Source organism: Streptomyces sp. NPDC058307 (assembly GCF_042880295.1).
Classification (GTDB): domain Bacteria; phylum Actinomycetota; class Actinomycetes; order Streptomycetales; family Streptomycetaceae; genus Streptomyces.
Genome location: NZ_JBHVYZ010000008.1, coordinates 135,006 through 187,328, shown reverse-complemented (window position 1 = coordinate 187,328; position 52,323 = coordinate 135,006). Strand labels below are relative to the sequence as shown.

General features: G+C 70.3%; 47 protein-coding genes. 23 read left to right on the top strand and 24 right to left on the bottom strand.

Going from position 1 to position 52,323, the window contains the following annotated elements; all coding sequences use genetic code 11:
• The coding region (locus ACFVYN_RS09150) for a polyketide synthase (protein WP_389994725.1) at positions 1-1,274 on the bottom strand (1,274 nt) is incomplete at its 3' end.
• A 793-nt stretch (positions 1,275-2,067) separates the two neighbouring features.
• On the opposite strand from ACFVYN_RS09150, the gene ACFVYN_RS09145 reads away from it, so the two are divergent.
• The 4 genes from ACFVYN_RS09145 to ACFVYN_RS09130 are packed head-to-tail and all read left to right on the top strand — an operon-like array spanning position 2,068 to position 6,768.
• Positions 2,068-3,090 carry a polyprenyl synthetase family protein gene (locus ACFVYN_RS09145; RefSeq protein WP_389994704.1) on the top strand — a complete coding sequence of 341 codons (1,023 nt, stop codon included), beginning with the start codon at positions 2,068-2,070 and terminating at the stop codon, positions 3,088-3,090.
• On the top strand, positions 3,087-4,001 hold the full coding sequence (locus ACFVYN_RS09140) for a hypothetical protein (RefSeq protein WP_389994701.1): 915 nt from the start codon (positions 3,087-3,089) through the stop codon (positions 3,999-4,001). Before ACFVYN_RS09145 ends, ACFVYN_RS09140 begins: the two co-directional genes overlap by 4 nt.
• Positions 4,002-4,014: 13 nt before the next feature.
• On the top strand, positions 4,015-5,376 hold the full coding sequence (locus tag ACFVYN_RS09135) for a cytochrome P450 (protein ID WP_389994698.1): 1,362 nt from the start codon (positions 4,015-4,017) through the stop codon (positions 5,374-5,376).
• 24 nt (positions 5,377-5,400) lie between these two features.
• On the top strand, positions 5,401-6,768 hold the full coding sequence (locus ACFVYN_RS09130; RefSeq protein ID WP_389994696.1) for a cytochrome P450: 1,368 nt from the start codon (positions 5,401-5,403) through the stop codon (positions 6,766-6,768).
• Between the two features lie 88 nt (positions 6,769-6,856).
• On the opposite strand, the gene ACFVYN_RS09125 is transcribed toward ACFVYN_RS09130, so the two are convergent.
• From ACFVYN_RS09125 to ACFVYN_RS09110, 4 genes are read right to left on the bottom strand one after another with little or no spacing between them, the layout of a single operon-like run.
• Positions 6,857-8,494 carry a cytochrome bc complex cytochrome b subunit gene (locus ACFVYN_RS09125; RefSeq protein ID WP_389994693.1) on the bottom strand — a complete coding sequence of 546 codons (1,638 nt, stop codon included), beginning with the start codon at positions 8,492-8,494 and terminating at the stop codon, positions 6,857-6,859.
• A complete protein-coding gene (locus ACFVYN_RS09120; RefSeq protein WP_389994690.1) occupies positions 8,491-9,546 on the bottom strand; it encodes a Rieske 2Fe-2S domain-containing protein in 1,056 nt (351 codons plus the stop codon). Before ACFVYN_RS09120 ends, ACFVYN_RS09125 begins: the two co-directional genes overlap by 4 nt.
• Entirely contained in the window at positions 9,543-10,352 is an 810-nt protein-coding gene (locus ACFVYN_RS09115; protein WP_389994687.1) for a c-type cytochrome, read from the bottom strand. Before ACFVYN_RS09115 ends, ACFVYN_RS09120 begins: the two co-directional genes overlap by 4 nt.
• Positions 10,353-10,412: 60 nt before the next feature.
• Positions 10,413-11,033, bottom strand: coding sequence for a heme-copper oxidase subunit III (locus ACFVYN_RS09110; RefSeq protein WP_389994684.1), 621 nt, complete (start codon positions 11,031-11,033; stop codon positions 10,413-10,415).
• A gap of 145 nt (positions 11,034-11,178) precedes the next feature.
• On the opposite strand from ACFVYN_RS09110, the gene ACFVYN_RS09105 reads away from it, so the two are divergent.
• Complete coding sequence (locus tag ACFVYN_RS09105; RefSeq protein WP_389994681.1) at positions 11,179-11,580, top strand: hypothetical protein; 402 nt, start codon at positions 11,179-11,181, stop codon at positions 11,578-11,580.
• Between the two features lie 49 nt (positions 11,581-11,629).
• On the opposite strand, the gene ACFVYN_RS09100 is transcribed toward ACFVYN_RS09105, so the two are convergent.
• From ACFVYN_RS09100 to coxB, 4 genes are all read right to left on the bottom strand, one after another.
• Complete coding sequence (locus ACFVYN_RS09100; RefSeq protein WP_389994678.1) at positions 11,630-12,892, bottom strand: Ig-like domain-containing protein; 1,263 nt, start codon at positions 12,890-12,892, stop codon at positions 11,630-11,632.
• 130 nt (positions 12,893-13,022) lie between these two features.
• Complete coding sequence (locus tag ACFVYN_RS09095; RefSeq protein ID WP_389994675.1) at positions 13,023-13,421, bottom strand: cytochrome c oxidase subunit 4; 399 nt, start codon at positions 13,419-13,421, stop codon at positions 13,023-13,025.
• Positions 13,418-15,160, bottom strand: a complete 1,743-nt coding sequence (gene ctaD / locus ACFVYN_RS09090) for a cytochrome c oxidase subunit I (protein WP_389994672.1) — start codon at positions 15,158-15,160, stop codon at positions 13,418-13,420. Before ctaD ends, ACFVYN_RS09095 begins: the two co-directional genes overlap by 4 nt.
• Positions 15,157-16,116, bottom strand: coding sequence for a cytochrome c oxidase subunit II (gene coxB, locus ACFVYN_RS09085; RefSeq protein ID WP_389994669.1), 960 nt, complete (start codon positions 16,114-16,116; stop codon positions 15,157-15,159). The genes ctaD and coxB overlap by 4 nt, the downstream gene beginning before the upstream one ends.
• A gap of 245 nt (positions 16,117-16,361) precedes the next feature.
• Here coxB and ACFVYN_RS09080 point away from each other — a divergent pair, with 245 nt between their 5' ends.
• Positions 16,362-17,723 (top strand): cysteine desulfurase/sulfurtransferase TusA family protein, encoded by a 1,362-nt coding sequence (locus tag ACFVYN_RS09080; RefSeq protein WP_389994666.1) that lies wholly within the window; start codon positions 16,362-16,364, stop codon positions 17,721-17,723.
• Between the two features lie 32 nt (positions 17,724-17,755).
• On the opposite strand, the gene ACFVYN_RS09075 is transcribed toward ACFVYN_RS09080, so the two are convergent.
• Positions 17,756-18,730, bottom strand: a complete 975-nt coding sequence (locus tag ACFVYN_RS09075) for a carbohydrate kinase family protein (protein ID WP_389994663.1) — start codon at positions 18,728-18,730, stop codon at positions 17,756-17,758.
• Positions 18,731-18,881: 151 nt separating this feature from the next.
• On the opposite strand from ACFVYN_RS09075, the gene ACFVYN_RS09070 reads away from it, so the two are divergent.
• Positions 18,882-19,091, top strand: a complete 210-nt coding sequence (locus tag ACFVYN_RS09070; RefSeq protein ID WP_389994660.1) for a hypothetical protein — start codon at positions 18,882-18,884, stop codon at positions 19,089-19,091.
• Between the two features lie 176 nt (positions 19,092-19,267).
• Positions 19,268-21,181, top strand: a complete 1,914-nt coding sequence (locus ACFVYN_RS09065; protein WP_389994657.1) for a hypothetical protein — start codon at positions 19,268-19,270, stop codon at positions 21,179-21,181.
• A gap of 97 nt (positions 21,182-21,278) precedes the next feature.
• Here the strand turns inward: ACFVYN_RS09065 and ACFVYN_RS09060 are convergent, their stop codons facing one another.
• Complete coding sequence (locus ACFVYN_RS09060; protein WP_020137379.1) at positions 21,279-21,635, bottom strand: iron-sulfur cluster assembly accessory protein; 357 nt, start codon at positions 21,633-21,635, stop codon at positions 21,279-21,281.
• Between the two features lie 245 nt (positions 21,636-21,880).
• Here ACFVYN_RS09060 and nadA point away from each other — a divergent pair, with 245 nt between their 5' ends.
• Complete coding sequence (nadA, locus tag ACFVYN_RS09055) at positions 21,881-23,065, top strand: quinolinate synthase NadA (RefSeq protein WP_306982620.1); 1,185 nt, start codon at positions 21,881-21,883, stop codon at positions 23,063-23,065.
• 41 nt (positions 23,066-23,106) lie between these two features.
• Here the strand turns inward: nadA and ACFVYN_RS09050 are convergent, their stop codons facing one another.
• The 6 genes from ACFVYN_RS09050 to ACFVYN_RS09025 form a co-directional block, all read right to left on the bottom strand.
• The gene (locus ACFVYN_RS09050) at positions 23,107-24,252 is read right to left on the bottom strand and encodes an RNA polymerase sigma factor (RefSeq protein ID WP_389994654.1); all 1,146 of its coding nucleotides are present in this window, start codon (positions 24,250-24,252) and stop codon (positions 23,107-23,109) included.
• Positions 24,245-24,667, bottom strand: coding sequence for a YciI family protein (locus ACFVYN_RS09045; protein WP_389994651.1), 423 nt, complete (start codon positions 24,665-24,667; stop codon positions 24,245-24,247). Before ACFVYN_RS09045 ends, ACFVYN_RS09050 begins: the two co-directional genes overlap by 8 nt.
• A 131-nt stretch (positions 24,668-24,798) precedes the next feature.
• Positions 24,799-25,476: a response regulator gene (locus ACFVYN_RS09040; protein WP_389994648.1), complete on the bottom strand. Its 678-nt coding sequence runs from the start codon at positions 25,474-25,476 to the stop codon at positions 24,799-24,801.
• Positions 25,473-26,705, bottom strand: a complete 1,233-nt coding sequence (locus tag ACFVYN_RS09035) for a histidine kinase (protein WP_389994646.1) — start codon at positions 26,703-26,705, stop codon at positions 25,473-25,475. The genes ACFVYN_RS09040 and ACFVYN_RS09035 overlap by 4 nt, the downstream gene beginning before the upstream one ends.
• Before the next feature lie 391 nt (positions 26,706-27,096).
• The gene (locus ACFVYN_RS09030) at positions 27,097-27,375 is read right to left on the bottom strand and encodes a hypothetical protein (protein ID WP_389994643.1); all 279 of its coding nucleotides are present in this window, start codon (positions 27,373-27,375) and stop codon (positions 27,097-27,099) included.
• Positions 27,376-27,397: 22 nt separating this feature from the next.
• On the bottom strand, positions 27,398-28,165 hold the full coding sequence (locus ACFVYN_RS09025) for a PspA/IM30 family protein (RefSeq protein WP_389994722.1): 768 nt from the start codon (positions 28,163-28,165) through the stop codon (positions 27,398-27,400).
• 232 nt (positions 28,166-28,397) lie between these two features.
• Between ACFVYN_RS09025 and ACFVYN_RS09020 the strand changes: the two genes are divergently transcribed.
• A complete protein-coding gene (locus ACFVYN_RS09020; RefSeq protein ID WP_389994640.1) occupies positions 28,398-29,075 on the top strand; it encodes a DUF3043 domain-containing protein in 678 nt (225 codons plus the stop codon).
• Between the two features lie 83 nt (positions 29,076-29,158).
• Positions 29,159-29,860: a class I SAM-dependent methyltransferase gene (locus tag ACFVYN_RS09015; protein WP_389994637.1), complete on the top strand. Its 702-nt coding sequence runs from the start codon at positions 29,159-29,161 to the stop codon at positions 29,858-29,860.
• Positions 29,861-29,941: 81 nt separating this feature from the next.
• Here ACFVYN_RS09015 and ACFVYN_RS09010 read toward each other — a convergent pair whose 3' ends face one another.
• Positions 29,942-30,157 carry a hypothetical protein gene (locus ACFVYN_RS09010; protein WP_020115856.1) on the bottom strand — a complete coding sequence of 72 codons (216 nt, stop codon included), beginning with the start codon at positions 30,155-30,157 and terminating at the stop codon, positions 29,942-29,944.
• 172 nt (positions 30,158-30,329) lie between these two features.
• Between ACFVYN_RS09010 and ACFVYN_RS09005 the strand changes: the two genes are divergently transcribed.
• Positions 30,330-31,532 (top strand): bifunctional adenosylcobinamide kinase/adenosylcobinamide-phosphate guanylyltransferase, encoded by a 1,203-nt coding sequence (locus ACFVYN_RS09005; RefSeq protein WP_389994635.1) that lies wholly within the window; start codon positions 30,330-30,332, stop codon positions 31,530-31,532.
• Here ACFVYN_RS09005 and ACFVYN_RS09000 read toward each other — a convergent pair.
• Positions 31,521-32,117 (bottom strand): MarR family transcriptional regulator, encoded by a 597-nt coding sequence (locus tag ACFVYN_RS09000; protein WP_389994632.1) that lies wholly within the window; start codon positions 32,115-32,117, stop codon positions 31,521-31,523. The genes ACFVYN_RS09005 and ACFVYN_RS09000 overlap by 12 nt on opposite strands.
• Before the next feature lie 126 nt (positions 32,118-32,243).
• On the opposite strand from ACFVYN_RS09000, the gene cobT reads away from it, so the two are divergent.
• The 3 genes from cobT to ACFVYN_RS08985 all read left to right on the top strand — a co-directional run bounded on the left by cobT (position 32,244) and on the right by ACFVYN_RS08985 (position 35,943).
• The gene (cobT, locus tag ACFVYN_RS08995) at positions 32,244-33,356 is read left to right on the top strand and encodes a nicotinate-nucleotide--dimethylbenzimidazole phosphoribosyltransferase (protein ID WP_389994629.1); all 1,113 of its coding nucleotides are present in this window, start codon (positions 32,244-32,246) and stop codon (positions 33,354-33,356) included.
• Between the two features lie 61 nt (positions 33,357-33,417).
• On the top strand, positions 33,418-35,184 hold the full coding sequence (locus ACFVYN_RS08990) for a phosphatidylglycerol lysyltransferase domain-containing protein (protein WP_389994626.1): 1,767 nt from the start codon (positions 33,418-33,420) through the stop codon (positions 35,182-35,184).
• Between the two features lie 66 nt (positions 35,185-35,250).
• On the top strand, positions 35,251-35,943 hold the full coding sequence (locus ACFVYN_RS08985) for a hypothetical protein (protein ID WP_389994623.1): 693 nt from the start codon (positions 35,251-35,253) through the stop codon (positions 35,941-35,943).
• A 157-nt stretch (positions 35,944-36,100) separates the two neighbouring features.
• On the opposite strand, the gene ACFVYN_RS08980 is transcribed toward ACFVYN_RS08985, so the two are convergent.
• Positions 36,101-36,859 carry a hypothetical protein gene (locus ACFVYN_RS08980; RefSeq protein WP_389994620.1) on the bottom strand — a complete coding sequence of 253 codons (759 nt, stop codon included), beginning with the start codon at positions 36,857-36,859 and terminating at the stop codon, positions 36,101-36,103.
• 73 nt (positions 36,860-36,932) lie between these two features.
• Between ACFVYN_RS08980 and ACFVYN_RS08975 the strand changes: the two genes are divergently transcribed.
• Entirely contained in the window at positions 36,933-37,715 is a 783-nt protein-coding gene (locus ACFVYN_RS08975; protein ID WP_389994720.1) for an adenosylcobinamide-GDP ribazoletransferase, read from the top strand.
• Positions 37,716-37,743: 28 nt separating this feature from the next.
• Here ACFVYN_RS08975 and ACFVYN_RS08970 read toward each other — a convergent pair whose 3' ends face one another.
• Positions 37,744-38,571 carry an endo alpha-1,4 polygalactosaminidase gene (locus ACFVYN_RS08970; RefSeq protein ID WP_389994617.1) on the bottom strand — a complete coding sequence of 276 codons (828 nt, stop codon included), beginning with the start codon at positions 38,569-38,571 and terminating at the stop codon, positions 37,744-37,746.
• 194 nt (positions 38,572-38,765) lie between these two features.
• On the opposite strand from ACFVYN_RS08970, the gene ACFVYN_RS08965 reads away from it, so the two are divergent.
• The 3 genes from ACFVYN_RS08965 (at position 38,766) to sucB (ending at position 43,950) form a co-directional block, all read left to right on the top strand.
• Positions 38,766-40,301, top strand: a complete 1,536-nt coding sequence (locus ACFVYN_RS08965; protein WP_389994614.1) for a leucyl aminopeptidase — start codon at positions 38,766-38,768, stop codon at positions 40,299-40,301.
• Between the two features lie 313 nt (positions 40,302-40,614).
• The gene (gene lpdA, locus ACFVYN_RS08960) at positions 40,615-42,003 is read left to right on the top strand and encodes a dihydrolipoyl dehydrogenase (RefSeq protein ID WP_389994611.1); all 1,389 of its coding nucleotides are present in this window, start codon (positions 40,615-40,617) and stop codon (positions 42,001-42,003) included.
• A 93-nt stretch (positions 42,004-42,096) separates the two neighbouring features.
• Positions 42,097-43,950, top strand: coding sequence for a 2-oxoglutarate dehydrogenase, E2 component, dihydrolipoamide succinyltransferase (gene sucB / locus ACFVYN_RS08955; RefSeq protein WP_389994608.1), 1,854 nt, complete (start codon positions 42,097-42,099; stop codon positions 43,948-43,950).
• Positions 43,951-44,012: 62 nt separating this feature from the next.
• Here sucB and ACFVYN_RS08950 read toward each other — a convergent pair whose 3' ends face one another.
• Positions 44,013-44,702: a hypothetical protein gene (locus ACFVYN_RS08950; protein WP_389994605.1), complete on the bottom strand. Its 690-nt coding sequence runs from the start codon at positions 44,700-44,702 to the stop codon at positions 44,013-44,015.
• A gap of 211 nt (positions 44,703-44,913) precedes the next feature.
• Here ACFVYN_RS08950 and ACFVYN_RS08945 point away from each other — a divergent pair, with 211 nt between their 5' ends.
• From ACFVYN_RS08945 to ACFVYN_RS08930, 4 genes are all read left to right on the top strand, one after another.
• Positions 44,914-45,537 (top strand): GntR family transcriptional regulator, encoded by a 624-nt coding sequence (locus ACFVYN_RS08945; protein ID WP_352383048.1) that lies wholly within the window; start codon positions 44,914-44,916, stop codon positions 45,535-45,537.
• Between the two features lie 1,181 nt (positions 45,538-46,718).
• On the top strand, positions 46,719-49,421 hold the full coding sequence (gene aceE / locus ACFVYN_RS08940) for a pyruvate dehydrogenase (acetyl-transferring), homodimeric type (protein ID WP_389994602.1): 2,703 nt from the start codon (positions 46,719-46,721) through the stop codon (positions 49,419-49,421).
• Positions 49,422-49,496: 75 nt separating this feature from the next.
• On the top strand, positions 49,497-50,471 hold the full coding sequence (locus ACFVYN_RS08935) for a helix-turn-helix transcriptional regulator (RefSeq protein ID WP_389994599.1): 975 nt from the start codon (positions 49,497-49,499) through the stop codon (positions 50,469-50,471).
• A 77-nt stretch (positions 50,472-50,548) separates the two neighbouring features.
• Positions 50,549-51,067, top strand: a complete 519-nt coding sequence (locus tag ACFVYN_RS08930) for a DUF4240 domain-containing protein (protein ID WP_389994717.1) — start codon at positions 50,549-50,551, stop codon at positions 51,065-51,067.
• 25 nt (positions 51,068-51,092) lie between these two features.
• On the opposite strand, the gene ACFVYN_RS08925 is transcribed toward ACFVYN_RS08930, so the two are convergent.
• Positions 51,093-51,311: a hypothetical protein gene (locus ACFVYN_RS08925; protein WP_389994596.1), complete on the bottom strand. Its 219-nt coding sequence runs from the start codon at positions 51,309-51,311 to the stop codon at positions 51,093-51,095.
• Between the two features lie 101 nt (positions 51,312-51,412).
• On the bottom strand, positions 51,413-52,129 hold the full coding sequence (locus tag ACFVYN_RS08920; protein ID WP_389994714.1) for a peptidoglycan recognition protein: 717 nt from the start codon (positions 52,127-52,129) through the stop codon (positions 51,413-51,415).
• Positions 52,130-52,323 lie beyond the last annotated feature (194 nt).

Sequence of the window (52,323 nt, the reverse complement as noted above, 5' to 3'; positions counted from 1 at the left end):
GCAGGTACCTCGACCGGCGGAGCCTCCTCCACGATCACATGCGCATTGGTCCCGCCCACCCCGAACGACGACACTCCGGCGACCAACGGCACGTCCGGGCGTGGCCAGTCAGAGAGTTCGGTCTGCACCCGCAGGTTCCACTCGTCCAGCGGGATGGCGGGGTTGGCGGTGCGGAAGTTCAGACTGGCCGGAAGCCGGCGAGCCTTGAGGGAGAGCAGGACCTTGATCAGACCGGTGATGCCCGCCGCGCCTTCGAGATGTCCGACGTTCGTCTTGGCGGAACCGACGCGCAGCGGCAGATGCCCGGCGTGCGCGGAGCCGACGGCCTCCGCCAGTGCCGCCGCCTCGACGGGATCGCCGACCGGGGTGCCGGTGCCGTGCAGCTCGACGTACTGCACGTCTGCGGGGCCGATGCCGGCCGCGGCACAGGCGCGGCGCACGACGTCTGCCTGGGCGGCCCGGCTCGGGGTGGTCAGGGTGTCCCCGCCACCGTCGTTGTTGACCGCGCTGCCGCGCAGGACGCCGTGGATCCGGTCCCCGTCGGCGAGCGCCCGGGCGAGCGGTTTGAGGAGGACGAGGCCACCGCCTTCGCCGCGGACGAAGCCGTTGGCACGTGAGTCGAAGGTGAAGCACCGGCCGTCGGGGGACAGTCCGCCGAAGCGGGCCGCGCTCAGGCTGCCGTCGAAGGCGAGGTTGAGGTGCACGCCACCGGCGATGGCGGTCTCGCACTCGCCGTTGCGCAGGCTCTGGCAGGCCGCGTGGACGGCGACGAGCGAGGAGGACTGGCCCGAGTCGATCACCATGCTGGGTCCGTCGGCGCCCAGCAGATAGGACAGCCGGTTGGCGATCATGCCGCGGTTGAGACCGGTGAGCGTGTGATGCGTCACAGCCGCAAAACCGTGCCGCCGCAGCAGAGTGGCGTAGTCGTCGCTGATGGCGCCGACGAACACTCCCGTTCGCTGTCCTGCGAGGTTCGCCGGGGTCAGGCCCGCGTGCTCGAGTACTTCCCAGCCGATCTCGAGCATCAGCCGCTGCTGGGGATCCATGGCCGCGGCCTCACGTGGTGAGACTCCGAAGAACCCGGCGTCGAACAGGTCCGGCCTCTCGAGGAACGCACCGTGTTCGAGGGCGGTGTCCGGGTCGGCGCCGGAAGGCTGTGCCCATCGGCCGGCCGGTACGGAGGTGACCGCATCCGCACCGTCGCCGAGTAACCGCCAGAACGCCTCCGGGCTGCTCGCACCGGGTAAGCGGCAGGCGATGCCGACCACCGCGATCCCCCTGTCCGCAGCACGATCCCAAGACAAATCAGCGACTCTGGACAATTGGGCACCTTCCCCCGACGCCTGGAACTCGCTTACCTGACTCTCGCCGTGAAGCGAAGTCGGAATCACAGCTGAAGAAAGCCGGCCTCGCTCGGCGCCGACTCTAAAGCGCACCTAACGATGGTGGGGTGCGCGTATAAGAGGACCATAAAGTGGACCGAGCGGTAACAACTGCCCGGAAGCATTGATCAACTCATCCGAACGTACCCCAGCGTCCAGCGAAGCGCAAGGATGTTCAAGCGGCCCCAACTGTGGGTAAGTAGCGCGACGCGTGACCCCTCCTCACGACCCCGGCCACAGGAGGGATCCCTTCCGAATCCGCGCATCCTGTGCCTAGACTGGCCGCGCATCAGGGACAGTTGGCCGTTCGGACGGGGGAAAGTCGAGTGGCGGGTAGAAGATTGCTGCGGGCTCACAACAGCGCTTACCGCGTTGTGACGCCAAGAGCGAGATCCGGGCGATAGCAGCTCGGCAGCAGCAACCGGACGACAGTCGGCGACCGGCACCCTTGACCTGCCCTGCTCCCCCCATTTCACAATCCTTGCCCAGGCCCGCCAACTTGTGCACACGGGCCACACACGGCCTTCCTGCCGCCGGTCGCGGTAAACGCCGTTGACACGTGAAAGACGCCACAACAAAGACGACACGACGAAGACGACGCAACGCCGAAAAAGGGGAAGTTAGACCTGTGACAGCACCCTTAGCCAGCCTTGACATCCTGGATCCGGAAACGATACGCCGGTCGGTGGACGACGCACTTGCGGACTTTCTTTCGGAAAAAGGCAGTGGCGCGAATCAACCGCATCTGTCCTATCTCTCCGGACTGGTCCAGGACTTCATGTCGGGCGGAAAGCGCATCCGCCCCCTGCTGTGTGTGACCGGCTGGCAGGCCGTCGGCGGCAGAGACGACCCCGAGCGCGTGTTCCGAGTCGCCGCCTGCCTCGAGATGTTCCACGCCTTCGCGCTCATCCATGACGACGTCATGGACCTCAGCAACACGCGCCGCGGCCGCCCCACCCTGCACCGCACCCTGGCCGCCCACCACGCCTCGTGCCGGGGACCGGACGAGGTCGAGTGGTTCGGCATGAGTGCCGCGGTCCTGCTCGGCGACCTGACGCTCACCTGGTCCGACGAACTCTTCCACTCGGCCGGACTCGCCCCCGCCCAACTCGGCGCGGTGCTCCCGCTCGTGTCGCAGATGCGCACCGAGTTGATGCTGGGTCAGTACCTCGACCTGCACGCCACCGGCGGGCTGACCGACGATGTCGACGCCACGCTGAACGTCTACCGCTACAAGACGGCCAAGTACACCATCGAGCGCCCCCTGCACGTCGGCGCCGCCATCGCGGGCACGGACCCCGAGGCCATGGCCGCCTTCACCGCCTACGCGCTCCCCCTCGGCGAGGCGTTCCAGCTCCGCGACGACCTGCTCGGCGTGTACGGGGACCCGTTGGTCACCGGCAAGTCACACCTCGACGACCTGCGCGCCGGCAAGAACACCACACTGACCGCGCTCGCCCTGCGCACAGCCGACGGCGAGCAGGCCGCGCTGCTGCGCCGCCTGCTCGGCGATCCGCTGCTGGACGAGGAGGGAGCGGGCGTCGTCCGCGGGATCTTCGAGGCGACCCGCGCCCGGGAGACCGTCGAGCGCATGATCGACGACCGTCAACAGCAGGCACTGCGGGCGCTCGACGACGCCCCGTTCACCGCGGACGCCGTCGGCGCCCTGAAGCGGATTGCCCGTATGGCTACTGCGAGGGACTCATGACCACTGAAATCACCGCGTCCGAGACCGTTCTTCCCGGCATGATGCGCCACTGGAAGGAGAGCACCAGCCGGTTCGCCGAGGCGTTCGAACAGCACATCGGCCACCTGCCCCAGATGGTGCCGATGACGGACGCCGAGCTCCGGGAAGTCATCGACGCGTGCAATGCGGCGGTGGCCCCCTTCGGGAAGTCCGTCTCCGACGAACGCTGGATCTCCTACATGGATGTCGTCCGGTGGTCGCAGAGCGCTCGCCATATCCGGGACATGGAGGCGTTCAAGGCGGTCTGCATCCTGAACTGCGTCACCTTCGTGTGGGACGACATGGATCCGGCACTGCACGACTTCGCCGTCTTCCTTCCCGAACTGCGCAAGATATGCCAGAAGTATTACGACGAGGAAGACGCACGGTTCGCCTACGAAGGCGCCCGGGCCTTCGTCACCAGCGACCACATGTTCCGCAACTCCCCCATCAAGGAAGTGCTCTGCAACACCTCCCCGGAGCAGTATTTCCGATTCCGTGTGACGGATGTGGGAGTCGACTTCTGGATGAAGATGTCGTATCCGATCTACCAGCACCCGGAGTTCACGGAACACGCCAAGTCGGGATTGGCCGCTCGAATGACTACCCGGGGTCTCGCGATCGTCAACGATTTCTACTCGTACGATCGCGAGATCGCGCTGGGCCAGATCACCAACTGCTTCCGACTGTGCGACGTGTCGAACCAGGACGCCTTCGACGAATTCTTCCAGGAGCGTATGGACGACATCGTGGAGGACATACAGTGCATCAAATCCTTCGACGAGATCACGCGGGACGTCCTGATGGACCTCATCTACGGCAACTTTGTCTGGACCACGAGCAACAAACGTTACAAAGCGGCCGTGAACAACGTCAACTCTCGTATTCAGTAAGGAAGCGGGTAACGTGAACCCGGCCAAGGTTTCCGATAAACCGGCCCGCTCCTGGTCGTTCGGCTCCGCCCCCGGAGCGGTGCCTCTTCTGGGACATGTGCTCGCGCTCTGGCGTCGGCCGCTGCAGTTCCTGGCTTCCCTGCCCGCCCACGGTGACGTGGTCGAGATCAGACTCGGGCCCAGCCGGGCCTACCTGGCCTGCCATCCCGACCTCGTCCACCAGGTCCTGGTGAACCCGCGGACCTTCGACAAGGGAGGTCTCTTCGACAAGGCCCGGCAGCTGCTCGGGAACAGCCTGTCGGTCTCGCGCGGCGACGCCCACCGGTTCCAACGACGGGTCATCCAGCCGGCGTTCCACTCCACGCGGATCGCCGCCTACACGGCCGCCGTCGGCGACGACACCCGTACCGCACTCGGCTCCTGGCGGGCCGGGCAGACCCAGGACATCAGCGAGGCCATGCACGCCCTCCTGATGCGGGTGGCCGCCAGGACGCTGTTCTCCACCAGCGCCGACGAGAGGACCATCGAGGAGGCCCGGCACTGCCTGCGTACCGTCTCGCAGGGCATCTACAAGCGCACGATCGCCCCGCTGGGCATCATGGAGAAGCTCCCCACCCCGGGCAACCGGCGCTACGACCACGCCAACGCACGGCTTCGGGAGATCGTCGACACGATGATCAGCGAGCGTCGGCGGTCCGAGGAGGACCACGGCGACCTGCTCTCGACTCTCCTGCGGGCCGAACACCCGGATACCGGACAGCAATTGACCGACGAGGAGGTCCTCGACCAGGTCGTCACCTTCCTCGTGGCGGGAAGCGAGACCACCGCGTCGACCCTCGCGTTCGTCTTCCATCTGCTGGGCGCGCACCCCGGGGCCGAGCAGCGGGTGCACGACGAGATCGACGCCGCCATCGGCGACCGCTCACCGGTCTTCGACGACCTCCCGAAACTCGAGTACACCCGCGCCGTCATCACCGAGGCGCTGCGCCTGTACCCGCCGTCCTGGATGTCGATGCGGGTGGCGGCGGTCGACACCGATCTCGGCGGGCACCCCGTGCCGGCGGGCGCGCTGGTGCTCTACAGCGCCCAGGCACTGCATCACAACGCCGAACTGTTCCCCGATCCGGAGGAGTTCGTCCCCGAGCGCTGGCTGGGCGAGCGCGCCAAGGAGGTGCCTCGCGGAGCGCTGCTGCCGTTCGGCGCGGGCAGCCACAAGTGCATCGGAGATGTCCTCGCCCTCACCGAGACCGCCCTCATCGTGGCCACGATCGCGAGCCGGTGGCGCCTTCGTCCCATACCCGGAACCAGGCTGCGGCCGGAGCCGAAGGCCACCCTGGAGGCCGGCCCGCTGCCCATGATCTGCGAACCGCGCTGACGTTCGCGAGGGGATGAACGACACATGAGCACGAAGACCGCGCACCAGTCGTCCGCCACGCACAACTGGCGGTTCGGTACCGCACCCGGCGGTCTCCCGCTGATCGGCCACGCCGTGCTGATGGGCCGCCGGCCGTTGGAGTTCCTGGCCTCCCTGCCGGCCCACGGCGACCTGGTCGAGCTCAGGCTGGGGCCGAGCCGCGCCTATCTGCCCTGCCATCCGGAACTGGTCCAGCAGGTGTTGCTCAACGCGCGCACCTACGACACGGGCGGGCCCGTGAAGGAGAAGGCGCGGCCCATCCTGGGCAACGGCCTGATCACCTCCGACTGGGCGGATCACCGCAGGCAGAGGCGGCTGGTGCAGCCCGCCTTCCATCCCGCCCGGATGCCCACGTACGCCGAGGTGATGCAACGCGAAGCGGCTGGCGAGTCCCTGTCGTGGGAGGCGGGAGAGGCCATCGACGTGAGCAACGCGATGCAGGCGTTGACCGCCCGTGTCACGGCTCGCGCGCTGTTCTCCACCGAGATCGCGAGCCATGCGGTCGCCGAGATCCAGCACTGTCTGCCGATCATCGTGCACGGCGCGTACCGGCAGGCGCTGGACCCCACCGGGCTCCTGGCGAAACTCCCCCTGGCGGCCAACCGCCGCTTCGACGAGGCGCGGACGCGTCTGCACCGGCTGATCAACCAGATCGTCGAGGACTACCGGGCGGAGGGCGGGGACCGCGGCGATCTGCTGTCGGCCCTGCTCGGCGCCGAGGACCCCGAGACCGGTGGGAGTCTGGACGACCAGGAGATCCACGACCAGGTCATGACCCTGCTGCTGGCTGGTATCGAGACCACGGCCAGCGCCCTGGCCTGGAGCTTCCACCTCCTCGGCCGGAATCCGGAGGTCGAGGCGGCGCTGCACGCCGAACTCGACGAGGTGCTGGACGGACGGTCGCCCGTCTACGCCGACGTCCCGCGACTCGAATACACCCAGCGGGTGTTCACCGAGACCCTCCGGCTGTATCCGCCCGCCTGGCTCTACACCCGCACCACCACCGAGGCCACGGAGCTCGCGGGACGGCAGCTGCCTCCCCGGTCCGACATCCTGATCAGCCCCTACGTACTGCACCACAACGCCGCACTGTTCAAGGACCCCGAGTCCTTCGACCCCGACCGGTGGGTCCCCGAGCGGGCGAAGGACGTGACACGCGGCTGCTATCTCCCGTTCGGAGCCGGCAGCCGCAAGTGCATCGGGGACGTGTTCGGCATGACGGAGGCCACCCTCGCCCTGGCCGCCATCGCCGCCCGCTGGCGACTGCGCCCCGTCCCGGACACGACGATCCGCCCGCGTCCGCACATGAGCCTCAGCGCCGGCCCGCTGCCCATGGTCCCGCAACCGCGTTGAGCGAACGAAGGAGGCCCCCGGGACGATGTCCCGGGGGCCTCCTTCGTTCCCTCGCGGCTGTGGCTTCAGCTCTTACGGGCTGCGGTGATCAGTGGTGGCCGTGGCCGCTCGTGATCTCCTTGTACTCCTCGACGGTCGGCTTGGTGATCTGGGACTCCTCGCCGTAGTACGCCTCACTCAGCTTGGCGCGCAGCTTCTCGGAGCGCTTCACCTTGCGCTCGACACCGTTCTCGTCGACCGTGGCACCGATCGCGGCCGGCTCGTACTGCTCGTGCGCCGTGAGCGTGTGCAGCTGCTCCTGGCTGAGCGGCTCGTGCACCTCGACGAACTCACCGTGCGGCAGGCGCTTGATGATGCCCGACTCACGGCCGTGCAGCACCTTGTCCTTGTCGCGGCGCTGAAGGCCGAGGCAGATCCGCTTGGTGGCGATGAACACGAGAACCGGGATGACGAAGAAGCCGATCCGTACGAACCAGGTGATCGAGTTGATCGAGAGGTGGAAGTGGGTCGCCCAGAGGTCGTTTCCACCACCGATCAGCATCACGAAGTACGCGGCCAGCCAGGCCATACCGAACCCGGTACGGGTCGGCGTGTTGCGCGGCCGGTCCAGGATGTGGTGCTCGCGCTTGTCACCGGTGACCCAGGCCTCGATGAACGGGTACACGGCGATGGCCACCAGGACCAGCGGGAAGATCACGATCGGGATGAACACGCCCAGGACGAGCGTGTGACCCCAGATGTTGATTTCCCAGCCCGGCATCACACGCACCAGGCCTTCGGCGAAGCCCATGTACCAGTCAGGCTGGGCACCCGTGGACACCTGGTCCGGCCGATAGGGGCCCATGGCCCAGATCGGGTTGATCGAGGCGACCGCCGCGATGGCCGCGATGGCACCGAAGACCAGGAAGAAGAAGCCTCCGGCCTTGGCCATGTAGACCGGCAGCAGCGGCATGCCGACGACGTTGTTGTTGGACTTGCCGGGGCCCGCGAACTGCGTGTGCTTGTGGTAGAAGACCAGGATCAGGTGGCCGACGACCAGACCGAGCATGATGCCCGGCAGCAGCAGGATGTGGACCGAGTAGAACCGCGCGACGAAATCGCCGCCGGGGAACTCACCGCCGAAGATGAAGAACGAGAGGTACGTGCCGACGATCGGGACCGACAGCAGCACACCCTCGATGAACCGCACGCCGGTGCCCGACAGCAGGTCGTCGGGGAGCGAATAGCCCGTGAAGCCGGTGAACAGCGACAGGACCAGCAGCAGCCAGCCGAAGAGCCAGTTGACCTCGCGCGGCTTGCGGAAGGCGCCCGTGAAGAACACGCGCATCATGTGAACCATCATCGCCGCGACGAAGATCAGCGCCGCCCAGTGGTGGATCTGCCGGATCAGCAGGCCACCGCGCACATCGAAGGAGATGTGCATGGTCGAGTTGAACGCCTCGGACATCAGCTGGCCCTGCAGCGGGACGTAGCTGCCGTGGTACTCCACCTCGTTCATCGACGGGTGGAAGAACAGCGTCAGGTACACACCCGTGAGGATGATGATGATGAAGCTGTAGAGGCAGACCTCACCCAGCATGAACGACCAGTGGTCGGGGAAGATCTTGCGCATGTTGGCCTTGGCCAGGGAGTAGATCCCCAGTCGGCCGTCGGCCCAGTCGGCGACTCGCTCGCCGGCCGGTGCCTTCCCGCGTGCGCGGGACTCGGAGGTCTCTGTAGTGCTCATCCGCGCTCCCAGAAAGCAGGACCGACGGGCTCCTCGAAGTCGCCGCGCGCTTCGAGGTAACCCTGGTCGTTCACGCCGATGCGCAGCTGCGGCAGGGCGTGACCGGCGGGGCCGAAGATCACCCGGGCACCGTCGGAGAGGTCGAAGGTGGACTGGTGGCAGGGGCAGAGCACGTGGTGCGTCTGCTGCTCGTACAGGGAGATCGGGCAACCGACGTGGGTGCAGATCTTCGAGTACGCGACGATTCCCTCGTACGACCACTCGAGCTCGCGCTTGTCCTTGATGTTGTCCGGCTGGATGCGGACGATCATCAGGGCGGCCTTGGCGATCTCGGTCTGGAACTCCTCGTCGTGCTCCTCCAGGCCCTCGGGCTTGGCGAAGGTCAGCGAGCCGACCGCGACGTCGGAGGGGCGCAACGGCTCGTTGGTGTTCATGTTGACCAGCTGGAGCCCCTTGCGCCACATGGTGTGGCGGAGCTTGGTGCCGGGCAGCGGGCCGAGGTCGCGCAGCAGCACGACGCCGGACAGCGGGAACAGGGCCAGCGCGCCGAACATCGTGTTGCGGATCAGCTTGCGCCGGCCGAGCGCCGACTCCTTGGCGCCCTGCTTGAAGTCCGCGTGGACCTTCGCGCGGACCTCGGGGGGCGCCTCGATCGCGTGACGCTCGTCGGCGATCTCCTCGTCGGACATCAGGGTGCGGGCCCAGTGGACCGCGCCCGCGCCGATCGAGAAGAGGGCGAGACCGAGGGTCAGGCCCAGCGCGAAGTTCAGCGCGTTGATGTGCCCGATCGGGAACACGAAGATCGACTTGTCGTGGGGGATGCTCACGTACGAGGCGATGAAGCCGACCGTGGCCAGCATCGACACCGTGAACAGCATGGCCACCACGCGCTCGGACCGCTTGGCGGCCCGCTCGTCGATGTCCTGCACCCGGTGCTCGTGGGGCGGGAGGCCGGGGTCCGCGAAGGGGTGCTTCTCGTCCGCGACGCCTACCGCGCCGTGCGCGTCCTGCTCTGCGGGCAGGTTCTCTTCTGGAATGTCTTGGCTACTCATGACTTCTTGGCCTTTGCGGTCCGAGCGGCGACCCAGACGGCGACCGCGATCAGCGCGCCGAGGCCGAAGATCCAGGCGAACAGGCCTTCGGAGACCGGGCCGAGACCGCCCAGCTCAAGACCGCCGGGGCTCACGGAGTCGTCGCCGTTGACCGCGTTCAGGTACGCGATGATGTCCTTCTTGTTCTGCTCCGACAGCGTGGTGTCGGGGAACGACGGCATGTTCTGCGGGCCGGTCTGCATGGCCTCGTAGATGTGCTTCGGAGAGACACCCTCGAGGTCCGGTGCGAACTTGCCGTGCGTCAGCGCGCCACCCTTGCCGGTGAAGTTGTGGCACTGCGCGCAGTTGGTGCGGAACAGCTCGCCGCCCTTGGCGATGTCGGCGCCGTCCGGGCCGAACTCCGCCTTCGTCGGAACGGACGGACCCGCGCCCAGCGAGGAGACGTACGCGGCCAGCTGGTCGATCTCGGCCTGCGTGTAGATGACCTTCTTCTTCGGAACCTGCGGTCCCGGCTGCTGGGCCGGCATACGGCCGGTGCCGACCTGGAAGTCGACGGCCGCGGCGCCCACGCCGACGAGGCTCGGTCCGTCGGAGGATCCCTGACCGCCGGTGCCGTGGCAGCTGGCGCAGCCTACGGCGAAGAGCTTCTTGCCCTCGTCGATGGCCAGGGACTGGGCGGTTTCATCTGCCTTCGCCGGGTGCGCGGGAGCGAACACGGCGTACAGCCCCCCGGTGCATGCCAGCGCGAGGAGTAGGACGACGAGCGCCGCCAGCGGGTGGCGTCGTCGTGCGGAGAGCTTTTTCACGGATTACCCCGGTGTCAGGATCTTCTGCGTCGATGCTTGCGATGTCGGGAGCGGGCCCGGCTACTTGATCAGATAGATCGTGGCGAAGAGCCCGATCCAGACGACGTCGACGAAGTGCCAGTAGTAGGACACGACGATCGCGGCGGTCGCCTGCTCGTGGGTGAACCTCTTGGCCGCGTAGGTACGCCCGAGAACGAACAGGAAGGCGATGAGGCCGCCCGTCACGTGCATACCGTGGAAGCCGGTGGTCAGGTAGAAGACCGACCCGTAGGGATCGGACGAGAGGGAGATCCCGTCCTTCTTCACCAGCTCGGTGTACTCGTAGATCTGACCGCCGATGAAGATGGCACCCATGATGAACGTGACGATGAACCAGCCCCGGAGCTTCTTCACGTCACCTCGCTCAGCGGCGAAGACGCCGAGCTGGCAGGTGAGGGAGGAGAGCACCAGGATCGTGGTGTTCGTCGCCGAGAACGGAACGTTCAGGCTGGACGCCATCTCCTTCCAGTGATCAGGACCCGTCACCGATCGCAGGGTGAAGTACATCGCGAAAAGGGCCGCGAAGAACATCAGCTCGGAACTCAACCAGATGATGGTTCCGACGCTGGTGAGGTTCGGTCGGTTGACCGACGGGTGCGCGTGCCCGGTTGTCTCTGTCGTTGCTGTCGCCACGACCGACATTATGTCGGTCGCTTATCCCGCCCTCACCCCGGGGGGTGCCGTTCGGAGTGTCCGGCTGCTCCATACCGGTGTTGACGTGGTGTTCAAGGGAGTAGCATCCGGCCCAACGGGCCTGTCCTTACGACGCTGACGTCACGGAGGAACAATGCAGCCGACCGCCACGGTGCTGGTCTACAGCGACGATTCCAACACCCGCGAGCAGGTACGGCTCGCCTCCGGCCGCCGACCGGCTCCGGACGTCCCGTTGGTGGAGTTCCTGGAGTGCGCCACGCCCGCGGCGGTACTGAAGGAGCTGGACAAGGGCGGGATCGACGTCTGTGTGCTGGACGGGGAGGCCGTGCCGATGGGCGGCATGGGCCTGTGCCGGCAGATCAAGGACGAGGTGTTCGGCTGCCCGCCGGTGCTGCTGCTGATCGGGCGGCCGCAGGACGCGTGGCTGGCGACATGGAGCCGGGCGGAGGCCGCGGTGGCCCACCCGGTGGATCCGGTGGAGTTCGCGGCGGCGCTGGCTTCTCTGCTGCGGGATCGGAAGGCGTTGAGCGCCTAGGAGCGCGAGGGCTGCCGCGCTTCCGGGCGTGCCGGCCCCTGAGGTGTCTCTAGACGCTCTGTGGCCTCAGCCTCGCCACCTGCGCCGCGCTCGGGGCGTCCGGGGTGCCGGCCACCAGCGCGCTGCCGTCGCGCCACTTCTTCCAGTCCACGTTCCAGTCGCCGAAGCCGTTGCCGAAGGGCTCCATGGTGTTGCCGTCCGAGTTGACGACCTGCACCACGTCGCCCTCGTGGACGGTGTCGAAGAACCACTCGGCGTTGGACGTGCTCATGCCGGTGCAGCCGTGGCTGACGTTGGCGTAGCCCTGGGAGCCGACCGACCAGGGGGCGGCGTGCACGTACTCGCCGCTCCAGGTGAGGCGGGTGGCGTAGTAGACCGGCAGGTCGTACGACTCCGAGGAGCCCTCGGCGATGCCGATGCTGGTGCCGCGCATACGTACGAAGTACTCCTTGCCCAGCACGACCTTGACGCCGTTGCGGGTCTCGAAGCCGGGCTTGCCGGTGGTGACCGGGAGCTCGTTGATGACCTCGTTGTTCTTGTAGACCTTCATCGAGTGTGACGAGGCGTCCGTCACGGCGATGATGCGGTCGCCGGTGGTCAGCTTGAGGGCCTTGCCCTTGCCTCCCCAGAGACGGTCGCTGATCTTGATGCCCTCCAGGTCGCTGCGGACCTGGATCGTGGCGTGGGCGGGCCAGTACTCCTTGGGGCGGTAGTGGAGCTCCTTGTCGTCCACCCAGTGCCAGGCGCCCGGTACGGCGGGCGTGGAGTCGACCCTGAGGGCGCGCTCGACGACGGCCCGCTGGGCCTTGTCCTTGACGGGTCTGTCCAGCTTGGCGGTGACGGGCTGGCCGACACCGTAGGTCCCCGACTTGGGGCCGAAGGTGACGTTCAGGCGCTTCTTGCCCACTGGCTTGCTGGTGTCGAAGTCGAGGACCTTGCGGCCCGGTGCCCCGTCGTCGTCCTCGGTGCTCACCCGGACGACGTAGTGGGCGTTTGCGGCCAGCGGAGAGGTGCTGCGCCAGCGGGTTCCGTCGGCGGAGAGTTCGCCCGCCACATAGCGGCCTGTGGCGTCCGTGGCCGTGACGTCGGTGATGCGGCCGTCGTCGTCCTCGGCGGTCACCTCGAGCGGCTTGTCCGGGTCGGCCTTCTTGCCGTCGCCCGTGGGCGCGTTGAAGGCGACCTGGTCCGCCGCGTCGTACGGCGTGGCCGCCAGCGGGTTCCCGTCGGACCCACAGGCGGCGGCGCTCGCGCCGAGGGCGATCACCAGCAGCGTGCAGCTCACGACGGTGCGGGTACGCGGTGCATGGTTCATGGCTTCACGCTAGGAAGCCCCGTCAAGAACGGCACGCCGGGTGACTCGTACGGGGGATTCCGATTGCGGCAAAAGCAGGAGCCCGGACGCTCCTCACGGAGTGTCCGGGCTCTGTCGAGCTCGGCTCGTGCTACTGCGTGCGGTTCTCACCGCGGTAGTACTCGAAGACCCAGCCGTACAGGCCGATCATGATGACCGGCACCGAGAAGTACAGCAGCCACCAGCCGATCGCGACCGACAGGAAGGCGAGGGCGCCGCCGAAGCCGAGGGCGAGCGGCTGCCAGCTGTGCGGGCTGAAGAACCCGACCTCGCCGGCGTCGTCCGCGACGTCGGCCTCCTTGTTGTCCTGCGCGCCGGCGTCCACCCGCTTGGCCGTGAAGCCCAGGTAGAAGCCGATCATGATGGACAGACCGAAGGCCAGGAAGAGCGCGGTGGTACCGGCCGGCTCCTTCGACCAGTAGCCATAGACGATCGCCATGGCGAGGATGAAGATGCTCAGCCAGAAGAACATCCGTCCCTGGATCTTCACTTCCCGGCCTCCTTGCCGCCGTTGCCGGCCAGAGCCTTCTCACCGTGACCGGCGTTCTCGAGCTGGTCGAGAGCGGCGATCTCGGGGTGGTGCAGGTCGAACGCCGGGGATTCGCTGCGGATCCGCGGCAGGGTGAGGAAGTTGTGGCGCGGCGGCGGGCAGGAGGTGGCCCACTCGAGCGAGCGGCCGTAGCCCCACGGGTCGTCGACACCGACGGGCTTGCCGTACTTGGCCGTCTTCCACACGTTGTAGAGGAACGGCAGGATCGACAGGCCGAGCACGAACGAGCTGATCGTCGAGATCGTGTTCAGGGCGGTGAAGCCGTCGGCCGCCAGGTAGTCGGCGTACCGGCGCGGCATGCCCTCGGCGCCCAGCCAGTGCTGGACCAGGAAGGTGCCGTGGAAGCCGATGAACAGCGTCCAGAACGTGATCTTGCCGAGGCGCTCGTCGAGCATCTTGCCGGTGAACTTGGGCCACCAGAAGTGGAAGCCGGAGAACATCGCGAAGACGACGGTGCCGAAGACGACGTAGTGGAAGTGCGCCACCACGAAGTACGAGTCCGAGACGTGGAAGTCCATCGGGGGCGAGGCCAGGATGACACCGGTCAGACCACCGAAGGTGAAGGTGATCAGGAAGCCGGTGGCCCAGAGCATCGGGGTCTCGAAACTCAGGGACCCCTTCCACATCGTTCCGATCCAGTTGAAGAACTTCACGCCGGTCGGTACGGCGATCAGGAACGTCATGAAGGAGAAGAACGGCAGGAGCACGCCGCCGGTGACGTACATGTGGTGGGCCCACACCGTCACGGACAGACCCGCGATCGCGATGGTCGCCGCGATCAGACCCATGTAGCCGAACATCGGCTTGCGGGAGAAGACCGGGATGACCTCGGAGATGATGCCGAAGAACGGCAGGGCGATGATGTACACCTCTGGATGCCCGAAGAACCAGAAGAGGTGTTGCCAGAGCAACGCTCCGCCGTTGGCGGCATCGAAGACATGTGCCCCGAATTTCCGATCCGCCTCCAGCGCGAACAGCGCGGCGGCGAGGACCGGGAAGGCGAGCAGGACCAGCACCGCGGTCAGCAGCACGTTCCACACGAAGATCGGCATGCGGAACATGGTCATGCCGGGCGCGCGCATGCAGATGATCGTGGTGATGAAGTTGACCGCACCGAGGATCGTGCCGAAGCCGGAGAAGGCCAGACCCATGATCCACAGGTCGGCGCCGATGCCCGGCGAGCGGACCGCGTCCGACAGCGGGGAGTAGGCGAACCAGCCGAAGTCGGCCGCGCCCTGCGGGGTCAGGAAGCCGCCCACCGCGATCGTCGAGCCGAACAGGTAGAGCCAGTAGGCGAACATGTTCAGCCGCGGGAACGCCACGTCGGGCGCGCCGATCTGCAGCGGCATGATCCAGTTGGTGAAGCCGGCGAACAGCGGCGTCGCGAACATCAGCAGCATGATCGTGCCGTGCATCGTGAACGCCTGGTTGAACTGCTCGCTCGACATGATCTGCAGACCCGGCCGGGCCAGCTCGGCGCGCATGAAGAGCGCCATCACGCCACCGATGAGGAAGAACGCGAACGACGTGGCCAGGTACATCGTGCCGATCGTCTTGTGGTCAGTGGTGGTGAGCCACTTGATGACCACGCTGCCGCGGTTCTGGCGCCGGACCGGCAGCTCGTCCGTGTAGTGGGACCCTGCCGCCGCGGCACCCTGGGGTTCGTTGAGGATGCTCACAGGTTCGTCGTCTCCCGGTCCTTCTCGTGGGCGGTCTGCTCGATGCCCGCGGGAACGTAACCGGTCTGCCCCTTCTTCGCGAGGTCCTTGAGGTGCTGCTCGTAGCGCTCGGGAGAAACGACCTTCACGTTGAACAGCATCCGGGAGTGGTCGACGCCGCAGAGCTCGGCGCACTTGCCGAGGAAGGTGCCCTCCCTGTTGGGGGTCACCTCGAAGGCGTTGGTGTGGCCCGGGATGACGTCCTGCTTCATCAGGAACGGCACCACCCAGAAGGAGTGGATGACGTCACGCGAGGTGAGGACGAAGCGGACCGTCTTGCCCTTGGGGAGCCAGAGGGTCGGGCCCGGGTTGCCGGTCTGCGGGTTCCGCGTGGCGGGCGTCCCGAAGTCGTAGACACCGCCGGCGTTCGCCGGGAAGTCGTCCTTGAACCGGGTCGGAATCGCGTCCAGGTTCTTGTCCGTCTTCGCGTCACCCGTGGAGCCCGCGACGGGCGTGATGTAGTTGAAGGCCCAGCTCCACTGGTAGCCGACGACGTTGATGGTGACGTCGGGCTCCTTCTTGAGGCTGAGGAGCTTCGACTCGTCGCGGGCCGTGAAGTAGAAGAGGACCGAGACGATGACCAGCGGAACCACGGTGTACAGCGCCTCGATGGGCATGTTGTACCGGGTCTGCGGAGGAACCTCGACCTTGGTGCGGCTGCGCCGGTGGAAGATGGCGCTCCAGATGATCAGACCCCACACCAGCACGCCAACGGCGAGCGCGGCAGCCCAGGAGCCCTGCCACAGGGAGAGGATCCGCGGAGCCTCTTCCGTGGTCGGGGTGGGCATACCAAGGCGGGGGAAGTCCTTGTATGTGCAACCGGTGGCGGTCGCCAGGACCAGGCCCGCGGTCATTGCCTGCAGCAGCTTCCGCCGCATCGGGCGCCGCGGCGAGCGGTCGGAGCCGTTGGGACTCACGTAGCGCCTTCCCGAGAGTCTCGCCCGCGCGGATCGGCTGCGGCCTGGCCTTACTCGGTGGTCGGTCGCCGCCCTGCGTCGGGCAGGGGTTTGGATGTTTATGCGGACCAAACCCTAGCCGACGCCCTCCGGGGGTTCAGCGGGAGGGGGGCCTACTGGGTCGGGGGTTCGCTGGTTTGGCGGCCGCGGGTGCATTGTGGCTGGTCGCGCAGTTCCCCGCACCCCTGGGGAGTTAGCGTGTTCGTGTGCCCTATTTCGACGCTGCTTCCAGTGTTCCGCTTCATTCCGTTGCTCGTCAGGCGCTGTTGGCCTCTTTGGATGAAGGGTGGGCTGATCCCTCCCGTCTCTACCGGGAGGGACGGCGGGCTCGGCTGCTGTTGGATGCCGCTCGGGAGGCCGCTGCCGAGGCCGTGGGGTGCCGGCCTGACGAACTGACCTTCACGTCCTCCGGGACGCGGGCCGTGCACGACGGGATCGCGGGGGCGTTGGCCGGGCGGCGGCGGGTTGGACGTCACCTGATCGTGTCAGCTGTCGAACACTCCTCGGTGCTCCATTCGGCGGAGTCGTTCGACGTGACCGAGGTGCCGGTGGACCGTACGGGAGCGGTGAGCCCGGGGGCCTACGCCGATGCTCTTCGCCCCGACACCGCGCTGGCGTGTCTTCAGTCGGCCAACCACGAGGTGGGGACCGTGCAGCCGGTGGCCGAGGTGGCCGCCGTGTGCCGGGAGGCCGGGGTGCCGTTGCTGGTGGACGCGGCGCAGTCGCTGGGGTGGGGGCCGGTGGAAGGTGCCTGGTCCCTGTTGACGGCCAGCGCGCACAAGTGGGGCGGGCCGTCGGGGGTGGGCCTGCTCGCCGTACGGAAAGGTGTCCGGTTCTCGCCCCAGGGGCCGGCCGACGAGCGGGAGTCGGGGCGGGCACCGGGGTTCGAGAACCTGCCGGCGATCGTCGCGGCGGCGGCCTCGCTGCGGGCGGTGCGGGCCGAGGCGGCGCAGGAGGCCGTACGGCTGCGGGAGCTGACGGAGCGGATCCGTTCGCGGGTGCCGCGGCTGGTGCCGGATGTGGACGTGGTGGGCGATGCCGAGCGGCGGCTGCCCGGGATCGTCACTTTCTCCTGTCTCTATGTCGACGGAGAGACCCTGCTGCACGAGCTGGACCGGGCGGGTTTCTCCGTTTCCTCCGGTTCGTCCTGCACGAGCAGCACGCTGACGCCGAGCCATGTGCTGAAGGCGATGGGGGTGCTGAGTGAGGGAAACGTGCGGGTTTCGTTGCCGCCGGGGACGACGTCCGAGGAGGTCGACCGTTTCCTGGAGGTGCTGCCGGGGGCGGTGACGGCGGTCCGGGAGAAGCTGGGCGCGCCGACGCCTTCGGCTGTCGTCCGTGCGGACGCCCTGGTCGTGGACGCCCTGGGCAAGCGGTGCCCGATCCCGGTCATCGAGCTGGCCAAGGTGATCGGGGACGTGCCGGTGGGCGGGACGGTCCGGGTTCTGTCCGACGACGAGGCGGCTCGGCTGGACATCCCGGCGTGGTGCGAGATGCGGGAGCAGGAGTACGTGGGCGAGGAGCCGGCGGACCGGGGTTCGGTGTACGTGGTCCGCCGGATCTCCTAGCCGGTCATCGGAGGTGGGTCAGCCGAGGTGGATCAGCCCAGGTGGGTGCGGACCTCGTCGGCCGCCTCGTCGCCGTACGCCTTGGTGAAGCGCTCCATGAAGTTGCCCCGCCGCAGTCGGTACTCCTGCGTGCCCACGGTCTCGATGACGAGCGTGGCCAGCATGCAGCCCACCTGGGCCGCGCGCTCCAGGGAGACGCCCCAGGCGAGCCCCGACAGGAACCCGGCGCGGAACGCGTCACCGACGCCGGTCGGGTCGGCCTTGCGCTCCTCCTCCGCACAGCCGACGACGATCGGCTCCGCGCCGGTCCGGTCGATCCGTACCCCCTGCGCGCCGAGCGTGGTGACCCGGTGGCCGACCTTGGCGAGGATCTCCTCGTCGGACCAGCCCGTCTTGGACTCGATGAGCCCCTTCTCGTACTCGTTGGAGAAGAGGTATGTGGCCCCGTCCAGCAGGATCCGGATCTCGTCGCCGTTCATCCGGGCGATCTGCTGGGAGAAGTCCGCGGCGAACGGGATGCCGCGGGACCGGCACTCCTCGGTGTGGCGGAGCATCGCCTCGGGGTCGTCGGCGCCGATGAGGACGAGGTCGAGGCCGTCCACGCGGTCGGCGACCGTCTTGAGCTCGATCTGGCGGGCCTCGCTCATCGCGCCCGTGTAGAAGGAGCCGATCTGGTTGTGGTCGGAGTCCGTGGTGCACACGAAGCGGGCGGTGTGCAGCGTCTCGGAGATACGGACGGACGCGGTGTCGACGCCGTGCCGGTCCAGCCAGGCGCGGTACTCGTCGAAGTCGAAGCCCGCGGCCCCGACGAGGATCGGCTTCGTGCCGAGCAGGCCCATACCGAAGGCGATGTTCGCGCCGACGCCTCCCCTGCGTACGTCGAGGTTGTCGACCAGGAAGGAGAGCGAGACCGTGTGCAGCTGGTCCGCGACGAGCTGGTCGGCGAAACGGCCGGGGAACGTCATGAGGTGGTCGGTGGCGATGGAGCCGGTGACTGCGATGCGCACGGCGAGGCTCTCCAGAAGAAGGGTGTATTGACACTTCACGCTATCGGGTCCGTATGGAGTACTGCGAGGAGGCCGACGGCGCGGTGAAGCAGGTAAAACTACCCGATAGTAGATCTTTCTTCGCGGGTGTGGACGTGCTTACGGTTCCGTCATGACGAACCTTGAGCTGTACACCTCCACCCCGGCCGACCTGGACGGTGACCTCGCCTCGCTGCGCGGTGACTGCGCCCGGATGGCTCCGCACTGGGCGGTTCCCGACCGGATCGTCGCCCTTCCGGTCTCCCCCTCGCTCATCCACGGGGTGACGGTTCCCGAGGGGTCCGCCCGGGTGCTGGAGGCCATGTCGGAGTACGGCGACTGAGTCAGGGCGTCGAGCAGGGCGCGTGTGTCGGCGCGTTCGAGGGAACCGCGCGCTCCCCCGCTGCGTCCCATCGCCGTCCCCCGGAAAGGGGATGCGGGATACGACCCGTTTGCCGACCTTTTTGACAGGGCCGGGTCAGGGTCGAGGGACAGTTGCGCAGCAGAAGGAGCGATGCGGTGAACACCGAGCGACCCGACAACAACGACCCCGGCGAGGCCTCGGGCAGCGGGGACGAGAGCGCTGCGGAAGCGCGGGGTGCCGGTGGGGCGAGCGGTGCCGTAGCGCAGGGTGCGGACGAGGCCGGCGGTGCCGAAGCGCCCGGCGCCGGTGAGTCGAGCGGTGCTGCGGAGGAGCGGGGTTCCGAGGCTCCCGGTGATGAGGGGACGAGCGGCGCCGAACGCGGTCACAGTGGTGAATCCGAGGGCACCGAGAACGTCGGCGCCACCGCCGAAGGCTCGCCGGAACACGCCGAGGAAGTCGCCGACGCCGACACGGACGACTCCCTGAGCTCCGACACCGAAGCCACCGCTGCCGCTGAGCCGGACGGCCCCGTGGCCGCTCCCTCCCCCTCCCCCTCCCCCGCCCCCGCCGCTCTGCCCGACACCGAGATCCCCCGGGACGGGGACGCCGGTGTACCCCGGACGGCTCGGCATCGCTCTCCCTTCGCCGTTGCCGCCGTAGCCGCTGCCGTGCTGTTGGTCGGGGGCGGTGGGGCGTACCTCGCCGCCGGTACCTCCGGAGGGTCCGGCAGTGGCGCGACCTCGGGCGCGGCCGGTGACGGGAGTGCGCCGCCTCTCGCCCTCGACGGCTACAGCGCGGGCGGCGGTGGGGCGGGGAACGGGATCGCGCCGGGCGAGCCGAATCCGTACGGCGTGACCTATCGCGCCGACGGCAGCCTCCCGCAGGGGCCCGGATCGGCGCCTGTCTACCGGGTCCAGGGGCAGGTCACCGAGGGCGACGTGGCGCGGCTCGCCGAGGCGCTCGGCGTCGACGGGACGCCGGTGGCGCAGGGGCAGGTCTGGCGGATCGGGGTCAAGGACGGTTCGGGGCCGAGTCTGCAGGTGAGCCGGCAGGCGCCGGGCGCGTGGACCTTCCAGCGCTACTCACCCGTCATCGACGACTGCCGGAGCGCCACCGTGTGCGGGGCCCCCAGCGGCCGTCCGGTGAGCGAGGCGGTCGCGGAGAAGGCCGCCGCGCCGGTGCTGAAGGCGGTGGGCCAGGGCACCGCGAAGCTGGACGCGAGCCAGGTCATGGGCGCCCAGCGGATCGTGAACGCCGACCCGGTCGTCGGCGGGCTGCCCACGTACGGCTGGGCGACCGGCGTCACCGTGAACGAGCAGGGTGAGGTGGTCGGCGGCACCGGCCAGTTGAAGGCGCCGGTCAAGAGCGACACGTATCCCGTGCTGAGCGCCGGGAAGACGCTGGGGCTGCTGAACAAGGTGCCCGTGGTCGGCCACCGCATGGGCATCGGCGGCTGCGCCAGTCCCGTACCGCTCAAGGACCGGCTGGAGGAGCCCTGCGGGGGGTCGACGGCGAGCCCCGCGGACAGCACGCTCACCGTCGAGAAGGCGGTGTTCGGGCTGGCGTCGCACTTCGTGGGCGGCCGGCAGGCGCTGGTGCCGTCCTGGCTGTTCGAGGTGCGGGCGCCGGGCGCGAAGGACGCCTTCACGGTGACGTATCCGGCGGTCGACCCGGCGTACATCGCCTCCCCGGCGACGGCGACAGCGACGCCGACCACGCCCGTCTCCCCCACCGCCCCCTCCGACCGGCCCACCTCCGCACCGAAGACGCGGGACGTCCAGGTGGACGGCTACACGGCCGAGGGCGACGAGCTGACCGTGAGCTTCACGGGCGGGGTGTGCGGCGACTACGCGGCGTCGGCGAGCGAGAGCGCGGGCGAGGTGAAGGTCACGGTGACCTACACACCGTGGCAGGGCAAGGTCTGCATCATGATCGCCAAGGAGATCCAGAAGACCGTGCCGCTCGACGAGCCGCTCGGTGCCCGCAAGGTCGTGGGCTCGGACGGCAAGGAGATCCCGCTGAAGAAGGCCGGGGCGCGGCTGCCGGAGACCTCCGGGGCGGCCCGGTAGCCCCGCGGATGCGCGAAGGCGGCGGCCCCGTCCGAGGGGGCCGCCGCCTTCTGTCGCTCTGGGCTTTCTGTCGCTCTGGGCCCGTGCGAACCGCGGGCTAGCTGAAGGAGTCGCCGCAGGCGCAGGAGCCGGTCGCGTTCGGGTTGTCGATCGTGAAGCCCTGCTTCTCGATGGTGTCCACGAAGTCGATGGACGCGCCGCCCAGGTACGGGGCGCTCATGCGGTCGGTGACGACCTTGACGCCGCCGAAGTCCTTGACGACGTCACCGTCGAGGGAACGCTCGTCGAAGAAGAGCTGGTAACGCAGGCCGGAGCAGCCGCCGGGCTGAACGGCGACGCGCAGGGCCAGGTCGTCACGGCCTTCCTGGTCGAGCAGGGCCTTGACCTTCGCCGCGGCGGCGTCGGACAGGATGATGCCGTCGGTGACGGTGCCGGTCTCGTCCGATACGGACATCTACATCTCTCCCGGGTTGTACGGAGACTGCTTGCCGACTGGTGCAACCGGCAAGGCCGCGGATTCATTCCGGGCCGGACGCCGGTTTTTTCCGGCGCCTTCTTCATGCTCGCACATGCCGTGCCGGGCGGAAAACGTCTGTTCGGGATTCACGTCACATCGACGCAATGACCATCGTCAAAGTGACGTGAACCGGGTTATGATAGATAACGTCAGTTCGACGAAAAGTAGAAAGGGTGCGTGTCGTGACCACCGCCCAGACCACGGAGCTCGACGTACAGCCGACTCCGCTCGCCCTGTTGCTGCTCGGCCGCGAGGCCGACCCGAGGAGCGAGCGGGGCGTCGAGTGTCCCGGCGACCTGCCCTCGCCGTCCGACCCCGACCTGGTCGAGCGCGCCCGCGCGGCCAAGGAGAAGCTCGGCGACAAGGTGTTCGTCCTCGGCCATCACTACCAGCGTGACGAGGTCATCCAGTTCGCCGACGTCACGGGCGACTCCTTCAAGCTGGCCCGGGACGCGGCCGCCCGCCCTGAGGCCGAGTACATCGTCTTCTGCGGTGTGCACTTCATGGCCGAGTCGGCGGACATCCTGACGTCCGACGACCAGAAGGTGGTCCTCCCCGACCTCGCCGCCGGCTGCTCTATGGCCGACATGGCGACGGCCGAGCAGGTCGCCGAGTGCTGGGACGTGCTCACCGACGCCGGCATAGCCGAGCAGGTCGTGCCGGTGTCGTACATGAACTCCTCGGCGGACATCAAGGCGTTCACGGGCAAGCACGGCGGCACCATCTGCACGTCGTCCAACGCCAAGAAGGCTCTGGAGTGGGCCTTCGAACAGGGCGAGAAGGTGCTGTTCCTGCCCGACCAGCACCTCGGCCGCAACACCGCCGTGCGGGACATGGGGATGACGCTGGAGGACTGCGTCCTCTACAACCCGCACAAGCCGAACGGCGGCCTGACCGCCGAGCAGCTGCGCGACGCGAAGATGATCCTGTGGCGCGGGCACTGCTCGGTGCACGGCCGCTTCTCGCTGGAGTCCGTGGAGGACGTCCGCGCCCGGATCCCCGGGGTGAACGTCCTCGTGCACCCCGAGTGCAAGCACGAGGTCGTGGCCGCGGCGGACTACGTCGGCTCGACCGAGTACATCATCAAGGCACTGGAGGCGGCCCCGGCCGGCTCGAAGTGGGCCATCGGCACGGAGCTCAATCTCGTACGACGGCTCGCGAACCGTTTCGCCCCCGAGGGCAAGGAGATCGTCTTCCTCGACAAGACGGTCTGCTTCTGCTCGACCATGAACCGCATCGACCTGCCCCACCTGGTCTGGACCCTGGAGTCGCTGGCCGAGGGCAAGCTCGTCAACCGGATCGAGGTCGACAAGGAGACGGAGGCATTCGCGAAGCTGGCGCTGGAGCGGATGCTGGCGCTGCCGTAGCAGCGTCGTGAGGAGGGTGGCCCGGCGTGACTGTTCCCCGGTCAGTTCCGCGTACGGGAGTTGAGCCGGGCCGCCTGGCGGGTCAGGTAGTCGCGTTCGGCGAGGTTGGGGGCCTTGTGGGCGGCCTCGGCGTACAGGCGGGCCGCGGTCGGCAGGTCGCCGGCGCGTTCGTGGAGATAGGCCGCGGCCGCGGTGTGGCGGGGCAGTGAGTCCTCGACCGCGGCCAGCGCGGCCAGGCCCGCGCGGGGGCCGTCCGCCTCGCCCACGGCGACCGCACGGTTGAGGCGGACGACGGGGCTGTCGGTGAGGCGGGCGAGTTCGTCGTACCACTCGACGATCTGCACCCAGTTGGTCTCCTCGGCGGTGGGGGCGTCGGCGTGCAGGGCGGCGATCGCGGCCTGCGCCTGGAACTCGCCCAGCCGGTCGCGGGCGAGGGCGCTCTGCAGGATCCGGACGCCCTCGGCGATCGCCGTGGTGTCCCAGCGGCTGCGGTCCTGCTCGGCGAGCGGCACCAGAGAGCCGTCGGGGGCGGTGCGGGAGGCGCGGCGGGCGTGGTGGAGCAGCATGAGGGCGAGCAGCCCCGCGACCTCGGGGTGGTCGATGGCGGCGGCGAGCTGCCGGGTGAGCCGGATGGCCTCGGCGGCGAGGTCGACATCGCCGGAGTAGCCCTCGTTGAAGACCAGGTAGAGGACGCGCAGCACGGTGGCCACATCGCCTGGCTGGTCGAAGCGGACCCCGGAGACCGTGCGCTTGGCCCGGCTGATCCGCTGCGCCATGGTCGCCTCGGGCACGAGGTAGGCCTGGGCGATCTGGCGGGTGGTGAGTCCGCCGACGGCGCGCAGGGTGAGGGCGACGGCGGAGGACGGGGTGAGCGAGGGGTGGGCGCACAGGAAGTAGAGCTGGAGCGTGTCGTCCACGGCCGGCGCCGGTCCGGGCGCCGGTTCCTGCTCGATACGTTCCTCTCGTCGGCGGCGAGCGGTGTCCGAGCGGGTCGCGTCGAGGAACTTGCGCCAGGCCACGGTGACCAGCCACCCCTTGACGTCCCGGGGCGGATCCGCCCGCCAGACCCGGACCGCCTCGACCAGCGCGTCCTGGACGGCGTCCTCGGCCGCCGCGAAGTCGGCTCCGCGGCGGACGAGGACGGTGAGCACGCTCGGTGTGAGGCTTCTGAGCAGCGCCTCATCCACCGGGGTGGCACTCCGGGTCGGTGGGCGACGCCGCGTAGAACGGACGCAGCTCCAGCCACTCGTGGATCGGCTTCCCGCCCGCACCGGGGGCGGCCGACAGCTCCCCGGCCAGCTCGAGGGCCCGCTCGTAGCTGTCGACGTCGATGACCATCCAGCCGGCGATGAGGTCCTTGGTCTCGGCGAACGGCCCGTCGGTGACCGGCGGGCGCCCCTCGCCGTCGTACCGCACCCAGGTCCCCTCGGGAGCGAGCGCCTGCCCGTCGACGTACTCCCCGGTCTTCACCAGTCCGTCCGCGAAGTCCCGCATGTACTGCATGTGCGCGGAGATCTCCTCCGGCGTCCACTGCTCCATGGGCACGTCGTTGGCCGGAGCGGGAGCGCCACGGTAGTGCTTCAGCAGCAGGTACTTGGCCATGGTGTCTCTCCTCGGTCCCGATGCGACCCATTCTGGTCGCTCTCACCACGGGGACGGAGCGGGGCACGGGTTCTCGACATCACCGCGAGAATTCTTTTTCCGGCGCGCGTGATCGGGTGAGTGGACCCGGGTCATTCCACCCTCGGCCGTACCAGCCCCGACTCGTACGCGATCACCACGAGCTGGGCCCGGTCCCGGGCGCCGAGCTTGGCCATGGCCCGGTTGACGTGGGTCTTGACGGTGAGCGGGCTGACCTCCAGGCGCTCGGCGATCTCGTCGTTCGAGTGTCCGCCGGCGACCTGGACAAGGACCTCACGCTCGCGGACGGTGAGCGCGGCGAGGCGTTCGGAGCGCACCGGGTCGTTGTCCTCCGCGTCGCCCTGGGCGAGGAAGCGGGCGATCAGGCCCTTGGTGGCGGCCGGGGAGAGCAGGGCCTCGCCGCCGGCCGCGACCCGGATGGCGCTGAGGAGTTCCTCGGGTTCGCTGCCCTTGCCGAGGAAGCCGGAGGCACCGGCGCGCAGGGACTGCACGACGTAGTCGTCGACCTCGAAGGTGGTCAGGATGACCACCCGGACATGGGCGAGGGAGGCGTCCTCGCTGATCATGCGGGTGGCGGCGAGGCCGTCCGTGCCCGGCATCCGGATGTCCATGAGAACGACGTCGGCGCGCTCCTGCCGGGTCAGCCGGACCGCCTCGGCGCCGTCGGACGCCTCGCCGACCACCTCCATGTCCGGCTCCGAGTCGACGAGCACACGGAAGGCGCTGCGCAGCAGTGCCTGGTCGTCGGCGAGCAGGACACGGATCGTCATACGGGCTCCCCTGGTTCGTCCCTCGCCGCGGCGCGGGTCCTGACCGGCAGGATCGCATGGACGCGGAAGCCGCCTCCGTAGCGGGGACCGGTGGTGAGGGTGCCGCGCAGGGCGGTGACGCGCTCGCGCATGCCGAGCAGGCCGTGGCCACCGCCGTTGTCGGGGTCGTCGTCCTCGCCGGCGCCGTTGTCGAGGACGGTGATCTCCACGTTGGGGCCGACGCGTACGACGCTGACCTCGGCCTTGGCCTGAGTGCCGGCGTGCTTCTGGACGTTGGTGAGGGCTTCCTGGATGACCCGGTAGGCGGCCAGGTCGACGGCGGCGGGGAGGGTGGTGCCGTGGTCGGCGCGGGCTACCTCGACGTGGAGGCCCGCGCTGCGGAAGGTGCCGACGAGTTCGTCGAGGCGCGCCAGGCCGGGGGCGGGTTCGGTGGGGGCCTCGGGGTCGCCGGACTGCCTCAGCAGGCCGACGGTGGCGCGGAGTTCGTTGAGGGCGGAGCGGCTGGCCTCACGGACGTGGGCGAGGGCTTCCTTGGCCTGGTCGGGGCGCTTGTCCATGACGTGCGCGGCGACCCCGGCCTGGACATTGACCAGGGCGATGTGGTGGGCGACGACGTCGTGCAGGTCGCGGGCGATGCGCAGGCGTTCCTCGGCGACCCTTCGGCGGGCCTCTTCCTCACGGGTGCGTTCGGCCTTCTCGGCGCGCTCCCTGATGGCCTGGACGAAGGCGCGGCGGCTGCGGACGGCGTCGCCCGCGGTGGCTCCGATGCCGGTCCAGGCGAAGATGCCGAGGTTCTCCTGGGCGTACCAGGGCAGGGGTCCGGCGAGCATCGCGGCGCCGGTGAGCACGGTCATGGTCAGCAGGCCGGCCCGCAGGGTGGTCGGGCGGTCGGTGGTGGAGGCGACCGTGAACAGGGCGATCACGGCGGCCATGGCGACGGGGGCGCGGGGGTCACCGGTGACGAACTCGACGATGGAGGCGGTGCCGGTGAGGGCGAGGACGGTGAGGGGGGCGCGGCGGCGGAACACCAGGGCGAGGGCACCGAGGGCCATGAGGACGAGGCTGAGCGGCTCGGGGGTGCGGATGCTCCAGCTGACGGCGTCCTTGTCATGGGGCTCGACGAAGGAACCGGCCACCATGCAGGCGAGGACGCCCGCCGCGAGGACGGCGTCCAGGGCCAGGGGGTGCGCCTTGAGGTGGTGCCGGGCGCGATCGACGGTGCGGCTCACTCCTGAACAGTACGGGGGCCGTGCCGGGGGCGGAACGGGAGCCACCAGTGCGTTTCCGGCTTCGCGGGCGGGGTGAACGTCCGGGGAGCGCGGGTCATCGGACGCCGGCTGAAGCCTGGGGTCTTTGGGGGGCAGGGCGGGTGCGTCGTCGTGGGCTCGGTGGCGGGGCCGCACCGCAGAGCGGAGCCCCGGCGGGCTGGGTGGTCCGGGCCCGCATCGAGCAGGCACGTGCCGCCGGCGGCTCAAGGCGTCGGGCGTCGGGCGTTGTGGAAACGGGCGACGCGGGACAGTGCACGAGGGCGAAGCCGGTCGTACGGATCCGTCAGCGGGCTGCGCCAACGCGGTGCCCCCGATCGGCCCACGCTCTCGACCGGTGTTCGTCGGTGTGGTCTCAGCCCGGGATCAGGCCGTCGTCGCTGAGCAGGTCCCGGACTTCCTCCAGGGTCGCGTCCGGGGACGGGAGGATCAGGTCCGAGGGTTCCAGGGAGTCGTCGGGGAGCGGGTCGCCCAAGTCCCGGACCCTGGCGAGGAGGGCTTGGAGAGTGCGGCGGAAGCCCGGGCCGTCGCCGTTCTCCATCTCGGCCAACAGCTCGTCGTCGAGCTTGTTCAGGTCGGCGAGGTGGCTCTCGGCCAGCCTCACCTGCCCCTCCCCCATGATCCGTACGATCATGTCGCCCTCCTCGGCGTGGGACCTACTGCTTGTCGAAGCGTGGAGTGTCCTGCGGCTGCTGCTGGGACTGCGACTGGCCGGTGCCGCCCTCGATGGCCTGCTGCGACGACGAGCCTCCCGCCAGCTCCGCCTTCATGCGCTGCAGTTCCAGCTCTACATCCGTACCACCGGAGAGCTGGTCCAGCTCGGCCTGGATGTCGTCCTTGTGCATGCCGGACTGGTCGTCCAGGACACCGGAGGCCAGCAGTTCGTCGATCGCGCCGGCCCGGGCCTGGAGCTGTGCCGTCTTGTCCTCGGCACGCTGAATCGCCAGGCCGACGTCGCCCATCTCCTCCGAGATGCCGGAGAAGGCCTCGCCGATCCGGGTCTGTGCCTGGGCCGCGGTGTACGTCGCCTTGATGGTCTCCTTCTTCGTGCGGAAGGCGTCCACCTTGGCCTGGAGGCGCTGGGCCGCAAGGGTGAGCTTCTCCTCCTCGCCCTGGAGCGTCGCGTGCTGGGTCTCCAGGTCGGTCACCTGCTGCTGGAGCGCGGCACGGCGGGACAGCGCCTCACGGGCGAGGTCCTCACGGCCGAGAGCCAGCGCCTTGCGACCCTGGTCCTCCAGCTTCGAGGACTGCGACTGCAGCTGGTTCAGCTGGAGTTCCAGGCGCTTGCGGGAGGTGGCCACGTCGGCCACGCCCCGGCGCACCTTCTGGAGCAGCTCCAGCTGTTTCTGGTACGAGTAATCGAGGGTTTCGCGCGGGTCCTCGGCCCGGTCAAGGGCCTTGTTCGCCTTCGCGCGGAAGATCATCCCCATACGCTTCATGACACCGCTCATGGGCTTCGCGCGCCCCCTTCTGACGGACTTCCAGCTCAGCTCTGCGACAGAACCCACAGTACGGGCCCTGCATCCATTGACGCACCGTTCCGAGGCGGATGCGCTCATCCCCAAGGACGACTGACCAATCCCCTGCTCCGGCGTAAGGAGTAGGTGACCTTCAGGGTGAGCGACCCGTCACCGGACGTCCCCTCTGTCCCCCTGCATGACGACTGGTGTTGCCGGATCGTTCCCCACCGGGCTGGGGTCCAACCCCGGACACCCCTTACCCTTGGGTTTTGTGTTCCGTAGCCGTGCCACCAAGGAAGAGAAGGCCGCCGTCGCCGACAAGGCGCAGCTGACCGACTCCAAGCAGCCCCGCCACCCGCAGGCCCCCAAGGGCCGGCCCACGCCCAAGCGCAGTGAGGCCCAGTCCCAGCGCCGCAGCGTCGCCAACACGTCGCTCACCCGCAAGGACGCCGCCAAGCGCCAGCGTGAGGAGCGCCGCAGTGCGCTGGAGAGGCAGCGCCAGGCGCTGGCCGGCGGTGACGAGCGGTACCTGCCCGCGCGGGACAAGGGCCCGGTGCGCAAGTTCGCCCGCGACACCATCGACGCGCGGTTCAACGTGGCGGAGTTCTTCCTGCCGATGGCCGTGGTCATCCTCGTGCTGAGCGTGGTGCGGGTGGGCGCGCTGCAGAGCATCGCGCTGCTGCTGTGGCTCGTCGTGATCGTGCTCATCCTGCTCGACTCGGTCCTGACCGGTTTCCGTCTGAAGAAGCGGCTCGCCGAGCGCTTCCCGGACCACAACCGCAAGGGCGCGATCGCCTACGCCCTGATGCGCTCCCTCCAGATGCGTCGCCTCCGGCTGCCGAAGCCGCAGGTCAAGCGCGGAGAGCGGCCCTGAGTACGACGTCTTTCTCCGGGGGCGCGGCCGATGCCTGGCTGAACAAGCTGGGCGGGCTGCGGAATGTCGTACGACAGGAGCTGGTGGCCCGGCAGCTCGATGAGCAGATAGTCGGGCGGTACCCGGTCGGGCAGCGGCTGCGGGTGCTCGACGTGGGGATGGGCCAGGGCACGCAGGCGCTGCGGCTGGCCCGGGCCGGGCATCAGGTGACCGGCCTCGAGCGGGACGCCAGGATGGTCGCGGCGGCCCGGGAGGCCCTGTCCGCCGAGCCCGAGGGCATCCGGGAGCGGATGCGGGTCGTCGAGGGCGACGGCCGGGACACCGGGGTGCACTTCCTGCCGGGCAGCTTCGACGTGGTGCTGTGCCACGGCGTGCTCATGTACGTCGAGGAGCCGGACCCGCTCCTTGCCGGGCTGGCGCGGATGCTGGCGCCGGGCGGGCTGCTGTCGCTGCTCGTGCGCAACGCCGACGCGCTGGCGATGCGGCCGGGGCTGGCCGGGGACTGGGCCGGCGCCCTGGGTGCCTTCGACACCACCGCGTACCGCAACCGGCTGGGGCTCGATGTACGGGCCGACCGACTGAGCACGCTGACCGCCACGCTCGCCGGCATCGGCGCACCGCTCCAGGCCTGGTACGGGGTACGGGTCTTCACGGACACAGCCGCGGACGACACCGAGGCACCGGCCGACGTGGAGACGCTGCTGGCCTGCGAGGAACGGGCCGGGCGCACGGACCCCTACCGCGGGGTCGCCGCACTGCTGCACCTGTGCGGGGTGCGGGGCTGAGACTCGCGTGGGTGTGACGCTGGGTGAGCAGTAGCGCGGGGCTGGGCGAGGGTTCCGTTGCCACCCTCGCCCAGCCCGCCGTCACGCTTCCTCTGCCGCCTTCAGGCTCATCGGGCCGTAGATCTCCGTGGCGTCCTCGAACAGCCGCACCTGTTCCGCGCCGCCGGCGAGCAGGGGCTTCCAGTACTCGCCGAGCCAGGACTCGGCGTCGCCCTGGGTGGTGAACTCCTCCGGCTCTACGGCGGGCTGGGTCTCCGCGCCGTCGGCCTTCTCGAATCGCCAGGTCCATGTCGCCATGTGAGCCTCCCGTGTTTGATCCGTTACGAAGAGCACCCTAAGCGGTGCGTCGTCGACTGCGGGCCGGTGGGGGCTCACACCCTGCGGAGGAGCCGCGTAGCGATACCGCCCCGCGCCCCTTGAAAGCGCCTCTGCGCGCGCTGGATCACCGGGCACCGGCGAGAATCGTCCCGTGGAACTGACATTGCTCGGCACTGGCGCTCCCGCCGGCCTCCCCCGCCCCTCCTGCTCCTGTGCCGCCTGTGCCGTCGCGCTCGGTGAGGACGCCCGGGCCGCCACCTCCGTACTCATCGACGAGACCCTGCTGCTCGATCTCACCCCCGGTGCCGCCTTCGCCGCCGCCCGGGTAGGGCACTCGCTGGCCGCCGTACGGCAGGTGCTGCTGTCGCACCCCCATGACGGGCCCCCCGTCGAGGTGCCCGCCGGGCTTCCGCAGCCGGGGCGGGTGCCGGACGGGCGGGAGTTGGCGTTGCTGACGGGGCATCGGGTGCGGGCCGTGGCGATGGACGCGCCGGGTACCGGGTACGCCGTCACCGGGCCCGAGGGGCAACGGGTGCTGTATCTGCCGCCCGGGGGTGCGCCCGCCGGGCTGGAGAGGGGGGCCGTGGAGTCGTACGACATGGTGCTGGCCGATGTCGTACGGCGGCCGGACGCGCTCGCCAGGCTGCGGGCCGTGGGCGCCGTGGGTCCCACGACCGACGTCGTCGCCGTGCATGTCGATCACGACGTGCCGCCCGGCACGGAGCTGCGGCGGAGGCTGGCCGCCGCCGGGGCGCGGGCCGTGCCCGACGGAACGACTCTGGTCGTCGGGGCCTACGAGGACGTACCGGACGTGCCGCGGCGGACGCTGGTGCTGGGCGGGGCGCGGTCCGGGAAGTCGGTGGAGGCCGAGCGGCGGCTGGAGGCGTTCCCCGACGTGCTGTACGTGGCGACCGGCGGCTCGCGGAACGGGGACACCGAGTGGGCTTCCCGGGTCTCCGCCCACCGGGAGCGGCGGCCGGGATCCTGGCGTACGACGGAGACCTGCGACCTGGTGCCGCTGCTGAAGGACGACGGGGCGCCGCTGCTGATCGACTGTCTGTCGCTGTGGCTGACGGACGCGATGGACGCCGTGGGGGCGTGGGACGACGCGGAGTGGGCCGGCGGCGGGGAGCGGGAACTGCGGGCGCGGGTGCGGGAGTTGACGGAAGCGGTGCGGGACACGCGGCGGACCGTGGTGGCCGTGTCGAACGAGGTGGGCTCCGGGATCGTGCCGGCCACCGCGTCGGGCCGCCGCTACCGGGACGAACTGGGGCGGCTGAACGCGGCGTTCGCCGGTGAGTGCGAACAGGTGCTGCTGGTGGTGGCGGGGCAGGCGCTGGTCCTACGGGGCTGACGGCCCCTTGCGGGCGATGACCCGGTAGGTCTTCGCGAAGCGGGTGCCGGCCAGGAGGAGGGCCAGCGCGTGGTCCAGCGCTCTCGCGGCGGAGGTCAGCGGTCCGGTCGCCGTCGGGGGGAGGCGGGTCGTCACGCGGGCCGGGATGTGCGCGGATCTGCGGGCCGTCGCGATGATGCTGCAGCCCCGGGCCTCCAGTTCGGCGCGGGGGTCGTCCCGGGATTCCACCAGCAGGTGGCCGCCGGGGCGCAGCAGAGCGAGGGCCGCCGCGAGTTCCCCGGGGTCCGCGTGCGGGTTCAGCAGACTGACCACGTCGTAGCGGGCACGCAGGTGGGCGGTGATCCGTGGGTCCGTCAGCCGGCCCAGGTAGGCCTCCTCCAGGCGCTCGGCCGCCTGGGCGTGCAGGACGCGGTGGGTGGGGTCAAGGCCGTCGAAGGCCGTGTAGGGGAAGAACGCTCTCGCCGCCTCCGGGAAGTCGGCGTCCCCCGTGTCCACGTCCAGCCAGCTCTCGGGTTCGGGGAACGGCAGCATCGTGCGGGCGGTGGAGCGAAGACGCCGTACGGAAGGGGCGGTTGATGCGGGCATGCGGTCTCCCGGGGACGTACGGCAATTCGCTGCAAATCGGAACGTATGGGATCCCGATCTCGGGTGCAATGACGTCATGGCCACGTGGCGCCGCCGTGTTCGATCAGGGCCGGTACTGTTCGGCGAATGAGCTCGCTTAATCTCGACGACTTCACGGACCTGATCGAGCGCCCCGACGGCGGGGTGCGTCGCGACGCCGAGGCGCGACGGGAGCGTCAGGTCGTGCCGCCCGGGGCGCTGGGCCGCCTCGACGACCTGGGTGAGTGGCTGGCCGCGGCGCAGTCGGCCGTACCGGTACGGCCGGTCGAACGGCCGCGGGTCGTGCTGTTCGCCGGTGACCACGGGATCGCCGAACTGGGTGTCTCGGGGCGGGCCGCGGGCAGCGCCTCGGAGCTGGTGCGGGAGGTCCTGGAGGGCGGCCGACCGGTGTCGGTCCTCGCCCGGCGCCTCGGCGTGCCGGTACGGATCGTCGACATGGCGCTGGACTGCGATCCGCAGGGGCTGCCGGAGGAGGTCGTACGGCATCGGGTGCGGCGCGGGAGCGGTCGTATCGATGTAGAGGACGCGTTGACCCTGGACGAGGCGGAGGCCGCCTTCCGGGCCGGGGTCGCGGTGGCCGACGAGGAGGCCGACTCCGGGACCGATCTCGTGGTGCTCGGCGATGTGAGCGTGGGCGGGACCACGGCTGCCGGGGTGCTGGTCGCCGCGCTGTGCGGGACCGACGCGTCCGTGGTGACCGGGCGCGGCGGGACCGGGATCGACGATCTGGCGTGGATGCGCAAGTGCGCGGCGATCCGGGACGCGCTGCGGCGGGCGCGGCCGGTGCTCGGGGACCAGTTGCAGTTGCTGGCGACCGTCGGCGGGGCCGACCTCGCCGCGATCACGGGCTTCCTCCTGCAGGCCGCCGTGCGCAAGCTGCCCGTCGTGCTGGACGGGATGGTCGTGGCCGCGTGTGCGCTGGTGGGGCAGCGGATCGCGTTCCGGGCGCCGGACTGGTGGCTGGCCGGGCAGAACAGCGGTGAGCCGGGGCAGACGAAGGCGCTGGACCGGATGGCCCTGGAACCGCTGCTCGACCATGGCGTGACGGTCGGGGAGGGTGCGGGCGGACTGCTGGCGCTGCCACTGGTGCAGGCCGCGGCGGCGCTGGCCGCCGAGCTGCCCGAGAAGCCGGCGGTTTCCGAGGAGTCGCAGGAGGAGTCGCAGGAGGAGGAGCCGGAGAAGGCGTCCGAGCAGGAGTAGTCGAGGACAGATGAGTGCCCTTGCGACGGAATCACCGGCGCAAGGGGCATGATCGCCCTTCATGGGAGATGTCCGAGTTGCACCTGTTCGGAATGTCCGCCGGTCCACCGGTGCCTCGCGGCGGGCCGCCGCTTTCGCCGTGTGGTACCTGCGGGTCGTCGCGTTCGTCAACTTCCTCAGCGCGGCGTGGGTCTCGCTGGGGCAGGACGTGCGGCGGCACAACCAGGAGGACTTCTTCACGCCGTATCTGCTGACGGCGGGCTTCGCCTCCGGGGTGTTCACGGCGTTCCTCGCGATCACCATGCGGCGGCGCAAGCGGGCGGCGTGGATCCTGAACCTGGTGCTGTCGGGGGCGTTCCTCGCGCTGTTCGTCCTCGCGATGGCGTTCCCGGAGATCCGGCGCTACGCGCAGAACTGGATCTCGCTCGGTCTCACGGCCGCGTTCGTCGCCGCGCTGCTCGTGGGCCGGCGGGAGTTCTACGCCAAGGGCGACCGGTCCAATCCGCGGCTCGCCGCCGCCGTGGCCGTGGGCGGGCTGCTCGTGTCCTCGCTGCTGGCCGCGCTGCTGGTGACCGCCACCAACAAGGCGTCGAGGTCCTCGTCCTTCGGGGAGCGGTGGTGGTACGGCACGCTGCGGCTGGTCTCCGTCGCCGCCGACGACTCCCGCTTCGACGGGATCCTGACGCCGAACTGGGTCAACGTCGTCATCAACGTGCTCAGCACGGTCCTGGTCCTCGCCGTCCTCTACGCCGCCTTCCGCTCCCGGCGTGCCGTCGACCCGCTCACCGAGGACGACGAGCGGCGCCTGCGGGAGCTGCTGGAACGGCACGGCGAGCGGGACTCGCTCGGGTACTTCGCGCTGCGCAGGGAGAAGAGCGTCGTCTGGTCGCCGACCGGGAAGGCGGCCGTGACCTACCGGGTCGTCAGCGGGGTCTCACTGGCCTCCGGCGATCCGATCGGCGACCCGGAGGCCTGGCCGGGGGCGATCGAGCCGTGGCTCGCCGAGGCGCGGGCGCACGGATGGCTGCCGGCGGTGATGGGGGCCGGCGAGGACGCGGGGACCGTGTACGCGCGGCACGGCCTGAACGCGCTGGAGCTGGGCGACGAGGCGATCGTCGAGGTCGCCGAGTTCACGCTGGAGGGACGGGCGATGCGGACCGTCCGACAGGCCTACAACCGGGTCAAGCGGGCCGGGTACACGGTTCGGATCCGGCGGCACGAGGAGATCCCCGCCGAGGAGATGGCGGCGCTCGTACGGCGGGCCGACGACTGGCGGGACGGGGCCACCGAGCGCGGGTTCAGCATGGCGCTGGGGCGGCTCGGGGACCCGGAGGACGGCCGGTGCGTGGCGCTGGAGTGCAGGTCAGGTGACGGTGAGCTGAAGGCGGTGCTCTCCTTCGTGCCGTGGGGGCCGCACGGGCTGTCCCTCGATCTCATGCGCCGGGACCGCGACGCGGAGAACGGCCTCATGGAATTCATGGTCATCGAGCTGCTGAACCGGGCCCGGGAGATCCAGATCACCCAGGTCTCGCTCAACTTCGCGATGTTCCGTTCGGTCTTCGAACGTGGTGCACGTCTTGGCGCCGGGCCGGTGCTGCGGCTGTGGCGGTCGCTGCTCAGCTTCTTCTCCCGCTGGTGGCAGATCGAGTCCCTGTACCGGGCCAACGCCAAGTACCGGCCCATCTGGGAGCCGCGGTTCCTGCTCTTCGAGAAGAGCGCGGACCTGCCGCGCATCGGCATCGCCTCGGCGCGCGCGGAGGGGTTCCTGGAGGTGCCGGGGCTGCCGGGGTGGCTGCGGCGGCGGGAGCACCTGAGTACGCACAGGTGAGGACCGTGGCATGACGACCATGGCATGAGGACGGTGGCATGAGGACGGTGGGATGAGGACCGTGGGATGAAGACGCTCGCCCGCTGGGCCCGCGCGGAGTGGGGGCCGCTGTACGTCACCGTGCGCGGGCCGCTGCTCCGGCGGGGGTGGCGGGCGGTCCCCCTGGCCCTGTCGGCCGTGTCTGTGACGGCGGTCCTGCACTACGTGCACAACCAGTCGTGGGGATACGACTTCGTCCAGAACGCCGGTGCCGTACGCGCCGCGGATCCCCTCTGGCTCGCCCTGCTCCGCACTCCCCTCTCCCTGTTCGTACCGGCCCTGGACCTGCCGGTGTGGGGTGCGCTGGCGCAGATCCTGTTCGTGTTCGGGATCGCCGAGATCTGTCTGGGCCGGTGGCGGACGCTCGCTCTGGCCTACGCGGCCACGCTCGCCGGGACGCTGTACGCGCGCGTGGGCATCTGGCTGGGCCCCGACAGCCCGCTCGGCCTGCCCGCCTCGGACGCCCATGTCGGCGACACCGGCCCGTCGGCGGCCGTGGTGGGCCTCGCCGTCTTCCTCGGCTGGCGCTACGGCGCGCGGGTCACCGCGGGTGCCGTGATCGCGGCGATGGTGGTCGAGGTCCTGGTGAAGGAGAACCTCGCCGGCCGGGAACACATGGCGGCGATCGCGCTGATGCTGGTGCTGTGCGCAGTCCCGGCGGCACGTCAGCGGTGTGCGGGGGAAGCGGCCGGGTCGGGCCTGCCGCCTGGCGAACCCTGAGACGAGCACCGACGCGGACCCCCGCACGCGGCCGTGCCACGCACCGGGATGCTCACGCGGTATCCCGGGAAACGACCGGTCGGCGCTGCGGCCCGGCCCCGGAAACCGGCATGGACGCCGACCGCCCCTCCCCACTGACCTGGATCCTCGCGGCGCGTCAGCGGCGTTCCAGCGACGGGGTCGGGTCCGGTTTGCCGCCGATCAGGTCCTGGAACTTCCGGCGGGGGCCCGACCAGCGCAGGTCGCGGCGGTAGGCGCGCAGGACGGCCCGGGCGCGGGCGCGGGGGCGGCGGACGTAGAAGCGGCGGGCCCAGGGTGAGCCGGGGCGGGCCAGCCGGATGGCGCCGATCAGGCCGACGAGCGGGACGATCACGCTGAAGATCGCCATCCGGGTCTTGCCCTTGAGCAGGACGAGCATCGCGAAGAGGAAGTTGACCACCACGCTGGTGATGACGCCGCCGCGGTCCTGCGCCTCGCCCTGGGTCACGTCGTTGACGCCGAACGGCGAGAACCCCGCGAGCATCAGGCCGACCAGCGCCGCGGTGAGGACGACGACCTCGACGCTCTTGCGGCCCTCCTCGCTCCAGTACACGTCGTCGAGATGCAGGATCAGCGCGAACTCGTCCAGCACCAGACCCGCGCCCATCCCGAAGACGACCGCGCACAGCCCCGCCACGAAGCCGTGCCGCCCGCTCGCCACCGCGCCGAAGCCGCCGACGACGGTGAGGACGACCCCGGGCACCACGTGGTGGATGTGCACCCCTCCGGTGCTGACGTTGCCGAAGGGGCCCTTGCCCGCCCGGATGAGCCGGGTGATGACCCGCGTGATCAGGAAGGTCAGCACGAACGCGGTCAGGGCGAGGAGCAGCGGCAGCTTGCCGGGTTCCACGATGTTGCGGTGCAGCCAGTGGCCCATGGACCCAGTCTCCGGTGGGCGGGGGCGGGCCGCCCGGCGGCTACGGCGTCCGGGCTACCCTGCCGACGTGTCCATGACCCCGCCCCCGCTCGACGGCCTCCGCTTCGCCTTCGGCACGCTCAGCGTGCTGCCCGTGAAGGTGACCCGCTGGGACCGGGAGGCGGCACGCGGCGGAATGCTGTGCGCGCCCCTGGTCGGGGTGGTGCTGGGCTGCGGGTCGGCGGCGGTGGGACTGCTGCTCCTGTTCCTCGGTGCCTCCGCGCTGCTCGCCGCGGTCGCCACGGTGGCCGTACCCGCCGTCCTCACCCGGGGCCTGCATCTCGACGGCCTCGCGGACACCGCCGACGGCCTGGGCAGCGGCAAGCCCGCCGAGGACGCCCTGCGCATCATGAAGCAGTCGGACATCGGCCCGTTCGGAGTGATCACCCTCGTCCTCGTACTCCTCGCCCAGGTGGCCGCGCTGTCGCAGATCTACGGCGACTCCTGGGCGCGGGGTGCGACAGCCGCGGTGGTCTCGGCGACGGCCGCGCGCCTGGCCCTGACCCTCGCGGCCCGCGCCGGGGTCCCACCGGCCCGGCCGGAGGGGCTGGGTGCCGCGGTGGCGGGGGTCGTCCCGGTGCGGGGGGCGGTGCTCACGGCCGCCGCGGTGACCCTGGGAGCGGCCGGGGCGGAGGCGCTCTTCGGGGTGTACGACGTCGTCCGCGCGGTCCTCGCGGTCGCCGCAGCCGTGGCAGTGGCCGAGCTGGTGCTGCGGCACTGCACGCGCCGCTTCGGCGGAGTGACCGGGGACGTGTTCGGGGGGCTGGCGGAAACGGCGGCCACGACCGCGCTGGTGGTCCTGTCGATGACCTTCTGAGCCGATGGCCTTCTGAGTCGATGGCCTTCTAACAGGCCTCCCGCCACACCCCGAGCTCGTACTCCTTCCGCATCGAACTCAGCTTCAGGCGCCGGGACTCGGCGCAGAAGCGGCTGGTGGGGAGTTCGTACTCGACGTGGAAGACCGCCTTGCCGGCCTTGATGAACGGCTCCATGTCCCCGCATTCGCCGTACTGCGCGCACTGCTCGTTGACCGCGAAGTCGAAGTCCCCGACCAGTTCCGGGATCTGGTCGAGGTCGTTCTTCAGGCCGACCGACATGCCGCGCTCGTGGGCCAGTTCGGCGATCAGGCGGTTGTAGCGGAGCTGGTCCGCCGCCGTCAGCGGGAAGCCGGTGCGGTTCTTGTAGCCGTCCATGTTGTCCGGCTCCACCGCGTCGAAGCCCTTCTCGCGGCACCTGTCGAGGCGGTCCGCCATCAGTGGTTCCAGGACGTCCGTGGCACGGATGTCGAGCCAGCGCTCGCCCTCCCAGCCGTTGCCGCGCCCGATCACCGACTTGGGAAACGTGTCGGCGTCGGGGCGCCAGTCCTCCCACGCGCCCGTCGAGAGGTAGCAGATGACCTTGCGGCCTTCGCGGTGGAGGGACGACACCACTGCCTGGGACTGGTCGAAGCCGTCGATGTCGTACACCGGCACGTCCACGGACGTGTCGACGCGGCCGGTCAGCTGCCACTGCCAGGCGATGCCGGGGCGGGGCCGCCAACGGGCGTCACCGGACTCGGAGTCGGGGGTGGAGTCGGGCGTGGAGTCGGGGGTGGAGTCGGGCGTGGAGCGAGGGGTGGTCGAGCATCCCGTCGCCAGGAGGATCAGGGTGACCAGCAGAAGGCGGCGTATCAAGAGACGGGCTCCAGGGCGTGCGGCGAATGATCGGCGGCCGACCCGAGCGTAGGCTCTTCCCGGGTGGTCGCCGACAGGGGTGAAGGCCCCGATCGGGATCCGTGTTCGGACACGAAACAGGGTCGGCCGTCGGGCCCGGTCGACCCACCCGCTCGACCCAGACAACCTCACATCGGAAGCGAGAATTCACCACCGTGACTGCTCTGACTCTCAGCACCTCCGCGGCGCCCGGCCTGCGGGCCGACGCGATCGTGATCGGTGTCGCCAAGGGCGCGAAGGGCCCGGTCGTGGCGCCGGGCGCCGAAGCCGTGGACAAGGCCTACGACGGCAGGCTCGCCGGTGTCCTGGAGACCCTCGGTGCCTCCGGCGCCGAGGGCGAGGTGACGAAGCTGCCCTCTCCCGCCGGACTCAAGGCCCCGCTCGTGGTGGCGGTCGGCCTGGGCGCCGAGCCCGAGAAGGACTCCTCGTTCGCCGCGGAGGCGCTGCGCAAGGCCGCCGGTGTCGCCGCCCGTGCGCTGACCGGCGCGAAGAAGGCCGCGTTTGCGCTGCCCCTCGGTGACGCCGCCGACCTCGGCGCGGTCGCCGAGGGTGTGCTGCTCGGGGCGTACTCCTTCGACGCCTACAAGGGGACCGCGCCTTCGGGAAACACCGCCAAGGCCAGGAACGGCAAGGCGCCGCTGGCCGAGGCCGCCCTGCTGGGCGGCAAGCCGCGGGACGCCGCGTACAAGGCCGCGCTCGCCCGGGCCGTCGCGGTCTCCGAGGAGCTCAACCGCGCGCGCGACCTGATCAACATGCCGCCGAACGACCTCGACCCCGCGGCCTTCGCCGCGATCGTGCAGGGCGCGGGCAAGGAGCACGGCCTCAAGGTGCAGGTGCTCGACGAGAAGGCGCTGGAGAAGGGCGGCTACGGCGGCATCCTCGGCGTCGGCGCGGGCTCGGCGGCCGGGCCGCGGCTGGTGAAACTGTCGTACACCTCGTCCAAGGCGAAGAAGCACCTCGCGCTGGTCGGCAAGGGCATCACCTACGACTCGGGCGGCATCTCGCTGAAGCCGCCGGGCCACAACGAGACGATGAAGTGCGACATGAGCGGGGCGGCGGCGGTGTTCGCGGCCGTGGTCTCGGCCGCGCGGCTGGGCCTCGAGGTCAACGTGACCGGATGGCTGGCGCTCGCCGAGAACATGCCGTCGGGCTCCGCCACGCGCCCCGGTGACGTGCTGCGGATGTACAGCGGCAAGACGGTGGAGGTGCTCAACACCGACGCCGAGGGCCGGCTGGTGCTCGCGGACGCACTGTGGGCGGCGTCGGCGGAGAAGCCGGACGCGATCGTGGACGTGGCGACGCTGACCGGGGCGATGATGCTCGCGCTGGGCAGCCGGACGTTCGGGATCATGGCCAACGACGACTCCTTCCGTACGGCGGTGCACGAGGCCGCGGAGGAGGTCGGGGAGCCGGCGTGGCCCATGCCGCTGCCAGAGCACCTGCGCAAGGGGATGGACTCCCCCACCGCCGACATCGCGAACATGGGTGAGCGGATGGGCGGCGGCCTGGTCGCCGGGCTCTTCCTGCGGGAGTTCGTGGGCGAGGGGATCCCGTGGGCGCACCTCGACATCGCGGGTCCGGCGTACAACGACGGCGGGCCGTTCGGGTACACGCCCAAGGGCGGTACGGGGTCGGCGGTGCGGACGTTGGTGCGGCTGGCGGAGCTTGTCTCCTCCGGTGACCTGGGGTGATGTTCGCCTAGGAGCTCGGTGCCATCGGTTGTACGGAGTGTGCAGGGGCGTGGGGGCTGGTCGCGCCACGCGGCGAAGCCGCAAATGGATACAGCCCCCGCGCCCCTTGCGTGTCTCACCTGACCCCTTCTTCTCATGTGAGCGTGTGGTGTCTCACACCCCGGCCCGGCGTCTCGTTCAGTGCTGACAAGTGCGAAGATGGGGCTCGGCAGGACAGGGCCCCCACACAGGGCCGAAGAAAGAGCGGCCGGACACCAGCCGCCGCCCGGTCACTGGAGACCGGCGTACGGCGCACATGCATGGAGGACGTGACGTGGCGAACGACGCCAGCACCGTTTTCGACCTAGTGATCCTCGGCGGTGGTAGTGGCGGTTACGCCGCGGCCCTGCGCGGGGCGCAGCTGGGGCTTGACGTCGCCCTGATCGAGAAGGACAAGGTCGGCGGTACCTGCCTGCACCGGGGATGCATCCCCACCAAGGCCCTGCTGCACGCGGGCGAGATCGCCGACCAGGCCCGCGAGAGCGAGCAGTTCGGTGTGAAGGCCACCTTCGAGGGCATCGACATCGCCGGGGTGCACAAGTACAAGGACGGCGTGATCGCCGGCCTGTACAAGGGCCTGCAGGGGCTCGTCGCCTCCCGCAAGGTGACGTACATCGAGGGTGAGGGCCGGCTGTCGTCGCCGACCTCCGTCGATGTCAACGGCCAGCGCGTCCAGGGCCGCCACGTGCTGCTCGCGACCGGCTCCGTGCCGAAGTCGCTGCCGGGCCTGGAGATCGACGGCAACCGGGTCATCTCCTCGGACCACGCCCTCGTCCTGGACCGTGTGCCCAAGTCCGCGATCATCCTGGGCGGCGGTGTCATCGGCGTGGAGTTCGCCTCCGCGTGGAAGTCGTTCGGGTCGGACATCACCATCATCGAGGGCCTCAAGCACCTCGCCCCTCTCGAGGACGAGAACTCCTCCAAGCTTCTTGAGCGCGCGTTCCGCAAGCGCGGCATCAAGTTCAACCTGGGCACCTTCTTCTCGAAGGCCGAGTACACCCAGGACGGCGTCAAGGTCACCCTCGCCGACGGCAAGGAGTTCGAGGCCGAGCTGCTGCTGGTGGCCGTCGGCCGCGGGCCCGTCTCCGCCGGTCTCGGCTACGAGGAGCAGGGCGTCGCGATGGACCGCGGCTACGTCCTGGTCGACGAGTACATGCGCACCAACGTCCCGACCATCTCCGCCGTCGGTGACCTGGTCCCCACGCTCCAGCTCGCGCACGTCGGCTTCGCCGAGGGCATCCTGGTGGCGGAGCGTCTGGCCGGTCTCAAGACCGTTCCGATCGACTACGACGGTGTCCCGCGGGTGACGTACTGCCACCCCGAGGTCGCCTCCGTGGGCATCACCGAGGCCAAGGCCAAGGAGATCTACGGTGCGGACAAGGTCGTCGCTCTGAAGTACAACCTGGCGGGCAACGGCAGGAGCAAGATCCTGAACACCGCGGGCGAGATCAAGCTCGTCCAGGTGAAGGACGGTGCCGTGGTCGGCGTCCACATGGTCGGCGACCGCATGGGCGAGCAGGTCGGCGAGGCCCAGCTGATCTACAACTGGGAAGCGCTGCCGGCCGAGGTCGCCCAGCTCATCCACGCCCACCCGACGCAGAACGAGGCGCTCGGCGAGGCGCACCTGGCCCTCGCGGGCAAGCCGCTGCACGCGCACGACTGATCCCTCGGTTCACGAGCGCGACTCCGCGACTCCGCGACTCCGCGACTCCGCGACGACACAGACTTCCGCAATTCGTAAGGAGCAACCGAAACCATGGCGGTTTCCGTAACCCTTCCGGCGCTCGGCGAGAGCGTCACCGAGGGCACCGTCACCCGCTGGCTGAAGGCCGAGGGTGAGCGTGTAGAGGCCGACGAGCCGCTGCTCGAGGTGTCGACCGACAAGGTCGACACCGAGATCCCCTCTCCCGCCGCCGGCATCCTGGCCTCCATCAAGGTCGCCGAGGACGAGACGGTCGAGGTCGGCGCCGAGCTGGCCGTGATCGACGACGGCACCGGCGCCCCGGCCGCCGAGCCGGCCCCCGCTGCCGAGCCGGCCCCGGCCGCCGAGCCGGTCGCCGAGCCCGCCCCCGAGCCGGCCCAGGCCGCTCCCTCCACCGAGCAGGCCGCCCCGGCTCCCGCTCCCACCGCCGAGGCCGCTTCCGGCGGCGGCTCCGCCGAGGGCACGGACGTCGTCCTGCCCGCGCTCGGCGAGTCCGTCACCGAAGGCACCGTCACCCGGTGGCTGAAGGAGGTCGGCGACTCCGTCGAGGCCGACGAGCCGCTGCTCGAGGTCTCCACGGACAAGGTCGACACCGAGATCCCGGCGCCCACCTCCGGTGTGCTGCTGGAGATCACGGTCGGCGAGGACGAGACCGCCGAGGTCGGCGCCAAGCTCGCCGTGATCGGCGCCCCGGGTGCGGCTCCGGCCGCTGCCCCGGCTCCCGCCGCTCCCGCCCCGGCCCCGGCTCCCGCCGCTCCCGCCCCGGCCCCGGCTGCCGAGGCCCCCGCCCCGGCTCCGGCCCCCGCCGCTCCGGCGCCCGCTCCTGCTCCGGCTCCGGCTCCAGCCCCGCAGGCGCCCTCGGCTCCGGCCCCGCAGCAGCAGACGGCCCCGGCGCCCGACCCGGCGCCCGCCGCTCCGGCCCCGGCTCCCGCTCCGGTCACCCCGGCCCCGGCTCCCGCCGCGACCTCCGGTGACGACGGCGCCTACGTGACCCCGCTGGTGCGCAAGCTCGCCGCCGAGAACGGCGTCGACCTGGCGTCCGTCAAGGGCACCGGCGTCGGTGGCCGTATCCGCAAGCAGGACGTCATCGCCGCCGCTGAGGCCGCCAAGGCCGCCGCCGCTCCGGCTCCGGCCGCTGCCGCCGCCCCGGCCGCCGCCAAGAAGGCGCCGACCCTGGAGGCCTCTCCCCTCCGTGGCCAGACCGTCAAGATGCCGCGCATCCGCAAGGTCATCGGCGACAACATGGTCAAGGCGCTGCACGAGCAGGCGCAGCTGTCCTCGGTCGTCGAGGTCGACGTCACCCGGCTGATGAAGCTGCGCGCCCGTGCCAAGGACGCGTTCGCGGCCCGTGAGGGCGTCAAGCTCTCCCCGATGCCGTTCTTCGTCAAGGCCGCCGCCCAGGCGCTGAAGGCGCACGCGCCGATCAACGCCAAGATCAACGAGGGCGAAGGCACGATCACCTACTTCGACACCGAGAACATCGGTATCGCGGTGGACTCCGAGAAGGGCCTGATGACCCCGGTCATCAAGCACGCGGGCGATCTCAACCTCGCCGGCATCGCCAAGGCCACGGCGGAGCTCGCGGGCAAGGTCCGCGCGAACAAGATCACGCCCGACGAGCTGTCCGGCGCGACCTTCACCATCTCCAACACCGGTTCGCGCGGTGCGCTCTTCGACACGATCATCGTGCCGCCGGGCCAGGTCGCGATCCTCGGCATCGGTGCCACGGTCAAGCGCCCGGCGGTCATCGAGACCGAGGAGGGCACGGTCATCGGCATCCGCGACATGACCTACCTGACCCTCTCCTACGACCACCGTCTGGTGGACGGCGCCGACGCGGCCCGTTACCTGACCGCGGTCAAGGCGATCCTGGAGGCGGGCGAGTTCGAGGTCGAGCTCGGTCTGTAAGCCTCTGAAGTGCCTGTACGGTGCCCCTGTCCGGTTTTCCGGGCGGGGGCACCGGCGTCTGGTCACCGGGGCGTCAGCGTCCTGTCCGACCAGCCCCACAGCTCCTCCACCCACACGTTGGGGACGGACAGCTTCGGCGCGGGTGTGAGGTGCTTCGTGCGGTAGGCCTTCAGGGCGTCGTAGGTGGCGTCCAGGCAGTCCCGCGAGGTGAGCTTCCCGGTCCTCGGGTCGACCCCGACGAGGAAGCCACGGGCCTCGAACTCGCTGATCATGGCCCGAGCACGGTCCACATCATGGGTCGAGGACCCGGTGCAGCGGTAACGGCTGTAGGGGTGCTGGGAGGTGCCCGGGTAGTGGGCGTCGGTGGACATGTCGCCGAGCATGCGGTCGTACGGTCCCTCCGCGTGCCAGGCCCCGATGTCGCCGCCCGGCGGGGTGTACAGCTTCGCGCTGGGGTTCTCCACGGCGCCGTAGACCCAGCGGCCGGTGCCCGGGACCTTGAAGCCCCAGCCGACGTGGCCGAACTTCTGTGCCCCGTCTGGCTTGACGAAGACGCAGGCCGCGCCGGTGCCCTGGGTGGCGCCGGCGGCCATGTCGGCGATGGCTACGGTGCTGCTCGGCGTCGCCTCGGCCGTCGCCTCCGCCGTCGCCTCCGCCGTCGCCCGGGTGGCCGACTGCCCGCAGCCCGACATGGCGACGATCGCGCCGATCACGGCCGCGACCACCAGTCCACGCTGTCCCCCGATATCCATCCGTCCCCTGTGGTGCGAAGGGGCAGCCCCTGCGGGAACCCCTGACGAACGCGACACTTCTCAGTGCCGTGGGGTTCCGTGCCTTGACAGAAGCCGTGCGGCTGGGAGCGTGTAAGCCTCGTCTCACCTGCATGAAAGCGCCCCCGTGCGCCCCTCCCGGACGAGCCCTCGGCCTTATTGTCTAAGCGTCAAACGCCCTTAAGGAGCTCTCATGACCGCGCCCGTCGTCCACTCGCTGCGCGAACAGATCCGCGAGCACATCGTGGAGGGGATCGTCAGCGGGCGCTGGCAGCCGGGCGAGCGGATCGTGGAGCGTCGTATCGCCACCGAGCTGGAGGTCAGCCAGACGCCGGTGCGGGAGGCACTGCGCGAGCTGGAGTCGCTGCGGCTGATCGAGTCCGCGCCGAACAAGGGCGTACGGGTGCGGAACCTGACGGCGGCCGACCTGGAGGAGAGCTACCCCGTGCGGGCCGGTCTGGAGGCCATCGCGGCGGAGCTCGCGGCGGAGCGGCTGGCGCGGGACTGCTCGGCCCTGGAGCCGCATGTCGCCGCGCTGTACGAGGCGGACCGGGACTCCGACGGCACCGGCCAGGTGCGGCACACGGTGGGTTTCCACCGTGAGCTGGTGCGGGCGGCCGGCAACTCGGTGCTGCTGCACACCTGGGAGGGGCTGGGCATCGAGGTGTTCACCGCCCTGTCGATCCGCTGGCTGGGGACGGTCCAGCAGTCGTACGCGGAGGAGCACGAGGAGCTGGTGGCCGCGTTCCGCAGGCGGGACCCGCGGATCGCCGACATCGTGAAGTCCCACGTCCTGGGCTGCGCCCCGAGGGCCTGACGGCCGGGGCCACGGGCGGTCCGACCCCGCCGGAGGCACCGTGCAGTGGCTGGCCCACTGTGCCTGACCACCAGTGGGCCGAGCGAGCGCCGCCGCGGCGAACACCGCTGCAGCTGAGTGCCACCGCGGCCGAGCACCGCCAGGCCTCAAGCACCGCCAGGCCCGAGCACCACTGCGACGAACAGCACCAGACCCGGACACCGCCGACCTGGGCACCACCGCGGCCCGAGCGCCACGGTGGCGAACACCGCCGTGACTGACCACCACCAGGCCGAGCACGCACCGCCGCGACTGAGCACTGCCGCGGCGAGTACCGCCGGATGCGCGTCCGCCGAACCCAAACACCGCCAAACCGAGCGCCACCGTGGCCAAACACCGCCAGGCCTTGAGCACCACCGCGGCAAACACCACGGTGTCCAGCACCGCCAAGCCGAACACCACCGTGGCCGAGTTCCACCGTGGCCGAGTGCCACCGCGGCCGAGTGCCACCGTGGCCGAACGCCGCCGGACCCAAGAACCGTCGCGGCCGAACACCGCCGGACGGCGAACACCGCCCCGACGAACACCACCCCGCCCCAGCACCGCCGGACCCGAGCAACCTCGCGGCCGAACGCCACCCTGCCCGGTACCGCCGTGGCCGAACATCACCGGACCCGAGTCCGGCGGACCCGAGCACCGCCCCGACGAACACCACCCACCTCACCTCAGCACCGCCGTGTCGAGCACCGTCGCGGCGAACATCACCAGGCCCGAGCACCGCCGCGCCCGAGCACCACCGCGGCGAACACCACCGCGCTCCAGCACCGCCAAACCAATCACCACCTCGGCCGAACACCGCCACCCCGAACACCACCGAGCCCAAGAGCCACCCCGCCCCAGACGACTGGACCCGCGCCCCCAAGCTGCTGAGCACCCGAGCGCGCCCCCGCTCAAACGCCCTCCGACCTGCAGAGACCCCGAGCCACCCCAGTCACCGGGTGCCACCGCCAAAGGCACCCCGTGCCTACTTTCTCGCCATCGAGAAGTTTTGCCCGCAACCCTTTGATCGATCATCGATCAGCGGGTTAGAGTCGCCGACGGGCCCTTACCGGGGCCCTCCGCCCTGTCCTGCCAAAGACAAAGGGCACCCCCGAAACCCTGCCTGATTGAGGGAACCCCCTTCGACTGAGGAAGGCGGCGACATGACCGACCCCAACGCCATCCAGGCCAGCGAGCTCGACCAGCTCCCCGACCGGGACCCCGAGGAGACCGCCGAATGGCAGGCCTCCCTGGACGCGGTCGCCAAGGCGGCCGGCCCGCACCGTGCCGCGTACCTGATGCGCCGCACGCTGGAGAGGGCGGAGGGCAACGGCATCGCGCTGCCGAAGCTCCTCGAGACCGACTACGTCAACACCATCCCCACCGCCGCCGAGCCGGGCCTGCCCGGTGACCCGGCGATGGAGGCCCGTATCACCGCGTGGAACCGCTGGAACGCGGCCGCGATGGTCACCCGCGGCTCCAAGTACGGCGTCGGCGGCCACATCGCCACCTTCGCCTCCGCGGCCTGGCTCTACGAGACCGGCTTCAACCACTTCTTCAAGGGCAAGGAGGCCGACGGGTCCGGCGACCAGCTCTACATCCAGGGCCACGCCTCCCCCGGCATCTACGCCCGCGCCTTCCTCGACGGCCGGCTGACCGAGCACCACCTCGACCACTTCCGCCGCGAGTCGGGCGGCGACGGCCTCCCGTCGTACCCGCATCCCCGCCGCCTGCCCTGGCTGTGGGAGTTCCCGACGGTGTCGATGGGCCTCGGCCCGCTCTCCGCGATCTACCAGGCGCGCTTCAACCGCTACCTCACCGCCCGCGGCATCAAGGACGTCTCGCAGTCCCACGTCTGGGCCTTCCTCGGCGACGGCGAGATGGACGAGCCGGAGTCCACGGCGGCACTCGCACTCGCGAGCCGCGAGGGCCTCGACAACCTCACCTTCGTCATCAACTGCAACCTGCAGCGTCTCGACGGCCCGGTCCGCGCGAACTTCAAGATCGTGCAGGAGCTGGAGGCCCAGTTCCGCGGCGCCGGCTGGAACGTCGTCAAGTCGCTGTGGGGCAACGCCTGGGACGAGCTGTTCCGGCTCGACACCACGGGCGCGCTGGTACGACGGCTCCGCGAGGTACCCGACGCGCAGGTGCAGACGTACCAGACGCGCGACGCCGCCTACATCCGCCAGGACTTCTTCGGCAAGGACCCGGCGCTCGTCGAGATGGCGAAGCTGCTGTCCGACGACAAGATCCTCGAGTGTTTCCACCTCTCCCGCGGTGGCCACGAGGCGCGCAAGGTGTACGCCGCCTACAAGGCCGCTGTCGAGTTCAAGGGCGCGCCGACCGTGATCCTGGCCCAGACGGTCAAGGGCCACACCCTCGGCGAGGGCTTCGCGTCGAAGAACGCCAACCACCAGATGAAGAAGCTCTCGGTGGACGAGTTCAAGACCATGCGGGACCTGCTCGAACTGCCCATCAAGGACAGCGACTTCGTCGACGGCGTGGTCCCCTACGGCCACCCCGGCGCCGACTCCCCCGAGGTGCGCTACCTCCAGGAGCGCCGGGCCGCTCTCGGTGGTCCCGCGCCGGCCCGCCGAGTGCACCCCGTGGCCCCGCTGCCCGCCCCTGCCGAAAAGGCCTTCGCCTCCTTCGACAAGGGCTCGGGCACGCAGAACGTCGCCACCACGATGGCCTTCGTACGGCTCATCAAGGACCTGGTCCGCGACAAGGAGACCGGCAAGCGCTGGGTGCCGATCGTCCCCGACGAGGCGCGCACCTTCGGCATGGAGTCGCTGTTCCCGTCGCTCGGGATCTACTCCCCCAAGGGCCAGACGTACGAGCCGGTCGACCGCGACCAGCTGATGTACTACAAGGAGGCCACCAACGGCCAGATCCTCAACGAGGGGATCACCGAGGCCGGTTCGATGGCCGACTTCATCGCCGCTTCGACGTCGTACGCGACGCACGGCGAGGCGATGATCCCGTTCTACATCTTCTACTCGATGTTCGGCTGGCAGCGCACGGCCGACCAGATGTGGCAGCTCGGCGACCAGCTCGGCCGCGGCTTCCTCGTCGGTGCCACGGCGGGCCGTACGACGCTGACGGGCGAGGGCCTGCAGCACGCGGACGGACACTCGCCGGTGATCGCGGCGACGAACCCCGCGGCGCTGTCGTACGACCCGGCGTTCGCCTACGAGGTCGCCACGATCGTGCGCGACGGCATCCGCCGCATGTACGGCGAGGCGGCCCCCGGCGAGGATCCGAACGTCTTCTACTACCTGACGGTCTACAACGAGCCGCTTCCGCAGCCCGCCAAACCGTCCGGCCTCGGTGTCGACGAGGGCATCGTCAAGGGCCTGTACCGCTTCAACACGGCGGAGTCCGCGGGTCTCTCCCCGGTCGCGAACGCCCCCCGCATCCAGCTGCTCGGCTCCGGCACGGCGATCCACTGGGTGCTGAAGGCGCAGCGGATGCTGGCCGAGGAGTGGGGCGTGGCGGCCGATGTCTGGTCCGCCACCTCCTGGACGGAGCTGCGCCGTGACGCGCTGGAGGCCGACGCCGGCCTGCTGCGCGGCGAGGAGCGCATCCCGTACGTCCGCCAGGCGCTGCACGGTGCCGAGGGCCCGGTGCTCGCGGTCTCCGACTACATGCGCCAGGTCCCCGACCAGATCGCCCAGTGGGTCGAGCAGGACTGGTCCTCGCTCGGCGCGGACGGCTTCGGCCTCTCCGACACCCGCGAGGGCGCCCGCCGCCACTTCGGCGTCGACGCCGAGTCGGTCGTCGTCGCGGCCCTGGCCCAGCTGGCCCGCCGCGGCGAGGTCAAGGCGACGGCGGTGAAGGAAGCGCGCGAGAAGTACGGCCTGTAGGGGCTGACGCTGATCGAGGGGGTACGGCGGCTGCCGTGCCCCCTCGTTGTCAGCGGCCCCCGGCATCATGAAGGCATGCGCGCCGCCCGCCTGATCAAGATGGTCCTGCTGCTCCAGTCCCGGCCCTCCATGACCGCCGCCGAGCTGGCGCAAGAGCTGGAGGTCTCGGAGCGGACGGTCACCCGGGATGCGCAGGCGTTGTCGGAGGCAGGGGTTCCGGTGTACGCGGACCGGGGCAGAGCGGGCGGGTACCGCCTCATCGGCGGCTATCGCACCCGCCTCACCGGCCTGGCCCGCAGCGAGGCCGAGGCGCTGTTCCTGTCCGGTGTGCCGGGCGCGCTGCGCGAGATGGGCCTGGAGGACGCCGCCTCCGCCGCCCGGCTGAAGGTCTCCGCCGCCCTGCTCCCCTCCCTCAGCGACGCCTCCCGCTCGGCCGCTCAGCGCTTCCATCTCGACGCGCCCAACTGGTTCGCCGAGCCGAAGTCCCCCGAGCTGCTGCCCGCCGTCGCCGACGCGGTGTGGGACGACAGACGGGTCGGTGCGCGCTACCGCGGCCGGGAGGGCGAGGTGGAGCGGGACCTGGAGCCGTACGGGCTCGTGCTCAAGGCGGGCGTCTGGTACCTGTGCGCGCGGGTGCCGGACGGCGGTTCCTTCCGGGTGTACCGGATCGACCGTTTCACGGCGGTGACGGCCGGCGAGGCTCGCTTCGAGCGGGACGAGGAGTTCGACCTGCCCGGCTTCTGGGAGGAGCGCGCCGAACAGTTCGCGCGCTCGATCCTGCGGGCCGAGGTCGTCGTACGGCTGTCCGGGGCGGGGGCGCGCGGACTGCCGTACGCCGTCGATCCCGCCGCGGCCCGGGAGGTGCTGGCGGCCGCCGGGCCGCCGGACGGCGACGGGTGGGTGACGGTGACCCTGCCGGTGGAGTCCGAGGAGGTCGCCCACGCGCAGCTCGCGTCGCTGGGGCCGGAGGTGGAGGTGCTGGCCCCGGAGAGCCTGCGGGCGCGGTTCGCGGGGGACGCGGTACGTCTGGGGAGGCTGTACAAGACGTGAAGGACTCTGTTCGGGACATAACAATCCGCCCCACTCCACGTGCGCCGTACCCTTCCAGGCCCGATGCTGGACCCGTGATGGACGAGACGGAGTTCTGGGAGCTGGTGGACGCCACCCGCGAGGCCGCCGAGGGCGACCCCGAGGAACAGGCCGACCTGCTCGTGGAGCGGCTGCTGGCGCTGGACCCGGACATGGTCCTCGACTTCGCCCGTCACTTCGAGGCCCGCTTCAACCGCGCGTACACCTGGGACCTGTGGGGCGCCGCCTGGATCCTGCTGGACGGGGTCAGCGACGACGCCTTCGACTTCTTCCGGTGCTGGCTGATCGGCCAGGGCCGCGAGGTGTACGAGGGCGCGGTGCACGACCCCGACTCGCTCGCCGACCAGCTGGCCGACTTCGACGAGGAGATCGACGGCGACGGCGAGGAACTGGGGTACGCGGCCGACGAGGCCTACGAGCAGCTCACCGGTGCCGTCGCTCCCGACCTGGGCATTCCGCCCGCGGCCTCCGAGCCGCTCGGCGCGCCGATCGACCTGGAGAGCGACCGGGTGCTGGCGGAGCGGTATCCCAAGCTGTGGGAGCGGTTCAGGGGCTAGTGCCGTAAGGCCGCTCGCGCTGTGTTCAGGGCGCCGTGCCGGCCCTGCGCCGGGTCGTGTCCGTCGGGATGTACGCCTGCGTCCGGTCGGCCTTCACCGCGTGGTGCATCGGGGCCGCGTTGGCCTGGTCGAGCGCGGACGCGGTGGCGGCGGCCGGGCCGAGGACCACGGCGACGACGGCGCAGACGACCGCCCAGGGGCCGCGGGTCCTGGTGCTCAGGGCGTCCGGGTGACTGCTGTTCATTTCTTCCCCACCTCCGGTCAGTGCGTGTGCATGACGATAGGGCGGCTGTTTCGGCGTGGTCCTTGAGCCGCCTACGAGAAACCTGTGAGGGTGCGGGCGGGTCACGTCCTGCCCTGGAGGCGGGCGGCCCGCTGTCTGATCTCCGGCAGCAGGGCGTTGAGGGCCGCGCCGGGACAGGTCGTCATGTAGGCGGCGCCGTGGCCCGCGAGGGCGGGCAGTGCGGCGGTGGTCCCGGCGGGGTAGCGGCTGGCGCTGTTGCTGGAGGTGAGCCGGACGGTGGTGCGCGGGTCGACGTCGGCGAGGCCGAGCTTCCAGGCGGCCAGGGCGGCGATCGCGTCGGTCATCGCCCGCGGGACGGTGACGCCCGCGGTGAAGGTGCCGAGGGCGGCGATGCCGGCCGTGCGGTGGTTGAAGCCGAGGGTGTGGGCGCCGATGACGGGGCGGTCGACGCCGCCCGCACGGCCCTCGTAGATGGTGCCGCAGCGGTCGACGAGGAAGTTGTAGCCGATGTCGTCCCAGTCCCGGGCGCCGGTCTGGCCGGCGGCGAGGTAGCGGATGATGCGGGGCGCGTCGGCGCAGTCGTAGTCGTTGGGCGAGTCGGTGTGGTGCACGAAGACCGCGAGCACCTTGTCGTCGTAGTCCGGGGGCGGCGGGGTACGGGCGGCGGGGTAGGCCTCCCCGCCATCGGCCCACACCGACCTCGGCACGATGTGCGGCCTGCCCGCGGCGTGCGTCACGGTCTGCTGCCGGGCCACCGGCCCACTGCGCGCGGACCGGACGGAGACGGCGTCCTCGATACCGGTGACACACAGCACCAGAACGAGAACGACGGCGAGCCCGGGGAGACAGGCGAGGAGCGGGAGGAGGGGGCGGCGGACGGGTGCCGACCATGGGCGGGGGCGGGGTGCGGAGGGCGATCTCCCCGAGGTGACAGGGCCCGAGGGGGTGCGGGCCGGCACGGCCTTGTGTCGGCCGCCAGCCGCCGGTTGGGTGCCGGACCCGGGGCTCGCGG

Bases quoted from the DNA above. Each gene is read 5' to 3' on its own strand.
- ACFVYN_RS09100 (WP_389994678.1), bottom strand. From the start codon at position 12,892: ATGAACCATGCACCGCGTACCCGCACCGTCGTGAGCTGCACGCTGCTG.
- ACFVYN_RS09140 (WP_389994701.1), top strand. From the start codon at position 3,087: ATGACCACTGAAATCACCGCGTCCGAGACCGTTCTTCCCGGCATGATG.
- ACFVYN_RS09040 (WP_389994648.1), bottom strand. From the start codon at position 25,476: ATGACGATCCGTGTCCTGCTCGCCGACGACCAGGCACTGCTGCGCAGC.
- ACFVYN_RS09060 (WP_020137379.1), bottom strand. From the start codon at position 21,635: ATGTCCGTATCGGACGAGACCGGCACCGTCACCGACGGCATCATCCTG.
- ACFVYN_RS08990 (WP_389994626.1), top strand. From the start codon at position 33,418: ATGGGAGATGTCCGAGTTGCACCTGTTCGGAATGTCCGCCGGTCCACC.
- ACFVYN_RS08975 (WP_389994720.1), top strand. From the start codon at position 36,933: ATGACCCCGCCCCCGCTCGACGGCCTCCGCTTCGCCTTCGGCACGCTC.
- cobT (WP_389994629.1), top strand. From the start codon at position 32,244: ATGAGCTCGCTTAATCTCGACGACTTCACGGACCTGATCGAGCGCCCC.
- sucB (WP_389994608.1), top strand. From the start codon at position 42,097: ATGGCGGTTTCCGTAACCCTTCCGGCGCTCGGCGAGAGCGTCACCGAG.
- ACFVYN_RS08980 (WP_389994620.1), bottom strand. From the start codon at position 36,859: ATGGGCCACTGGCTGCACCGCAACATCGTGGAACCCGGCAAGCTGCCG.
- ACFVYN_RS09125 (WP_389994693.1), bottom strand. From the start codon at position 8,494: ATGAGCACTACAGAGACCTCCGAGTCCCGCGCACGCGGGAAGGCACCG.
- ACFVYN_RS09130 (WP_389994696.1), top strand. From the start codon at position 5,401: ATGAGCACGAAGACCGCGCACCAGTCGTCCGCCACGCACAACTGGCGG.
- ACFVYN_RS09045 (WP_389994651.1), bottom strand. From the start codon at position 24,667: ATGGCCAAGTACCTGCTGCTGAAGCACTACCGTGGCGCTCCCGCTCCG.
- ACFVYN_RS08950 (WP_389994605.1), bottom strand. From the start codon at position 44,702: ATGGATATCGGGGGACAGCGTGGACTGGTGGTCGCGGCCGTGATCGGC.
- ACFVYN_RS08945 (WP_352383048.1), top strand. From the start codon at position 44,914: ATGACCGCGCCCGTCGTCCACTCGCTGCGCGAACAGATCCGCGAGCAC.
- ACFVYN_RS09110 (WP_389994684.1), bottom strand. From the start codon at position 11,033: ATGTCGGTCGTGGCGACAGCAACGACAGAGACAACCGGGCACGCGCAC.
- ACFVYN_RS08930 (WP_389994717.1), top strand. From the start codon at position 50,549: ATGGACGAGACGGAGTTCTGGGAGCTGGTGGACGCCACCCGCGAGGCC.
- ACFVYN_RS09000 (WP_389994632.1), bottom strand. From the start codon at position 32,117: ATGCCCGCATCAACCGCCCCTTCCGTACGGCGTCTTCGCTCCACCGCC.
- ACFVYN_RS08925 (WP_389994596.1), bottom strand. From the start codon at position 51,311: ATGAACAGCAGTCACCCGGACGCCCTGAGCACCAGGACCCGCGGCCCC.
- ACFVYN_RS09030 (WP_389994643.1), bottom strand. From the start codon at position 27,375: ATGATCGTACGGATCATGGGGGAGGGGCAGGTGAGGCTGGCCGAGAGC.
- aceE (WP_389994602.1), top strand. From the start codon at position 46,719: ATGACCGACCCCAACGCCATCCAGGCCAGCGAGCTCGACCAGCTCCCC.
- ACFVYN_RS09120 (WP_389994690.1), bottom strand. From the start codon at position 9,546: ATGAGTAGCCAAGACATTCCAGAAGAGAACCTGCCCGCAGAGCAGGAC.
- ACFVYN_RS09010 (WP_020115856.1), bottom strand. From the start codon at position 30,157: ATGGCGACATGGACCTGGCGATTCGAGAAGGCCGACGGCGCGGAGACC.
- ACFVYN_RS09025 (WP_389994722.1), bottom strand. From the start codon at position 28,165: ATGATCTTCCGCGCGAAGGCGAACAAGGCCCTTGACCGGGCCGAGGAC.
- ACFVYN_RS09070 (WP_389994660.1), top strand. From the start codon at position 18,882: ATGACGAACCTTGAGCTGTACACCTCCACCCCGGCCGACCTGGACGGT.
- ACFVYN_RS08985 (WP_389994623.1), top strand. From the start codon at position 35,251: ATGAAGACGCTCGCCCGCTGGGCCCGCGCGGAGTGGGGGCCGCTGTAC.
- ACFVYN_RS08935 (WP_389994599.1), top strand. From the start codon at position 49,497: ATGCGCGCCGCCCGCCTGATCAAGATGGTCCTGCTGCTCCAGTCCCGG.
- ACFVYN_RS09105 (WP_389994681.1), top strand. From the start codon at position 11,179: ATGCAGCCGACCGCCACGGTGCTGGTCTACAGCGACGATTCCAACACC.
- ACFVYN_RS09020 (WP_389994640.1), top strand. From the start codon at position 28,398: ATGACGACTGGTGTTGCCGGATCGTTCCCCACCGGGCTGGGGTCCAAC.